Origin of the sequence: Pedobacter sp. GSP4 (genome assembly GCF_051857575.1) — a bacterium.
Classification (GTDB): domain Bacteria; phylum Bacteroidota; class Bacteroidia; order Sphingobacteriales; family Sphingobacteriaceae; genus Pedobacter.
The window spans coordinates 57672-115342 of record NZ_JBPZIR010000007.1; the positions used below are offsets into that span (position 1 = coordinate 57672).

Annotated in this window: 45 protein-coding genes and 1 tRNA gene (2 of these 46 cut by a window edge); 27 read left to right on the forward strand and 19 right to left on the reverse strand. The window is 40.7% G+C overall.

All coding sequences use genetic code 11. The features are described from left to right. Window positions 1–260: the end of an energy transducer TonB gene (locus ACS5PU_RS17630; protein WP_439460478.1), read on the forward strand. Its footprint begins 592 nt before the window's first position; the window shows 260 of its 852 coding nt (coding positions 593–852); its start codon lies beyond the left edge, outside the window; its stop codon occupies window positions 258–260. A 1430-nt stretch (window positions 261–1690) separates the two neighbouring features. On the opposite strand, the gene purL is transcribed toward ACS5PU_RS17630, so the two are convergent. Next, on the reverse strand, window positions 1691–5353 hold the full coding sequence (purL, locus tag ACS5PU_RS17635; RefSeq protein ID WP_439460479.1) for a phosphoribosylformylglycinamidine synthase: 3663 nt from the start codon (window positions 5351–5353) through the stop codon (window positions 1691–1693). Window positions 5354–5841: 488 nt separating this feature from the next. Between purL and gloA2 the strand changes: the two genes are divergently transcribed. From gloA2 to fbp, 4 genes are all read left to right on the forward strand, one after another. Beyond that, window positions 5842–6222, forward strand: a complete 381-nt coding sequence (gloA2, locus tag ACS5PU_RS17640) for an SMU1112c/YaeR family gloxylase I-like metalloprotein (RefSeq protein ID WP_439460480.1) — start codon at window positions 5842–5844, stop codon at window positions 6220–6222. Window position 6223: 1 nt separating this feature from the next. After that, window positions 6224–6925 (forward strand): tRNA1(Val) (adenine(37)-N6)-methyltransferase, encoded by a 702-nt coding sequence (locus ACS5PU_RS17645; RefSeq protein WP_439460481.1) that lies wholly within the window; start codon window positions 6224–6226, stop codon window positions 6923–6925. Window positions 6926–7098: 173 nt separating this feature from the next. Continuing rightward, a complete protein-coding gene (locus ACS5PU_RS17650; protein WP_439460482.1) occupies window positions 7099–7590 on the forward strand; it encodes a metallophosphoesterase family protein in 492 nt (163 codons plus the stop codon). Window positions 7591–7609: 19 nt separating this feature from the next. Further along, window positions 7610–8689, forward strand: a complete 1080-nt coding sequence (gene fbp, locus ACS5PU_RS17655) for a class 1 fructose-bisphosphatase (RefSeq protein ID WP_439460483.1) — start codon at window positions 7610–7612, stop codon at window positions 8687–8689. Here fbp and rnhA read toward each other — a convergent pair. After that, window positions 8686–9159 carry a ribonuclease HI gene (rnhA, locus tag ACS5PU_RS17660; RefSeq protein WP_439460484.1) on the reverse strand — a complete coding sequence of 158 codons (474 nt, stop codon included), beginning with the start codon at window positions 9157–9159 and terminating at the stop codon, window positions 8686–8688. The genes fbp and rnhA overlap by 4 nt on opposite strands. A 176-nt stretch (window positions 9160–9335) precedes the next feature. On the opposite strand from rnhA, the gene ACS5PU_RS17665 reads away from it, so the two are divergent. Then, window positions 9336–9409 (forward strand) — tRNA-His (locus ACS5PU_RS17665). Window positions 9410–9533: 124 nt separating this feature from the next. On the opposite strand, the gene ACS5PU_RS17670 is transcribed toward ACS5PU_RS17665, so the two are convergent. Both ACS5PU_RS17670 and ACS5PU_RS17675 read right to left on the reverse strand, forming a co-directional pair. Continuing rightward, window positions 9534–11015, reverse strand: a complete 1482-nt coding sequence (locus ACS5PU_RS17670) for an ArnT family glycosyltransferase (protein WP_439460485.1) — start codon at window positions 11013–11015, stop codon at window positions 9534–9536. Between the two features lie 44 nt (window positions 11016–11059). Further along, the gene (locus tag ACS5PU_RS17675) at window positions 11060–11734 is read right to left on the reverse strand and encodes a phosphatase PAP2 family protein (protein WP_439460486.1); all 675 of its coding nucleotides are present in this window, start codon (window positions 11732–11734) and stop codon (window positions 11060–11062) included. A 238-nt stretch (window positions 11735–11972) separates the two neighbouring features. On the opposite strand from ACS5PU_RS17675, the gene ACS5PU_RS17680 reads away from it, so the two are divergent. The 3 genes from ACS5PU_RS17680 to ACS5PU_RS17690 all read left to right on the forward strand — a co-directional run bounded on the left by ACS5PU_RS17680 (window position 11973) and on the right by ACS5PU_RS17690 (window position 15779). Then, complete coding sequence (locus tag ACS5PU_RS17680) at window positions 11973–13637, forward strand: alpha-L-fucosidase (protein ID WP_439460487.1); 1665 nt, start codon at window positions 11973–11975, stop codon at window positions 13635–13637. Window positions 13638–13820: 183 nt separating this feature from the next. Then, window positions 13821–14165: an L-rhamnose mutarotase gene (locus ACS5PU_RS17685; RefSeq protein ID WP_439460488.1), complete on the forward strand. Its 345-nt coding sequence runs from the start codon at window positions 13821–13823 to the stop codon at window positions 14163–14165. 321 nt (window positions 14166–14486) lie between these two features. Next, complete coding sequence (locus ACS5PU_RS17690) at window positions 14487–15779, forward strand: putative sensor domain DACNV-containing protein (protein ID WP_439460489.1); 1293 nt, start codon at window positions 14487–14489, stop codon at window positions 15777–15779. A 165-nt stretch (window positions 15780–15944) separates the two neighbouring features. Here the strand turns inward: ACS5PU_RS17690 and ACS5PU_RS17695 are convergent, their stop codons facing one another. Beyond that, complete coding sequence (locus ACS5PU_RS17695) at window positions 15945–16535, reverse strand: RNA polymerase sigma factor (protein WP_439460490.1); 591 nt, start codon at window positions 16533–16535, stop codon at window positions 15945–15947. 172 nt (window positions 16536–16707) lie between these two features. Between ACS5PU_RS17695 and ACS5PU_RS17700 the strand changes: the two genes are divergently transcribed. From ACS5PU_RS17700 to ACS5PU_RS17710, 3 genes are all read left to right on the forward strand, one after another. Then, complete coding sequence (locus ACS5PU_RS17700) at window positions 16708–17856, forward strand: FecR family protein (RefSeq protein ID WP_439460634.1); 1149 nt, start codon at window positions 16708–16710, stop codon at window positions 17854–17856. A 523-nt stretch (window positions 17857–18379) separates the two neighbouring features. Further along, the gene (locus ACS5PU_RS17705) at window positions 18380–21502 is read left to right on the forward strand and encodes a SusC/RagA family TonB-linked outer membrane protein (protein WP_439460635.1); all 3123 of its coding nucleotides are present in this window, start codon (window positions 18380–18382) and stop codon (window positions 21500–21502) included. A 20-nt stretch (window positions 21503–21522) separates the two neighbouring features. After that, complete coding sequence (locus ACS5PU_RS17710) at window positions 21523–22956, forward strand: RagB/SusD family nutrient uptake outer membrane protein (protein ID WP_439460491.1); 1434 nt, start codon at window positions 21523–21525, stop codon at window positions 22954–22956. Between the two features lie 214 nt (window positions 22957–23170). Here ACS5PU_RS17710 and ACS5PU_RS17715 read toward each other — a convergent pair whose 3' ends face one another. The 9 genes from ACS5PU_RS17715 to ACS5PU_RS17755 form a co-directional block, all read right to left on the reverse strand. Next, window positions 23171–25468 (reverse strand): GH92 family glycosyl hydrolase, encoded by a 2298-nt coding sequence (locus ACS5PU_RS17715; protein WP_439460492.1) that lies wholly within the window; start codon window positions 25466–25468, stop codon window positions 23171–23173. A 21-nt stretch (window positions 25469–25489) separates the two neighbouring features. Then, window positions 25490–27007, reverse strand: coding sequence for a glycoside hydrolase family 28 protein (locus ACS5PU_RS17720; protein ID WP_439460493.1), 1518 nt, complete (start codon window positions 27005–27007; stop codon window positions 25490–25492). Window positions 27008–27018: 11 nt separating this feature from the next. Next, the gene (locus ACS5PU_RS17725) at window positions 27019–29229 is read right to left on the reverse strand and encodes an alpha-N-acetylglucosaminidase (RefSeq protein WP_439460494.1); all 2211 of its coding nucleotides are present in this window, start codon (window positions 29227–29229) and stop codon (window positions 27019–27021) included. 31 nt (window positions 29230–29260) lie between these two features. Then, on the reverse strand, window positions 29261–30484 hold the full coding sequence (locus ACS5PU_RS17730) for an acyltransferase family protein (protein WP_439460495.1): 1224 nt from the start codon (window positions 30482–30484) through the stop codon (window positions 29261–29263). Window positions 30485–30511: 27 nt separating this feature from the next. Continuing rightward, on the reverse strand, window positions 30512–31495 hold the full coding sequence (locus ACS5PU_RS17735) for a purple acid phosphatase family protein (protein ID WP_439460496.1): 984 nt from the start codon (window positions 31493–31495) through the stop codon (window positions 30512–30514). A 117-nt stretch (window positions 31496–31612) separates the two neighbouring features. Next, window positions 31613–33286, reverse strand: coding sequence for a RagB/SusD family nutrient uptake outer membrane protein (locus ACS5PU_RS17740; protein WP_439460497.1), 1674 nt, complete (start codon window positions 33284–33286; stop codon window positions 31613–31615). 18 nt (window positions 33287–33304) lie between these two features. Then, complete coding sequence (locus ACS5PU_RS17745; RefSeq protein WP_439460498.1) at window positions 33305–35584, reverse strand: SusC/RagA family TonB-linked outer membrane protein; 2280 nt, start codon at window positions 35582–35584, stop codon at window positions 33305–33307. A gap of 24 nt (window positions 35585–35608) precedes the next feature. Continuing rightward, entirely contained in the window at window positions 35609–36343 is a 735-nt protein-coding gene (locus ACS5PU_RS17750; RefSeq protein WP_439460499.1) for a TonB-dependent receptor plug domain-containing protein, read from the reverse strand. Between the two features lie 69 nt (window positions 36344–36412). Beyond that, window positions 36413–37300 (reverse strand): inositol oxygenase family protein, encoded by an 888-nt coding sequence (locus ACS5PU_RS17755; RefSeq protein WP_439460500.1) that lies wholly within the window; start codon window positions 37298–37300, stop codon window positions 36413–36415. A 476-nt stretch (window positions 37301–37776) separates the two neighbouring features. Between ACS5PU_RS17755 and ACS5PU_RS17760 the strand changes: the two genes are divergently transcribed. The 6 genes from ACS5PU_RS17760 (at window position 37777) to uxuA (ending at window position 45020) form a co-directional block, all read left to right on the forward strand. After that, entirely contained in the window at window positions 37777–38784 is a 1008-nt protein-coding gene (locus tag ACS5PU_RS17760; protein WP_439460501.1) for a LacI family DNA-binding transcriptional regulator, read from the forward strand. 125 nt (window positions 38785–38909) lie between these two features. Beyond that, window positions 38910–40538, forward strand: coding sequence for a sodium/sugar symporter (locus ACS5PU_RS17765; protein WP_439460502.1), 1629 nt, complete (start codon window positions 38910–38912; stop codon window positions 40536–40538). Window positions 40539–40590: 52 nt separating this feature from the next. Beyond that, on the forward strand, window positions 40591–42006 hold the full coding sequence (locus ACS5PU_RS17770) for a glycoside hydrolase family 28 protein (protein WP_439460503.1): 1416 nt from the start codon (window positions 40591–40593) through the stop codon (window positions 42004–42006). A gap of 383 nt (window positions 42007–42389) precedes the next feature. Next, window positions 42390–43424, forward strand: a complete 1035-nt coding sequence (locus ACS5PU_RS17775; RefSeq protein WP_439460504.1) for a LacI family DNA-binding transcriptional regulator — start codon at window positions 42390–42392, stop codon at window positions 43422–43424. A gap of 43 nt (window positions 43425–43467) precedes the next feature. Beyond that, a complete protein-coding gene (locus tag ACS5PU_RS17780) occupies window positions 43468–43821 on the forward strand; it encodes a hypothetical protein (protein WP_439460505.1) in 354 nt (117 codons plus the stop codon). 23 nt (window positions 43822–43844) lie between these two features. After that, the gene (gene uxuA / locus ACS5PU_RS17785) at window positions 43845–45020 is read left to right on the forward strand and encodes a mannonate dehydratase (protein ID WP_439460506.1); all 1176 of its coding nucleotides are present in this window, start codon (window positions 43845–43847) and stop codon (window positions 45018–45020) included. Window positions 45021–45079: 59 nt separating this feature from the next. Here uxuA and ACS5PU_RS17790 read toward each other — a convergent pair whose 3' ends face one another. Continuing rightward, the gene (locus tag ACS5PU_RS17790; protein ID WP_439460507.1) at window positions 45080–45472 is read right to left on the reverse strand and encodes a winged helix-turn-helix transcriptional regulator; all 393 of its coding nucleotides are present in this window, start codon (window positions 45470–45472) and stop codon (window positions 45080–45082) included. A gap of 103 nt (window positions 45473–45575) precedes the next feature. Between ACS5PU_RS17790 and ACS5PU_RS17795 the strand changes: the two genes are divergently transcribed. From ACS5PU_RS17795 to ACS5PU_RS17815, 5 genes are all read left to right on the forward strand, one after another. Next, a complete protein-coding gene (locus ACS5PU_RS17795) occupies window positions 45576–45947 on the forward strand; it encodes a DoxX family protein (RefSeq protein ID WP_439460508.1) in 372 nt (123 codons plus the stop codon). A 59-nt stretch (window positions 45948–46006) separates the two neighbouring features. Further along, complete coding sequence (locus ACS5PU_RS17800; RefSeq protein ID WP_439460509.1) at window positions 46007–46447, forward strand: nuclear transport factor 2 family protein; 441 nt, start codon at window positions 46007–46009, stop codon at window positions 46445–46447. Between the two features lie 227 nt (window positions 46448–46674). Beyond that, complete coding sequence (locus ACS5PU_RS17805; RefSeq protein WP_439460510.1) at window positions 46675–47334, forward strand: hypothetical protein; 660 nt, start codon at window positions 46675–46677, stop codon at window positions 47332–47334. Between the two features lie 49 nt (window positions 47335–47383). Next, complete coding sequence (locus ACS5PU_RS17810; protein WP_439460511.1) at window positions 47384–48265, forward strand: hypothetical protein; 882 nt, start codon at window positions 47384–47386, stop codon at window positions 48263–48265. A 399-nt stretch (window positions 48266–48664) separates the two neighbouring features. Beyond that, window positions 48665–49030 carry a SnoaL-like domain-containing protein gene (locus tag ACS5PU_RS17815; RefSeq protein WP_439460512.1) on the forward strand — a complete coding sequence of 122 codons (366 nt, stop codon included), beginning with the start codon at window positions 48665–48667 and terminating at the stop codon, window positions 49028–49030. 74 nt (window positions 49031–49104) lie between these two features. On the opposite strand, the gene ACS5PU_RS17820 is transcribed toward ACS5PU_RS17815, so the two are convergent. The 4 genes from ACS5PU_RS17820 to ACS5PU_RS17835 all read right to left on the reverse strand — a co-directional run bounded on the left by ACS5PU_RS17820 (window position 49105) and on the right by ACS5PU_RS17835 (window position 51885). Then, window positions 49105–49554 (reverse strand): SRPBCC family protein, encoded by a 450-nt coding sequence (locus ACS5PU_RS17820; protein WP_439460513.1) that lies wholly within the window; start codon window positions 49552–49554, stop codon window positions 49105–49107. 294 nt (window positions 49555–49848) lie between these two features. Next, on the reverse strand, window positions 49849–50481 hold the full coding sequence (locus ACS5PU_RS17825; protein WP_439460514.1) for a Crp/Fnr family transcriptional regulator: 633 nt from the start codon (window positions 50479–50481) through the stop codon (window positions 49849–49851). A gap of 157 nt (window positions 50482–50638) precedes the next feature. Further along, the gene (locus tag ACS5PU_RS17830) at window positions 50639–51391 is read right to left on the reverse strand and encodes an oxygenase MpaB family protein (protein WP_439460515.1); all 753 of its coding nucleotides are present in this window, start codon (window positions 51389–51391) and stop codon (window positions 50639–50641) included. Continuing rightward, window positions 51379–51885, reverse strand: coding sequence for a hypothetical protein (locus ACS5PU_RS17835; RefSeq protein ID WP_439460516.1), 507 nt, complete (start codon window positions 51883–51885; stop codon window positions 51379–51381). The genes ACS5PU_RS17830 and ACS5PU_RS17835 overlap by 13 nt, the downstream gene beginning before the upstream one ends. A 162-nt stretch (window positions 51886–52047) precedes the next feature. On the opposite strand from ACS5PU_RS17835, the gene ACS5PU_RS17840 reads away from it, so the two are divergent. From ACS5PU_RS17840 to ACS5PU_RS17855, 4 genes are all read left to right on the forward strand, one after another. Next, the gene (locus ACS5PU_RS17840) at window positions 52048–52632 is read left to right on the forward strand and encodes an RNA polymerase sigma factor (protein WP_439460517.1); all 585 of its coding nucleotides are present in this window, start codon (window positions 52048–52050) and stop codon (window positions 52630–52632) included. 143 nt (window positions 52633–52775) lie between these two features. Next, window positions 52776–53909: a FecR domain-containing protein gene (locus ACS5PU_RS17845; RefSeq protein ID WP_439460518.1), complete on the forward strand. Its 1134-nt coding sequence runs from the start codon at window positions 52776–52778 to the stop codon at window positions 53907–53909. A 205-nt stretch (window positions 53910–54114) separates the two neighbouring features. Next, window positions 54115–57516, forward strand: a complete 3402-nt coding sequence (locus tag ACS5PU_RS17850) for a SusC/RagA family TonB-linked outer membrane protein (protein WP_439460519.1) — start codon at window positions 54115–54117, stop codon at window positions 57514–57516. Window positions 57517–57548: 32 nt separating this feature from the next. Beyond that, window positions 57549–57671, forward strand: the 5' portion of a protein-coding gene (locus ACS5PU_RS17855; protein WP_439460520.1) for a RagB/SusD family nutrient uptake outer membrane protein. The gene runs 1368 nt beyond the window's last position; only the first 123 of its 1491 coding nucleotides appear in the window; its start codon is at window positions 57549–57551; its stop codon lies beyond the right edge, outside the window.

The window sequence follows — 57671 nt, forward strand, 5'->3', positions numbered from 1 at the left end:
GGTCTAAATATATGGAACGCAATTTAAGGTATCCGTATCAGGCACAGGAAGATGGTATTCAAGGTAAGGTGTTTGTGAGCTTTGTGGTAGAGAAAGATGGTTCTGTTACGGATGTTAAGGTATTAAGGGGATTGGGTTTTGGCTGTGATGAAGAAGCCGTGAAAGTAATTAAAAAATCGCCACTTTGGAAACCAGGTAAAAATAGAGGTGTGCCGGTAAGGGTGAGGTATAGCATGGCGATTAACTTCCAGATGATGTAGGAGGGGATGGATGATGTAAGATGGAATATGTGGGATGGAAGATGGGAGGATATGGTTGTACTAAATTGAATTTTTCTAAACAGCGCGCTTAAAGAAAATGTGAGGTTGGGTAAATCTGCTCCGTGGTCTGTGTCGCCATAGACCACTTTCACAATCTTGCATCTTTAGTTTTGGCGATGTTTTGTGAGGACACAGACCATGGGGAACAGGTCTTGGATGATGAGCTTTTTATTAATGTTCTCGTTTTTAGGAAGATGTGAGGTTGGGTAAATTGAAACGGTTTGGGGGATACCCAGGCCGTTTTTTATTTGGAGGCCATCACCCTATCTGGTTTAACATCGGGATCTGGGTCTATTTAGCATCATTTTTTTGGAAAGCAAATGCAGTGCTTTTCGGTTCAGGCAGTCCCGCCCTTTGTTTCAAATCCTCGCCCTCGTGCCTCGGGCTGTGGGTTTTCCACGTCGGTCGGGTTTAGGGGGCAGGGCTGGTACTGCTATTAATGGTTTATGGCAGGTGCAGGAAACAGGCTACTTGCAAGTTCATGCATCATTGGTTTTGGCGATGGTCTGTGAGGACACAGACCATGGGTAAGGCTATTAATGGTTTATGGCAGGTGCAGGAAACAGGCTACATGCAAGTTCTTGCATCATTGGTTTTGGCGATGGTCTGTGAGGACACAGACCATGGGTAAGGGGTTTATGGAGGTTGCGGGAGCAGGCCTCATGTATATAAGTACAGGCCGTTGTTCAATAAACCCGACAGCGCGGGTAGCCCGGAGTGGAGCGCAGCAGAACGAGGACTATGAGCAATGGCGGGGCTACAGTAGCTATGAAATGCTGTTCGCTTATTTCATGAAAATAAAATCATTTAGCATGCCTTGTTAGCTGTGGATCTTACTCTGTGGTCTGTGTCCTCACAGACCACTTTCAAAATCTTGCATCTTTAGTTTTGGCGATGGTCTGTGAGGACACAGACCATGGGTAAGGGGTTTATGAAGGTTGCAGGAGCAGGCCTCATGTATAAGTACGGGCCGTTGTTCAATAAACCCGACAGCGCGGTTAGCCCGGAGTGGAGCGCAGCAGAACGAGGACTATGAGCAATGGCGAGGCTACAGTGGCTTTGAAATGCTGTTCGCTTATTTCATGAAAATAAAATCATCAAGACACTTTCAAAATCTTGCATCTTTGGTTTTGGCGATGTTCTGTGAGGACACAGACCATGGGTAAAAAATCTTGCATCTTTAGTTTTGGCGATGTTCTGTGAGGACACAGACCATGGGTAAGAGGCAGATTTCTCTCCCGAAAATTCGGGACGTTTCAGTCGAAATGACGTCACCATAAAGCACTCCGCCCGAGATGAAGAATGTGTTTAAACAAAAAAATGGATGATGGTTTTAATCCCATCATCCATTTTACATCTTCCATCAATTATTATCCTTTGTTCTCAATCCATTTACGGGCATTTACAAAGGCTTCCATCCATGGCGAAACTTCGTCTTTTCTGCCTGCTGGATAATTGGCCCAGTGCCATTGGAACAGTGAACGTTCTATGTGTGGCATCATTACCAGGTGACGGCCGGTTTCATCGCATAGCATTGCGGTGTTGTAATCCGAGCCGTTAGGACTGGCCGGATATGTTTCGTATGCGTATTTGGCTACAATTTTATATTTATCTTCGGTATATGGCAACGAGAATCTGCCTTCGCCATGCGATACCCAAACCCCTAAAGTGCTTCCAGCCAGGGTTGATAACATGACCGAATTGTTTTCCTGTAAGGTTAAGGAAGTAAAAATACTTTCGTGCTTGCCACTTTTATTGTGGAGCATTTTAGGTTTTTCTGCATGGTCTTTATTGATTAAGCCCAGCTCAACAAATAACTGACAACCATTACAGATACCAACAGATAAGGTATCAGGGCGGGCAAAGAATTTTTCTAAAGCCACTCTCGCTTTTTCGTTGAACATAAATGCTCCGGCCCAGCCTTTTGCCGATCCTAAAACATCAGAGTTAGAAAAACCGCCAACTGCACCGATAAACTGGATATCTTCTAAAGTTTCCCTGCCGGTGATTAAATCGGTCATGTGGACATCTTTTACATCGAAACCGGCCAAATACATGGCATTTGCCAATTCGCGTTCAGAGTTACTTCCTTTTTCGCGGATGATTGCAGCTTTTGGTCGTGGTTGAGTTGAATCGATTACCGGTTTTTTACCATCAAATGTAAGTGGGAAGCTATAATTTAAAACATGGTTTTTGTAATTATCGTAGCGTTCTTTTGCCAATCCGTTACCGGTTTGCTTGCTATCTAACAGGTAAGAGGTTTTAAACCAAACATCGCGTAAGTGATCAATGTCAAAACTGAAGTTTTCGGTGCTGTTTTTAACTTCCAATTTGGCTTTTGTACTAACTTCTCCGATTTTATGGAAAGCAACACCTGCTTGGGCAAAAGTGTCTTCAACTGAAGCGTCGGCCTGAAATACGATACCAATGTTCTCTGCAAACAATACTTTAATGCTATCGGCTTCTGCAAGTGGTGATAAATCGATCGACGCACCGAGGTCGCGATCGGCAAAGCACATTTCCAATAGGGTAGTAATTAAACCGCCGCTGCCAATATCGTGTCCGGCTTGGATTTTTCCCTCCTTAATTAATTGTTGTAGCGTATTGAATGCTGTTTTAAATTGAGCAGCACCTTTAACATCAGGGGTTTCATTGCCGATTTTATTCAAAATCTGTGCAAATGATGAGCCACCTAATTTATAAGTATCGTTAGAAAGGTTGATGTAATAAATTGAACCGCCGTCTTTTTGAAGGACAGGCTCAACAACCTTGGTAATGTCATCGCAGTTAGCACCTGCAGAAATGATTACCGTTCCTGGGGCAATTACATCGCCATTTTTGTATTTCTGTTTCATCGATAACGAATCTTTCCCGGTTGGGATGTTGATTCCTAGATCGATAGCAAAATCAGAACAGGCTTTAACTGCTGAATATAACCTTGCATCTTCGCCTTCATTTTTACAGGCCCACATCCAGTTGGCTGAAAGTGAAACACTTTTTAAGCCATCTTTTAAAGGTGCCCAAACCATGTTCGAAAGCGATTCGGCAATGGCATTGCGGCTACCTGCAGCCGGATCAATCAAGGCCGAGATAGGTGCATGCCCCACAGAAGTGGCAATACCTTCTTTACCCTGAAAATCTAAAGCCATTACACCGCAGTTGTTTAAAGGCAATTGCAGCGGGCCCGCACATTGCTGTTTGGCTACGCGGCCACCCACGCACCTATCCACTTTGTTGGTTAACCAATCTTTTGAGGCTACGGCTTCTAATTGAAGCACCTGCTCTAAATAGGTATTTAACTCGGCAGGGTTATAGGTAATGGCTTCGTATTTGCGGTCAACAGTCTGATCGTCCATTACGATTTTAGGTGAACTGCCAAACATGGCAGCCAATTCTAAATCCATTGGTTTTAAACCTGTTGTTGCAGATTTAAAGGTAAAGCGGTGATCGCCTGTAACTTTACCAACGGTATACATTGGTGAGCGCTCGCGATCAGCAATTTTTTGTAGGGTTTCGATATGGTCGTTACCAATTACCAATCCCATTCTTTCCTGCGATTCGTTACCGATAATTTCTTTGGCCGAAAGGGTAGGATCGCCTACAGGCAATTTATCCAGATCAATTAAGCCACCGGTTTCTTCAACGAGTTCTGATAAACAGTTTAAGTGGCCACCAGCACCATGATCGTGGATAGAGATAATCGAGTTGTGATCGCTTTCTACCATGCCACGAACGGCATTCGCCGCACGCTTTTGCATTTCGGGATTAGAACGTTGGATGGCATTTAACTCAATGCCGCTTCCGTGCTGACCGGTATCTGCAGATGAAACTGCTGCACCGCCCATTCCGATCCTATAATTTTCACCACCAAGAATAACAATATTATCGCCTTCTTTTGGTTTAAGTTTTTGTGCCTGACTTGCTTTACCGTAACCGATACCGCCGGCAAGCATAATTACCTTATCAAAACCTAGTTTTCTGTCGTCTTCTTCGTGTTCGAAAGTTAGAACGGAACCGGTAATCAATGGCTGGCCGAATTTATTTCCAAAATCGGTAGCACCGTTTGATGCTTTGATCAGGATATCCATCGGGGTTTGGTATAACCATTCTCTTTCTTCAACACCTTTTTCCCAAGGGCGGTTATCTGCCAGGCGCGAAAGGGCTGTCATGTAAACTGCAGTTCCGGCTAAAGGCAATGAGCCTTGTCCACCAGCCAAACGGTCTCTAATTTCGCCACCAGAACCGGTAGCGGCTCCGTTAAAAGGCTCTACAGTAGTTGGGAAATTATGTGTTTCTGCTTTTAAAGAAATAACGGAATCGAAATCGCTGATGGCGTAAAAATCGGGTTCATCGGCACGTTTTGGTGCAAATTGCTGTACTTTAGGACCTTTAATAAAAGCCACGTTATCTTTATAGGCCGATACAATATCGTTAGGGTTTTCTTCCGAAGTTTTGCGGATCAATTTAAATAAGGAGGTTGGCTGCTCTACACCATCAATTACAAATTTGCCGTTAAAAATTTTGTGGCGGCAGTGCTCTGAGTTTACCTGAGAAAAACCAAATACTTCCGAATCGGTTAGCGGTCTTTCCAGTTTTTGAGCCAATGAATTTAAGTAATCTACTTCTTCATCACTTAAAGAAAGTCCTTCTTGTTTATTGTATGCTGCAATATCGGTTATTTCTAAGATCGGCTCGGGCTTGATGTTGATGGTGTACACCTCTTGATCGAGTTTGCTGTATTTTTGAGAAAGCATCGGGTCATAATCAGCAAAGTTTTCATCAACCTGCTTAAATTCTTCAATCCTGATGATTCCCTGCATGTCCATGTTCTGGGTAATCTCTACCGCGTTGGTACTCCATGGAGTAATCATTGCTGCTCTTGGTCCAACGAAAAAGCCTGTTAGAGCTGTTTCTTGCGAGATTTTGGCGCCGCCAAATAACCATTCGAGTTTAGTAATATCAGTTGTAGAAAGCGCTTTGTCTGTTTGTAAAACAAAAACCGCCTGCGATTGACTAAGGAAGAAATGAATCATGCTTTTTTTTTGAAGTTGCAAAAATAGTGTTAAAAATTCAAAAAGCTTATTGTAGTAAGCAATATAATTGTGCTTTTATTACTTTTGACATTAATGTTGCTCCAATCAACGTCATTTCTAGCGAACCCGATAGCTATCGGGTGCAACGCAGTCGAGAAATCTGTCTAGATTGATCTCCTCACTCCGCGATGATTCGGTCGAGATGACGCCTTTTCTTGGTGTGATATCGTGATTGAATGAGAGAATTTTGAATGATTGAATGTCAAAAAATGAATGAATGATTGGATTTAGAATGATTGAATTTAGAATGATTGAATTTTGAATGATAGAATGCTGTAATCCGTATTTATTGAATTTTGAATAATTGGGCACAAGTAAGGCCATGTTAAAAAGCTGGCAATAATATTGATAACTGAAGAGGATATTTTGCAACTTTGCCTTTGTAATACAATCACACACTCATTCTCTAATTCATTCATTATTTATTTATGCTTCGCATCCACCACATTGCCATTATCTGTTCTGATTACGACATATCGAAAGATTTTTATGTAAATAAATTGGGCTTTACTGTTTTGGGAGAGGTTTACCGGGCAGAACGGAAATCGTACAAGCTGGATCTGGCGGTGAATGGTGTGTACCAGATTGAGCTTTTTTCTTTTGAAAACCCGCCTGCAAGGCCATCGCGGCCCGAGGCACAAGGTTTACGGCACTTGGCTTTCGAAGTTGAGGATGTTGAAAAGGAGATTTCGCGTTTAAAAGGACATGGTATTATAACTGAGCCGATTAGGATTGATGAGTTTACGGATAAGCGTTTTACTTTTTTTGCCGATCCGGATGGTTTGCCTTTAGAGCTGTACGAGGTTTAAGATGGGGATTTTCAAATTCAAACAATTTGAGGTCGATCAAACTGGTTGTGCCATGAAGATCAATACCGACGGGGTGTTACTTGGTGCGATGGTTAATGCGCAAAGGCCTGGGCATATCCTGGATATTGGTACGGGTACAGGGGTAATTGCGTTAATGTTGGCGCAGCGTTTTCCTGAAGCTTTTATATCTGCTGTAGAAATTGATGAGCAAGCTGCTTTAACTGCGGAGAAAAATTTCCGTTTATCGGCTTTTGCCAAACGGCTAAGCGTGTATCATACGGCAGTGCAGGCATTTGCGTGCAATCAAAAATTTGATCTTATCGTTTCCAATCCACCTTTCTTTGTGAATGATTTGAAGAGTGCGGAAGAAAAGAAGGGCATTGCCCGTCATGCAGACGAGGGTTTCTTTAGCATGTTGGTAGAAAAGGCAAATGATCTGTTATCAGCTGAGGGCGCGTTATGGTTGATTCTTCCGCTAAAGCAGGCAGAAGAAGTTGTGCAATTGGCTGATAAGCATGGTTTATGGCTGTTGGAAAAAGTGCATATCCATTCGGATGCGTCGAAACCTGCTTTTAGGCAGATTATTAAGCTGGGCAAAGGCAGGGAAGAGATACAGGAAAGCCACTTTTATATTTATGAAGGTTTGAAAGTGCATACAGCGGCCTATCAAGATTTGCTTAAAGATTTCTTTTTGGCTTTTTAGTTTAATAAGCCTTTGGCCGATGCTAATATTGTACAATTATTTTAATGCCTTTTTGTAGGTAATTGTTATTATTTATTGCCGTTTTTATGATGGCTTTTTATTGAACTTTTAGCTAGGATTGGTATTTGATGTGGGCTGGCCGTGTAAATTATGGTCACAATTAACTTTACATAATGAAAAAAATAGGATTAATTTCTGATACACATGGTTTTTTGGATGATGCCGTTTTTAAGCATTTTGAAAGTGTAGATGAGATTTGGCATGCAGGCGATTTTGGTGCCGATGTGGCTGCACCTTTGGCTGCATTTAAACCTTTGCGGGGCGTGTTCGGAAATATCGATGATGCAGTGATTAGAAATGAGTTTCCGGAACAAAATCGATTTAGCTGTGAAGCGGTTGATGTTTGGATGACGCACATTGGTGGTTATCCGGGTAGATATTCGTCTTTTGTGAAGCCGGAAATATACACTAACCCTCCTAAATTATTTATTACTGGGCACTCGCATATTTTGAAAGTAATGTTCGACGAAAAAATAAAATGTTTGCATATAAACCCCGGTGCGGCCGGAAAACAGGGTTGGCATAAAGTGAGAACCTTGATCAGGTTTTGCATAACTGACGAAAATATTCATACCTTAGAGGTTATAGAGTTATCGGGTAGATAATGTAAAATATACACTAAGTATGGTTTGTGGCGTTAAAACACTAGGACAATTTATTATAGAAAAACAGGCAGATTTTCCATATGCTAAAGGAGAGCTCTCGAGGTTATTAAGGGATATTGGTATTGCGGCCAAAATTGTAAACCGCGAAATCAATAAGGCCGGTTTGGTTGATATTCTTGGCGATATGGGCACCACCAATATTCAGGGCGAAGAACAAAAGAAATTGGATGTTTATGCTGATGAACAGTTTATTGCGGCCTTAACTAGCGGTGGTGAGTGCTGTATTGTGGCCACCGAAGAGGAAGATGAAATTATCCATATCGATTCGCCCGTTTCTCAAAATGCCAAGTACATTGTCTGTATCGATCCTTTGGACGGTTCATCGAACACCGATGTGAATGTAGCGGTGGGTACTATTTTTTCTATTTACAGACGAAAATCGGTAGAAGGAAAAGCCAGTATTTCTGACGTACTTCAGAAAGGAACCGAGCAGGTAGCTGCAGGCTATATTATTTATGGCTCATCTACCATGTTGGTGTACACTACGGGTAAAGGCGTTAATGGTTTTACGCTCGATCCTTCTATAGGAGAGTTCTGTCTTTCGCATCCACAGATGAAAATACCTGAAACGGGCTATATGTATTCGGTAAATGAAGGCAATTATGTACACTTTCCTGATGGGGTAAAAAAATACATCAAATATTGCCAGGTGGAAGATGAAGCAACCAAAAGGCCTTATACTTCGCGTTATATCGGCTCGATGGTGGGCGATATCCACCGCAACTTGATTAAAGGTGGTATTTATATTTATCCAACAACTTCACGTTCTCCTAACGGAAAATTGAGGTTATTGTACGAGTGTAACCCAATGGCTTTCATTATTGAGCAGGCCGGGGGCAAGGCCAGTACAGGTTTTGACCGCATACTCGACATTAACCCAACAGAGCTGCACCAAAGAGTGCCGATTTTTATCGGATCGAAACAGATGGTAGAAAAAGCAGAAGAAATGATGCTTTTATACACGGCTAAATCGCTCTCTGTGGAGGCCAATGTAGAAACTAAACTGGAAGATTTAAATGTTGTGGGCGGAATTGATTAAGCCTGTGCATTTTTACTTCTTTCTACTTCAAAAAAAGTATCAATTGCCAAATTTTGCTTGTCTTGCGATGCAAATACGGCAAGTCTGTCACAACGCTCATTCTCCGGATGGTCGTTGTGACCTTTGATCCATATAAATTTCACTTTGTGCAGTTTATATAATTCAAGGAACCTTAACCAGAGGTCTTTGTTCTTTTTGTCTTTAAAACCCTTGCTTACCCAACCAAAAACCCATTTTTTCTCTACCGCATCTACCACATATTTCGAATCGGAATAAACGGTAACCTGCTGATTTAAGCTTTTTAGTGCTTCTAATCCTTTTATTACAGCCAGCAGCTCCATGCGGTTATTGGTGGTCATCCTAAAGCCTCCACTCAGTTCTTTATAGTGTTGTCCTGCCCTTAAAATGGTGCCCCAACCACCTGGTCCGGGGTTTCCGCTAGCTGCTCCGTCTGTATAAATTTCGATCATAAACGTGGTAAAGTTATGTTTTTAGGATCAAAATAGCCTATTTTATTGGTTGCTGAAAAAATATTTTAAATTCAAATAATTGAACGTTAAGGAATTAAAAATTAGTTGTAAAAACTTTGGGAAAAATATTTGCAAGGAATATTAAAAGTCGTACTTTTGTGACATCAAAAAACACGGTGGCTGTAGCTCAGTTGGTTAGAGTATTGGTTTGTGGTGCCGAGGGTCGTGGGTTCGAGCCCCATCAGCCACCCCGAGTTTTAAAAGCAGTTCTTAAAGAGCTGCTTTTTTTATTTTAAGCTGCATGAACCTGTTTTAATCACTATCCGAGTCCGCCAGCGATGGATAATTAGTGAAAGCTCTTGGTATCCGAGTATTTATTTATGTTTCCTGAGCTTAAAAATCAGTATGTATTTACAGATTTTACCGTTCCTGTAAATTGGAACAGCAGGGTAAAGATCACAGTAAACATAATTTTTTTTGACTTTTTCAAGTACTGCCTGATCAAAAAGATTGGATGGAATGATGTAGAAGGCATCCTCTTCAAACTGGGGTTTCCGTTTAAGCTGATTGGAAAAAATATATTGGTGCAAGTCATTAACATCTCCCATGCCATAAGTTTCTAACAGGTTGCCATGGCTTACATAAAAATCAAGGTGGGCTGCGGGGAACCATTTGGTTACGATAATTGTTGTTATCCTTTTCTTTGCAGTACGGTGATCTTTTTGATAAACCGAATCTATAATTCTGCCAGTTTCTTTCCAGCCGTAAAGATCAAGGGTGGGGTCGCCTTTACCGAGACTTGAATTATCCTTATTCTTGGAAATGGTTCCCGGATAGCAATTGATTACAAGCAGGCCCGATATCACCACAAGAAAAAAAAAGCCTGCTGAAATCCGAATCCAAAGCCGGGCACGAGCCTTGGACCATTGTTCCAGTTTTAGCGCAGCAAGGGGGATAAGACCTGCATAAGCAGGACCAGACCAATGTGGCAGGGTGTCTCGGAAAAGCGAAAGAACCATCAGCGTTAGCATGAGCGGTAAGGTACAGAAAAGGAGAATCTGTTTGTCCTGTTCCTGAAGTAGGTTATTTTTGTAGCCCGGACTTAGTACCGCCATCCAAATCAGAACGAAATTGACAGGATTATTGTAAAAAATCTCCCCACAAATTTCCCTTAAAAACGGCAAGACATTAATGCCGTTATGAAAGATGTTTATCCTTTCGCTGTGATAACTGTAAGTGATAAAACCATGGTTAAGGTTCCACACCAATACGGGGAGGAAAAGTATGCAGACAATTGATATGGTAGTATAAAGCCCAATATAGCCAATTAACCGGTGCTGTTTGAACAGTATCCACATGGCCATGGCCAGCAGAAGGAATATGCTGTGAACCTTACAGAGCATGGCCAAACCTACCATTAGTCCAAACCAGCACCAAAGCCCAAGGTTCATTTTCCCGTCAGCAATACCTCTGTTGATTTTAAGCAGCAGGTAGATACCTCCCAACCAGAAAACCATTTGAGGACTATCAGGAAGGATAAAGGTGCCGGCAATAATGCTACAGTAAAATGAGCTGGAATATAGCAGCGCTGCATACCAACCTACGCGCCGGTTGCGAAGGAATGTGCCGAGGCTGAAGATGATTAGCGTACAGATTGATGAGCAAAGAATTGCACCCAGTCTGACCGCCAGTTCATGATGCACAATTAGGTTTAGTGTAGAAGCCCTGATTAGCCAGGCTACAAAGGGTGGATGATCAAAATAATTCCATTGCAATTTCAGGGCGTAGGTCCAATAGTAAACTTCATCATTGCCCAGGTTGATGGATCCGGCCAATACGAATTTTATGGTAGCCATAAAAATAAGGAGCAACCATACCTTTAACGGAAACTTAGCAGCGTTCATCGTGCACTGGGTTCAATTTTTCTTAATCTTTTCAATCGCATGATGGCTTTGGCCGGCCGGAAAAGCTTTTGAACATAAACCTGATCAAAAGCCAGCAGCGCGCTAAACGAACCTATCATTGCGCCACAGATTACGTCGATGAGGAAGTGTTGGGCCAGGTAAATACGCGAATAACCAATTGCTGTAGCCAGCAAAAGGCAGGGGATTGAAATCTTTCTTTTTTTATACACCAGCACTAATACGGTTACCAGGGCAAAGGCCGAAGTGGTGTGGCCTGATGGAAAGGAGTGGTGGTCATGAAGGTTTATGCCGCTTACGAAGTTTGAATAGCCCAGTTTCATTTGTTCCAGGTACAATCTGGGCCGGGGCCGGTCTAATAAATTTTTAACAATTTGCGCCAGCAGGCTCGAGTAGAAATAGGCCAGCAGTAATGTTATGGCTTTTTTGCGCTTTTTTAGGATCAGTAGTGATATGCCAAGCAAAATGCTTAATAACCCATCGCCAAGATTGGTAAACAGGCGAAAAAATAGATCTAAAAAAGGATTGTGGTAACTATTCAGTACGAAAAAGGATTCGGCTTTGCTGAGGCTGCAACAAATTATAACGGCCGATAATAGGATTAAGGCGAGGCCAATAAAATATAAAGGAAGGCGCTTGATCCGTTTAATCATCTGTTGAAAGGTTTTAACCGAAATTACCTTCTCCAGTTAACCAGAAGGTTAAGAAAACGTCATGTTATTGTCATGCAATATTAGCTTACTGTAATACGTAGTATAAAAATTCAGTTACAAAGCAGTAAAGCGCATCAAAAGTCGGATTAGTATAAAAAAAGGTCTTTTAATTATAAATTTATCAATGCTTCTATCGATAAATTTGTTTTAAGCACACAGATACGCTAACCAAATCGATATGAACCGTAGAAAACTAATCCAAAGCCTTGCCCTAGGCATCCCCGGGATTTTAATCAGCAACAAACTTTCTGCTTTTACAGTAGCTGAAGAAGCTGTAAAAGAATTTGTCGAAAAAATTATGGATGGCCCTTTCAAACCTACCTGGGAATCGCTAACCAATTACCAAACACCTGAATGGTTTAGGGATGCTAAGTTTGGGATGTGGGCACATTGGGGACCACAGTGCCAACCTGAGGCAGGAGATTGGTATGCGAGGGAAATGTACATGGAGGGAAATTGGCAATACAAGTATCATTTGAAGAAATATGGTCATCCTTCTGAATTTGGATTTAAGGATGTAATCAATACCTGGAAAGCTGATAAATGGGATCCTGAAGCGCTTGTTTCATTATACAAAAGTGTTGGGGCAAAGTATTTTATGGCACTTGCCAATCATCATGATAACTTGGACCTTTACGACAGCAAATACCAAAAGCAATGGAATTCGTTAAAAGTTGGGCCTAAAAAAGATATTATTGGGGGCTGGGCAGCGGCGGCAAAAAAACATGGTTTACCATTTGCGGTTAGTGTTCATGCTGCGCATACCTGGAGCTGGTTTGAAACCGCTCAGCGATCTGATAAGACAGGGCCTTTTGCTGGAGTTCCATATGATGGTAAACAGACTAAAAAGGATGGGAAAGGCAAATGGTGGGAAGGGCTTGATCCTCAGGAACTCTATGCCCAAAATCATAAGTTGAGTGAAAACAGCGAAGATAACGGCATGATCCATAAGCAATGGCATTGGGGCAATGGTGTTACTCCTCCAACTAAGGCCTATATAGACAAATTTTATAATAGGACCATAGATCTGATTAATCACTATCATCCTGATATGATTTATTTTGATGATTCGCAGTTTCCGATGTGGCCCATCAGCGATGCAGGTTTAAAAATTGCTGCACATTTTTATAACAAGATTATTAAAGATAAGGGCAAGCTCTCTGCCGTTATTACCGGTAAAATTTTAAATGATGAGCAGAAAAAAGCAATGGTCTGGGATATAGAGCGCGGGCAGAGCAATAGCATAGAGCCCCTGCCATGGCAAACCGATACCTGCATAGGCAACTGGCATTACGACCGTGGGCTTTATGATAGGAAAGGCTATAAAACTGCTAAAACTATAATTCATACTTTGGTTGATGTGGTTAGCAAAAATGGTAATCTGATGCTGAATATCCCAGTACGTGGAGATGGATCAATTGATGAGCTGGAGCGTAAAATTGTGGAAGATATAGGTATATGGATGAATGCCAATGGAGAGAGCATTTACGGTACGCGTCCATGGAAAATATTTGGTGAAGGGCCGGCACAGGCTAAATCTGCGGCCTTAACAGCCCAGGGATTTAACGAAGGTAAAGGTGTTCCCTTTGGAGAAAAAGATATACGCTTTGCAGTAAAAGATAAGGCTCTTTTTGCTACTGTGCTTGCCTGGCCCACAAATGGGGCAATAGTGATTACCAGTTTACAGGAAGGAAGTTCAAATTATCCCGAAAAAATAAATAGTGTTAAACTCGTTGCCACAGGGCAGGAATTGAAATTTGAAAGAAATGCTGAAGGCTTAAAAGTATATTTTCCTCGAGAGCAGCCTGCAGCATCTTACGCCAACCCCTTGATGATTGTTTAAATATCAACGTATGTTCAAACGGTTGATGATCTCATCGTTATGTGTAATATTTTTACGACATACTTATCCCTGATCCATAGATTTAAAAGCATCAATCTCAAAAAAGACGTGAAATTGATGGGAAGTGAATAGCTTTCTGACAACTTATGCCCGAAGAATTATTTTAGATTAAACAAGAATAAGATGAAAAAGTATGCCTTGGCGCTCGATCTTATCGATGATGCTGAACTTATTGCTGAATATGAAGATTATCATAAACATGGCTGGCCTGAAATAACCGAAAGCATTATCAGGTCTGGGATTTTAAAAATGGAAATTTTTAGGACTTCCAACCGCCTGTTTATGCTGATGGAAACCACAGAAGACTTTACTTTTTCCCGCAAGCAGCAAATGGATGCGCGTAATGAAAAAGTTCAGGAATGGGAAAATCTGATGTGGCGGTTTCAAAAGCCCCTGCCATGGGCAAAGCAGGGAGAGAAGTGGATATTAATGGATAAGATATTTGAACTTGATAGCGAAAAAAAATAATAGGCTAATTTGATTAACGGCGAAGGCAAATACCCATTCCGTGACCTATCATTACGTAAAAAAACACCTTTAGGTTATTTTTACGTAAATCTATGTGGTTGTTTTTCTCGTAAATATTGTATTAGTAAATGGCCTATATGATTGGAAAAATGATTAAAAAAGCGCAGTAATTCATAATGCTTTAATCGGGAATATGTAGTCGTGTTGTGCAAAAAAAATATGTTGTAGGCAAACGATTTCTTGGAACAGATGTTTGTTAGCTAACTAATGTTAATCTGAAATAATTTGGAAAATTCGCGTCCGCAAGATTTGGCTTTATTAGTGCAAAACAAACTTAAGCTGAAAAAGGCAAAATCTACTCTTCCTAATCTGAAAGTTCTCGAAGATCTTTTTGAGTGCTTATTCTATTCCAGTATGTGCAAGGAAGAAAGCGAGTTAATCACCGTCACTATCACTTTCATTGATCCAGAAAATCCGGATCCCGCGCCTCCGGGGCATATAGTTCCTGAGCGATGGAGCTGTATTTCTTTCGATCATCATATCGAAATGACGACAAAGGCGCTGGCTAAGCTTTCAAAAGCCGCAGATCCGGGGAGTTCATCACTGGCAGTTTACTATAACGATAATGGTGAAATTTACATATGGGGCATGATTGACCAGGCCATGCACTATCAAAATTTCCTGAATTATGAATCAGATACCGGTTCTGAACAGCCAGGATTATTTCAGGTTTCGATTAGTGAAATTGGAACGCTGAATGTGCTATTTGACTATGAACTTTTGGCAACTTTGAAGCAGAATGTTTTAGTTAAAAGATACTTGGATGTATTGACCATTGGACCTATTTCTAAAATCCTGAGGAAAAATGCAGAATTTCTAAAACTTACACTAAGGGAATATATAGAGCAAGTTTATCCGGAGGAAAGTTATGCAGACTGGGAAGATTTTTTGGATGGCCTTTGGATTCAGACTTTTTCGCGGCTTTTATTAAAAATACAGAACTATCAGCATGGAGGAGCGATTCTGATTACTGATGATAATGCCGACCTGGATGTGAAGTACCGGATCCATTATGAACGCTTAACGCTTGCAATGGTCTCGCACGCGAGGGCATCTATTGATAATTACGTGGCCGAAAGGATTATTGAAGAAGACCTGGTTCGTGGTAAAAGGTCGGTAAGCAGGGCGCTTTATCTTAAGGAGGCTGGCTCTTTTTATGACAAAAAAGGAACTGCGGATGAGATCAAGGGTGCAATCAGCTTTATTGCCTCACAAACCTGCGTTGATGGGGTTGTCTTATTCAACAGCAGCATGATCAGTAATGGCTTTGGTGGGGTACTCCGAGCTAAGAAAATGCCCCGGAAAATATATGTTTCTTCTACTGCTACCGCAACACCTAAATCATTGGCACCGCATGATCCAAAGCACTATGGGACGAGGCATAGATCTATGATTGCATACTGCTGGAACCATCCATCTGCATTGGGTCTGGTGATATCGCAGGATGGAGATATTAGGGCTTTTTCGAAGATCGAGGATAAGCTTATCATGTGGGAAAACATCAAAACCCAGCAGTATATGACTGGCAAATCTCAAAGGAAACGCAAATCCTAAATCTTTTTATTTCTCTTCAAAATAGATGCGATTTACGTTTAAATGGTTCAAGGGGCAGCTTTTGCGTAATCCTTAATCCGACAATATCGTTTTTGGCCTCTAGTTTGTTATGGTCTGTTTTTCAACGTTTTGTAATGGTTGTTTGCAGGAGTATTAAGGAATTGCCTACATTAAGATCAAAAGAATTCCAGAATATTTAAGCGCATGCCTTAAATGCTTTAATGCGGCTGTAAGCTGATTTTCTACCGTTCTTTTTGAGATATTCAGTTTGATTGAAATTTCACTGATCGTCAGATTTTCCTTTCTGCTCAAAAGATATATTTCACGGCATCTTTTTGGTAGCCCACCGAGCATTAGCATTATCCTGCTTTCAAATTCTTCCTCACTGATCTTTTCCTCCCCAGTGTTTGCTGTATAGGGGTGGTTTATGTTATAACAATCCTCATCATGAATGTAGGTTTCTACATAACTTATGGGTATAGCATTAATCTGCTGCCTTTTTCTGATTCCACGATAACTTGCGCTGGTAAGTACATAGTTCTTAAAAGAGCTAATGCTTAACTGCCCGCGCATATTCCAGATATTCAAGAATATATCATGGGTAATCTCAAGGGCAGACTCTTCATCTTTGACATACCGGTAGCATACTGCATAAACTTTTGGCCAATGACGTTCAAATAATGAATTGAATGCTTTTTCATCATTTAAAAGTATAAGCTGCAGTAGTTCGGGATCGGTATAATCGCTTGTGGGCATAAGTTTGTTTGAAATAAAGCTATGGTTTAATAATCAAAATAAAAAATGATTATTGCTATTCTGATGGCGTATAAGGCTTTTTCTATTTTTTTTTATTTTTTTATGTGTGTGCGCCAGTAAATCGGTGTCTATACTATTAAAGAACCAAATTTAAACAGTAGCTGAGCTGGTGATGACAGAAGATCAATATCTTTCTCTTTGTGAGAAATATTTCAAGGGGATGTGTACGCCCAAAGAAGAGCATATGCTATCCGCCTATCAGGATACGCATGGGATGTCTAACCTTTCAATCAGCAAGGAAGATGAGGAACGTTTGGGTAAAATACTGCGTGAAAGGGTTAATCACAGCATCAAAGCAGAATCAGCAAAGAATAATCCATTACGCATCAAATGGCAGGCTGCGGCCGCAATTGCAGCGTCGCTTTTGGTGTTTGTTTATTTTGGTTCAGAATTTTTTAATGCACAAAAAAACAAGGATTCTACCGCACTTGCTGTAAATAAGAAAATTAAAAATAACGATATTTTACCTGGTTCTGAACAGGCCGTACTCACACTTGCAAACGGAGAAAGTATTAAACTTGATAGTGCTAAGAATGGTGTTATCGGGATGCATGGGGATGCCCATATTGCTAAATCAGGCAACGGACTCGTTATATCCGCAAACGGTAAAAACACTACTAATGTATTAAACCGGATTATGGTGCCAAGAGGTGGTAGATACGATATTATCCTTCCTGATGGCACCCACGTATGGCTTAATTCTGCTTCTTCCTTAAGTTTTCCAACGGCATTTGCTGGTAAGGAAAGAAAGGTTCTGCTTACTGGCGAAGCTTATTTTGAAGTAACCAAGGATAAACGAAAACCATTTAAAGTAGAGATAGCCGGAAAACAGGAAGTAGAAGTGCTGGGTACACATTTTAATATTACCGCTTTTGATGGAGAACAGGATATTAATACCACACTGTTAGAAGGAATGGTGAAAATAAATTGCAATAAGTCGTCAACGTTGATCAAACCGGGGCAAATGGCAATAAACAACCCACAGCAAAAACTAAAAGTTGTTACCGCAGATGTAGACGAAGTAATGGCCTGGAAAAATGATATGTTCATTTTTAATAATGAAAATATTGTTTCCATCATGAAAAAAATCTCGAGGTGGTACGATGTAGATGTTGAATACAGAGGCGCTGTATCTGGGGTTAATTTTGATGGGAATTATTCGCGTTCCAAAGGACTTAAAAGCCTGCTTAAGAATATTGAATTAACAGATAAAGTTCGGTTTGTAACCGAAGGAAGGAGGGTCATCGTTATAGTCATATAAATACTTTAGCAGATCCAAAAACCGGAAGTGCTTGAGACCACTCCCGGAATTGATTAGCCTATAACTAATTGGATCGCAACAATCATTCAAACAACAACTATTTAATCCTAACCAAATGTATAAAATTTTTACTGCACTTCAGTGCGGGGATAGCTCTTGCTATACGCAAAAAATCCTTCGAGTTATGAGACTTACAGTCATTTTGATTATGGTCGCCTTTTTACAGGTCAGTGCCGGGAGTTTTGCCCAGCAGGTGAGCATCAATGTTAAAGATAGGCCCCTGCGGGAAGTGCTGAGTCAATTAACCAAGCAAACCGGATACAATTTTATCTGTGATGCCAGTGTGACCAACGGTTCTGCCCTGGTTACTGTAAAGTTCAAAAATACCCCACTACAAAAAGTTTTGGAAGCCTGCTTTTCTAACCAGACCGTGGAAATGGTATTTGGCGATAACTCAACAATCGTTATCAAAAAGAAAGCCCAGATTATTAAAGCCGAACCACAGGTTATTGTGGTAACAGGTATGGTTATTGATGTAAAAAGGGTAGGCCTGCCGGGTGTTAGTGTACTGGTAAAAGGCACAAAAACTGGTGTGGTTTCTGATAATAACGGAGCTTATACGATTAAAGTGGCTGATCCTAAATCAGTTTTGGTGTTTTCTTTCATCGGTATGGTAAGCCAGGAAATAAACGTAGGGGGTAGAACAACCATTAACGTAACACTGGCCGATACCCCTCAATCACTTGGTGATGTAGTAGTAGTGGGTTATGGAACCCAATCGCGTACTACTGTTACCTCGTCCATTACCAAGGTAGAAGGCAAAAATATAGGAAACCAGCCGGTTAGTACCCCTGGCGAAGCTTTAGCAGGGCTTGCTGCCGGGGTGCAGGTTCAGTCCGATCAGGGCGGCAAACCGGGCGCCGCTCCAACCATAAGGGTACGCGGGGTTAGCTCGCTGAGTTCATCTAATGATCCGCTTTATGTGGTAGACGGTTACCCACTTGAAACTGCTGCAAATTTTAACTTGATCAACCCCAGTGACATCGAATCTGTAGAAGTATTAAAAGACGCTGCCTCTGCTGCTATTTATGGATCGAGGGCAGCAAATGGAGTTGTTATTGTTACCACCAAAAGAGGAAAGGCTGGGAAAACTGTGTTTTCGGTTTCGGCCTATTCGGGTATTCAGGAAGTAAACAAATATATTGATGTTTTAAGCAAAGATCAGTACGTTCAGCAGGTAAAAGCCCTCAGCAGGATTAAAAATTTACAGTATCCGGCAATTTTGGATGGCGATATTTCTGCACTTCCTGATGTGGATTGGCAAAAAGAAATCTTTAGGACCGCACCCATCAACAGCTTCGAGTTTAATGCATCTGGTGGTAGTGAGAAAGTTCGTTTCAGTGCCTCGGCCGGTGTTTTTAAGCAAAAAGGTGTTTTAATCGGAACTGAATATAGCAGATACAACACCAGGCTAAATCTTGATGCAGACATTGTTAAGAATGTAAAATTTGGTTTTTCAGTTTCTCCATCATTTTCAGAACAGTACAGGCAGCCTTCGTCGGGGCAGGCGAGTGGTGCCGGCGCAAATCCAAATGATTTTATTATCGGTGTGCCAGGATTACTTGCAGATCTGAATTTGCCCAGTCCACTTAACCAGGCTTTAACTTTTCAACCAATTGTACCGGTTTATCGGGCTAACGGTGATTTTGCTCAACCCTACGATAGGGAGTTGAACTATAATCTTTCTCCCACAGCAGTGTTTTCAGCATCTAATTTTTACAATCCTGTAGGCATTCTGAGTCAGTCTATTAACCGGTCAAGAGCTTTCAGGACTTTAAGCAATGCATTTTTAGAGTATACGCCGGTTGCTGGGCTAAAACTGAAAACATACATCGGTGCAACATTGGAAAACGAGCAGGTTCATGGTTATATTCCGGGTACTATGGCCTATAGTTCAGCACCCACAGCGTCTGGGGCGAACCCTCAGTTGGCTGGTATTTTTGCTTCAGATAATGTACGCAATAGTTTTGATTGGGTGTGGGAAAATACCGCGAACTATGATAAACAGATTGGTAAGCACCATTTTAATATTTTGGGGTTATTTTCAGCTCAGAAATACGAATCGCAGATCAATTACACAGCTGGTTTGCCTGGAACATTTATCACCACATCAGTGCAAAGCCCACTGGCTTCGCCAAATACAGTAGGTACTGAGCGCTTTGATGCCAATACTTTCGTTTCTTATGCAGGTAGGTTTACTTATGATTATGATAAAAAATACTTATTAACTGCTGCTGTACGCCAGGATGGATCATCGCGCTTTGGTTCAAACAACAAATTTGCCGTTTTTCCATCTTTCTCGTTGGGTTGGAGACTTGCTCAAGAGCCATTTTTAAAAGATGCATTGTTAAAAATTGGTATCAACGAATTTAAATTAAGGGGTGGTTACGGCCGTACGGGAAATGCCAATATTGGCAGTTTTACTTATGTCAATCAGATTAATTTAAATACAAACTATGCATCAGGCAATAGCAGGCTTTTTGGAACACAACAGGCAGGATTTGCCAATCCCGATTTAACCTGGGAAAAAAATGATCAGACCAGTCTTGGAACTGATATCGGCCTTTTGCAGAATAGGATTGTTTTAACTTTCGATTATTTTATCCGTAATTCGAACGGGATGTTGCTCAACAAAGCGCTGCCCTTAGCCATTGGATATACTTCTTCATTACAATCGAGTGTTTACAATTCAACTTACCAGGCCAACTTAGGTAAACTTCAGAATAAAGGCTTTGAGTTTACGGCCAATACCAACTTTAAACTTGGGGCAGTTACCTGGAATGCCAATGCAAATTTTTCAACTTACAAAACCAAAGTGCTGGATTTGGGCGGTCCGAGTGCCCTGCCTGCAGTAAGGGCAATTAATGGATGGAACAATGTTTACCAGGTAAAGGTTGGCGATCCATTGGGTTACATGTACGGGTATGAGATTATCGGTGTATTTAGAAATGCAGGCGATCTGGCAAATTATCCAAAGGTTACTACAGGAAACAGCGTTGGCGATCTGATCATAAAAGATCAGAACGGGGATGGGAAAGTTGATGCCAATGATGTTACCAAGCTGGGGCATGGACTGCCAGATTTTACCTACGGGCTAACCAATAGTTTTCAGTATAAAAACTTTGATTTGAGTATATTGATCCAAGGTGTACAGGGGGTAAATATTATCAATGGCAACAACAGGCAGACCATAACTGGCAATCATAACCAAAATTCTTTAGCCAAATATTTTAATAATTATTATGATCCAGCATTTCCGGATAGGGAGGTGCTTTACGGAAGCCCAATAGGTACAGGCGCATTACCGGGACCTGCATTAACCAGTTTGGCCGTAGAAAACGGTTCATATATGCGTGTTAGAAATATCACTTTAGGCTACAGGCTAAGTGAAAACTTATTGCGCAAACTTTCCATACAATCTGCAAGGTTCTATGTTACTGCTCAGAACCCATTTCTGATCACCAAATATTCGGGATATAACCCAGAGGCCAATATTATGGGGGGTGATCCTACAACGCCAGGTGTAGATCAGGGCACATACCCTACGGCACGCACTTTTATTTTAGGTATCAATTTTGGCTTTTAACCGCATTAATAAAAACGATCATGAAAATCAATAAAATCATCATATGCAGTATTTCCTTACTGACATTGAGTATGGTTATCACTTCCTGCAAAAAGTCTTTTGTAGAATTAACCCCAAAGGGAATCGTTCCCGTTAATACTTTTTACGCTACAGAGATTGATATCAAATCGGCACTTACAGGTGCATATAGCAGTTTGCGGCCTATTTACAATGAACAGTATGGCTTTGGCGAACTTCCTTCTGATAATGCACAAACATACGGCGAAAGCGAAGTGCTTTATGGCGAGCAGGATAAACTGACCTGGACTGCAAATTCTACCAATTTACAGAACGCATGGGCCAGATTTTACGCAACCATTGCTTATGCCAATATTGTGCTCGACCATGTTGCTGCCCCACCTATGACAACTGCTAACCGTAACGGCTACATTGGGCAGGCAAAGTTTCTTCGTGCTTTAATGTATTTTAATTTGGTAAGGATGTTTGGCGGGGTTCCACTGGTATTAAATGAGATTACTTCAGAACAACAGGCCTATTCTTACAACCGCGCAACTGCTGCAGCTGTTTACGCCCAGATAGAAAAAGACTTAACAGAGGCGGCAGCAGTGTTGCCTGCAAGTTATTCGGGTACCGACATTGGCCGTGCTACGAGTATTGCCGCTAATGGCCTGTTGGGTAAAGTTTATATGTTTCAAAATAAATATACCGAGGCTGAAAGCATTTTAGCAACCGTGGCTGCAACTGCAGGCACCCTGTTGCCATACGACCAGGTTTTCGGCCTGGGAAAAGATAACAATAGGGACATCATTTTTTCAGTGCAATATCTTGGAGGTGGTTTTGGCGAGGGAAATACTTTTGCACGGAGTTTTGTGCCACAGCCATCAGGAACAACCATTACCGCTGTAACAGGTAACAGTAACAACAGCGGAACAAAGGATTTATACGATACTTTTGAACCGGGAGATAACCGCCTCAGTACCGCAATTGGTGTGTATAGTGCGGGAACCTTGGTTTATTATTATGCTAAAAAATTTGTATACCAAAGTGTTGGAGCCAATAGTGAAGGCGATAATGATTGGCCGGTTTTGAGGTATAGTGATATTGTTCTGCTATATGCTGAAGCCCTGAACGAAAACGGTAAAACTCCACAGGCACTTACACAGCTAAACCTTATCCGCACCCGTTCCAATCTCGCTGCTAAATCCGGATTGTCGCAAACCGATGCAAGAACTGTTATCCAGCATGAAAGAAGGGTAGAGCTTTGTTTCGAGGGAGAGAGATGGTTCGATTTGATCAGATGGGGAATAATGGTTAATGTGATGCAGGCCCATAAAACCAATTATGTATCTGCAAATGGTGTAATTGGAAATATAGTGCCCACATTGGCTTTATATCCTATACCAACCAGGGAAATTCAACTCAATCCAAAGTTAACCCAGAATCCGGGTTATTAGTAAGCATGTACATTAATCGATTGTAGAACTGAATACTTTATAATGTGAAAAGGGGTTGTCCGGAAAAAATCGGCAACCCCTTTTTTGCATGCTGTATTTCAGCGTAAATTTAGATTCCCAATTCAAGCTAAATAAACTTCATCGAAGCACGTTTATTTACTGCTTAAAATAATACAACAGGTAGCGGATGTAATAGCCAGTATTTGGAATGCACTTATTTCTTTACCGGATGATCTTCCAAATAGAAAATAATCTTTCCACCATTGGTAAGCATTTGATGGGTAATATGGTTTTTGGTGTAAACTTTGCCATTAAAACTGATTTTGGTGATGTAAATGGAATTGTTGCTCTTTTTTACCGCTTGAATTGTTGTTTTTTTACCATTGGGGAAAAGTATTGTGGCTTGTTTAAACAATGGGCCTGTAAGCTGATAAGTTCCTGAAACCGGATCAACTGGATAAAAACCAAGTGCAGCAAAAATATACCAGGCAGACATTTGCCCCGCATCATCGTTGCCACTCAAGCCACCAGCGCCATCGCTGTACTCTTCGGCCAAAATGCGCGATACCTGCAACTGTGTTTTCCATGGGGAAGATGTATAATTGTATAAAAATGGGATCTGGTGGCCCGGCTCATTTCCATGCCAATATTCTTTTTTAGCAAATAGTGAATCAAGATTGTTTTCAAGGTTTTTACTTCCTCCCATTAATTTAATCAGCCCGGGCATATCATGTGGAACATAAAATGTATACTGCCTTGGGGTGCCTTCGGTAATGTAGGGTTCGCGGTGATCGGGATAAAAAGGTTTATACCATTCGCCATTTGCATACCGGCCCCTAACCATACCGGCCTCAGGATCAAAAATACGCTGATAATTGAGTGATCGTTTGGAGAGTTCGAGATAATCGCTGCGTTTTCCCAGTGCCTTGGCAATGCTTGCAAGTGCATAGTCATCGTAAGCATACTCCAAGGTACGGCTAACCTGTTCTTTTTTGTGGAAAGCGTTCGGAATGCTGTCTTCCATCGGTATATAGCCATATTTTAGGTAGCTGTTAATGCCACGCCTGCCTTTTCCATTCAGATAATCTGTAGAATCTGGCATTTGAAAAGCATTTTGTCTCATCAATATGTAAGCTTCCTGCACATCATAATTCCTAATACCCTTATTGTATGCAGAGGCAATGAAAGCAGCAGCATGGTCGCCGATCATTGCTGCCGTGTAGCTGTTCCAACAAGGGAATATAGGCATCCAACCACCTTGCTTGCCTTTAAGTACCATCGAATTAACCAAATTATTTGCTAAATCAGGTTTAAGTATTTCAATCAAAGGTAATTGCGCACGGTAAATGTCCCACATAGAAAAATCGTCGTAATAGCTGCCCTTGCGCATAGTGAGGTTTTGGTACTTGCCTGCAAATTGTGGGTACCTACCATCTACATCATTATATAGTCTTGGATGCTGCATGGCATGATAAAGTGCTGTGTAAAAGATTTTTTTCCCTGTTTCATTTTTGTCCACAATGCTTACCTGAGCTAACGATTTTTCCCATGCCTGGTTGGTTTTTCCTAAAACCGCATCAAAGCTTTCAGTATTAATTTCACTTTCTAAATTAGCCCTCGCAGCAGCTATGCTGGTAAAAGAAGTGCCCGAGTAAACGACTAGCTGTTCACCTTTTTGAAGCTTAAAGCCTGCAAAAGCACCAATATCCTTTTTTTGGCCAATGCTTAGCTGATTGGAAATATGGCCTTCGCTATAAACCCCTGATGTGGTAAAGGCTTTTTTTATACGGATAAAAAAATAACCGCTGAAGCCTGCTGGCTCTCCCCATCCCTGATAGATGCGGTGAACAGGATTATATCCAGATATTTCGCCTTTTTTTGCATCTACCTGGATAAAACCCTTGCTTTGATCGCTGTTCGGACTTACCAAGATATAAACACTGTCGGTTTTTAAGGCGGTAATGCGCATTAATCCACTTCTAAGCGTGGCCGTAATTTCAGTAAGCAGTTTATGGCGTGGTAATTTCAGCTTATAATAAGATGGGCTGGAAACTTCGTTTTCATGTACATAATCTTCGGCATAGTGGTTCGGTTTGGTTTCAAGATGCCCGGAGATGGGCATGATGGTAAAACTTCCGTAATCCTGCATGCACGAACCGCTGATCCAGTGGGTTGCCCTAAAGCCGTAAAACTTTTTGTTGTTGTAATAATAAGGGGCTAGGCACTTTTTTTCGGTGAGCTGCGTCTGAGGGGTCCACTGTGTCATGCTAAATGGTGGAGCAACCGCTGGAATAGTATTAGCCAAACGTTCTGTTTTATCTTCAATATGCTGACTGGCCAGTGTAGTGCTGGCAGCGGTGCCAGAAAAAGGCTGGACATAGCGAATTAGCTGCTGTTGCTGTGCACATACCGGGCCTGTACAAATTGCTGTTGCCCAAAAGCAGCGTAAAAACAGCAAAATTTTATGCCTTTTATATTTAGAAGCCTTGTTTTTTAAATTAGCTAAGCACATATTGATGTATATAAGATAATATTATGGAAGTTCTTGTATTGCCTGTTTGTTATCTAAGGGTAATTTGGCGTTTTTAATGGAAACCTTTTCTGTTTTTTTGAAGATAATCTGATGAGGGTTTTCCCCTTTTTCAACCCGTAACCCATCGATATTGATTGTATTTACATCGTCAAAAATAATTGCCGGCCTAAAATCGGAGGCCCTGTAATTTAATCTGATGTTTTTAAAAGATATACCACTAACATGCCGCACATAAAAGCCCCAAGAGGGCAATTCACCAAACATACTAAATTCAGGGTAACCGGCTTCATTCTCTGTCACACTATCGAGTTTATCAATTGGGATATGTGCAGTTTTTTCTGATGCACCGCCACCATAGGTAATTTGAATATCTTCGAGCAATACATTTTCGACCGGGTAGCCCGGAATACCGGTAATAGCGGCAGGCAATAAATTATGTGGTGCTGTTTTGGGCAATGGCCCTTCCAGCGGATAACCGGCATCGGGTTTATTATTCGGAATATCTGCCTTTACCTTAGCAATGCGTATGTTTTTTACGCTGCTGTACCGATCCGTTTTGTTTCGATGGCCTAAACGGATAAAAATAGCATTGCCGGTGTATTTTGCGGTAACACCTTCAATGTCAACACCATCTATAAATCCACCATCAACAGCTTCTAATGCAATGGCTGAGCGGTAGGTATTGTAAACAGTAATATTATGAACTTTAATGTTTTTGAAACCACCGTAAGAACCAGTGCCGATTTTAAAACCGCTTGCACTCGATCGGATGATACAATTGGCCACATAAACATTTTCGCATATGCCGGGACTTCCTTCCGATTTCAAACAGATGCCATCATCGGCAGCATCAATATTACAATTGGTAATGCTTACATTTTTGCTGTTTACGATATCGATGCCATCGTTATTCCAATAAGCAGTACTTTCTATGGTAACGCTGTCTATATTTAAGCGGTTACAGTTTGTATAGTCCTGCACCCAGCCGGCACTGTTTTTTACGATTATACTTTTAACAGAGATATCTTCGCAATTTACAAAGGCAATTAACCTCGGTCTATTGCTTTCGGATGGACGTTTAACCAACCAGGTGTCATCAGTTAAAATACCGGCATGCAACAGTGTTATCAGGTTTTTCACAACTTCGGCACCACGGCCATCTATACTGCCTTTTCCTGCAATGCCAATATTGCATTTGCCTTTAGCATAAATGAGTGCCTGTGCATCCTTTTTGCCATAATCTAAGCGCTTAATACTGCCCAGTAATGTTGCACCATCGGCAAGGTACAGGGTAACGTTAGATTTCATTTCGATGGGCCCGGTAACAAATTGGCCCGAAGGTACCGTTACGCGCCCACCAGTTTTTGCAGCAGCATTAATGGCTTGCTGAATGGCCTTGGTATTTGAATATTGCAAACCAGGTTTAGCACCAAAATCCTTAATGTTGAAAGATTTGTGCTGCGCAATGGCACTAAAAGCAGATATCGATAAGATAAGGATGGAGGTAAAGATTTTCATTAATAGAACATTTATTGATATGCCTTTATAATTAATTGATGGTATTTGTTGTACATAGCTATTGCTTTACCAACCGGGCTGCCAACTGTTTTAATAGGATAGTCTTTTCTTTTATTTACCCAATTCCACTCCCATGCGCTTACATCATTGTTGAATTTTTGGGTATCGATTGCTTTATGATCATTTAAGGCCAGTGAGGCATGCTCAAAAAAACGCAGCCATCTAGGCTTGTAAAAATCGTTTAGCAAGCCGCTCCATTGCCTGCAGGCATACTCATTTAATGGACTCTTTTGGTTGCCCCATAAGCTAATCAGGTCTTTTGCATTCATTTCGTAAAGTGCTTTTTCACTGGGGGTATTTCCCCAGGTCCTTGCCTGGTTTACCCATGGGCCAAGCATGAAATCTTTGCGTGTAGCCAATAATTGATCCATATCATCTATCAATTGTATAAATTTTTGGCTTTCGGCCTTAAAAGCAGGGATGTTGTTTTTGTAATAGGCGGTTGCAAAATTATGATGGATGACCATGGCGTAATTGGCCATCACCTGCCGTGTTACATCCACAATATCGTATTGAAAACCATCGCTGGTGCGACAGGCAGGAGCAGCCTTTACCAGTTCATCCCATGCTGGGAGCAGATCGCGTTCCTGGTAATTTAATTTGGTTTTGGCCCATCTGGTCATCGAATCCAGGGTAGGTCGTGCTTGAATAATCGATTCGGCACCGTCTCGGATATATTTATCTATGGGAACGTTATAAACGGTTTTTCTTAAAATTTTCCATGCATTTTGAGCATGGTAATTATTTTTTCCATAACGGTCAATGACATAGTTCGGTAACCAGGTTTCTAAATCTATAGGTTTTGACCGCCAGGTATTGGCCATCATGAGTTCGTATAATACCGGGTTCTGTTCAATGCCTTCCATGGTAAGGCCAATGCCCTTCATTTTACCGCTTTGTGCATGGTTTAAAGCTTCGGCAGGTGCATTTGCAATTACATCCATGCGCCCAAAAAGATTGGTGTTGCCACCAAAATTGTGCAACATATTCCAGATCCACGGTTTGCCATAAAAACCGGAGGTACGTTTCCATACCGGCTCTATTTCTGTGGCCAGATCCAGAATAATCATTTTATCGTTGGGTACTGCTTTTAACAGCGCTTCGGTTTGTGGCTCTTTCCAAAATTTTCTATCGCTATAAAAAAGCCATCCCTGCATTACCCAAATGGCTTTAGGGTCTGCCTGCGACATGCCATCATAAACCCTTGCACTTAGTTTTGCTAAAAAATCGGGCTCTGCTGACGGGGGTTCATTTTCATTAAACGTATCAGCAGAATAGAGGTGGTCGGTACCCAGCAAAGCGGTTTGTTTCTGCAGGAATTTTTTTCCAATGAGAGCAAACATCGGATCTTCCGAATCAAGAATATAGGTGTCGGCAAAACCATTTGTCCAATTGGTAGCCTTTAGTTTAGCGTTGGGGAATTTCTTTTTAAATGCTGCTGGAACATGACCGGTAAACGCAGGAAGCACAGGTTTCATACCGAGCGACCGCTGTCTGGCCAGAATTTTCTTTTGTAACTCAAAATGGCTTTTCATCCAGCTTAATGGAAGCGGACCGCCCCAGCCATCTATATTTCCCATCCAAAACCATGAAAAATAAGCAGGTCCGGTAAAGAAATTTTTTAAGTCATTATCTGTGAAGCCCAATTCTTTATAAATAAGGTACCAGGTATATTCTTCTCCGGTAATGGCCAGTGGCATGTTAATGCCGTGAAGCGCCATCCAATCTATTTCTTTTTCCCACCTGGCCCAGTCCCACCAGCTCATGCTGTAATTAAAAGTACAGTAATTTAGGTAATAACGGTATTCGTACGGGGTAGATTTTCTGATTTTGTTTTTAACCACCGGAAGCTTTAGCGGCAGTTTAAGGTTAACTCCATTCCAGGTAATCTGGCAGTGTGCATATTCGGTTAAATAGTAGTAAAAAGCAGAAGCAATGGCTATGCCGCTGTTTCCTCTTAATACTATTGTGTTTTTTCTGCTTTCAATTTCAAAAACATCCAGGCCATTATCAGAAGCGATACTTTCGGTTACAAACGACCGATGCTGTTTTGGTAAGATTCTTTTGATCAGGGCATCGGAAGAAGAAAGGTACACTTGTGCCTTAGCTGCAGAACAGCATAATATAAATACAGTAATAGTGGTGTATATTTTTAATTTCATCAGTCAGTTTTATTTTAATGTCCAGCTTGGGTTAAATCTTTAAAAACCATTTTTTAGCATAAAGAAATTTTAATATGGCCAACTGGATGATAAGAACACCCAGCCACAAACCTGCCTGTTGCCACATGGATGGAATTTTATCTATGATCCCACCAAATATAAACAGTGCTGTGGCTTCAAAATTGAATAGTCCATGTGCACAAACGTAAATTAAAATTGAATTTGTACCTATCCAAATGAATGGCACGGCCCATTTTTTATAGTGTTTAACATCCATAACGTAATAAAAGAAAGCGAAAAGAAGTAAACTAAAGCCGCCTGCAAATAATACGAATGAGCTGGTCCACATGTTTTTGTTGATTGGGAAAAATACATTCCATAACCATCCGGCTATAACCAGTATAAAGCCGGCTATTAATAAGATAAATGCTTTTTTAACAGGGTTAAAGCGCTCGTTTTTATCGTTTAAAAAAGATCCGGTAAATATTCCCAGCATTGCTGAAGCAATGGCTGGAATGGTGCTTAACAAGCCTTCTGGGTCGTAAATGGCCCGATGGAGTTTGCCCGGCAGCCACAGGCGGTCTATATAAGCCGCCAAATTACCAGCGGGTGTTAAAACACCGCTTCCAAAATTAGGTACTGGTACCGTAATCATTAATACATAATAACCTGCCAAAATACCAACAAACCAAATTATCTGTTTGTTTAAAGAAAAATTAAGGTAAATAAGTGCTGCAAAAAAAGTAGATAGGGCAATACGGGCAAGTACACTGGCAAAACGGGTATTTTGGTAACCCTGCCACTGTAATAGGCCATTCACTATCATGCCGAGGATAATCAAAATCAGAGTTCTTTTAATCAAGGCGTAATAAATACGCCGGGCCGATTGTTTTTTATCCTGCTCAGTACTTAAATGTTTCTCATAAGAAAAAGGCATCGAAACACCCGATATAAAGATAAAGAGTGGAAAAATAAGGTCGTAAAAAGTAAATCCGTTCCATGGAGAATGGTGAAGCTGATTACTGATACCCAATGATAAGCGTTCGAAGAATGATAGGCTTTCATTGGCGGCAATGGTCCAATCGTTAGGATTTCTAACCAGGGAATGTTTTTTCATTATTGCATTGGCCAGGCCATGAAAAATACCTTCGCCACTGATGATCCAGAACATATCAAAGCCACGCAGGGCATCTAAAGAAAACAGTCTTTTCTTTTGTGCTGATGATGTATCCTTTGGCTGAGCGGTAGTGTTCATGTTGTATTTGGAATATGATGACGGAAATTATTTTTTTATGGTTGTATGGTAAACAATTTCCCCTTCATCATTAATGGCCTGCATCCGGATGAGGTCTTTGCTGATGGAGAAAAGCATAAAACCATAAATGGAGGCCACCATCTGTGCATCTGAGATGAGTTTTACAGGTGTTTTTTCTGAAGCTGCCCCAGAAATGAAGTGATGTGTTTTGCCTTCCGGTTTAATGTACTGGAGGCTATGTTCATGCCCGGTGAGATAAACATCTACACCATAGCGGTCTAAAATTGGTTTGAGCGAGTTACGGATCGCTTTGGTATCGTAGGCTTCTGTTCTGCTGCCTCCGGTGTACATGGGGTGGTGGCCGACAACGATTTTCCACCTAATGCTAGGGTCTTTATCACCCAATACCTTACTAAGCCATCGCTTCTGTTGTGTAGTATCCTGGCCTTTAACATTTGGACCATATTCTGCATTTTTATAAAATTCTGGAATGAGCGGGTTGGTATCAATAAAAGCAATGAGCACCTGATTATTGGGGTCGCCATTGATCGGGAATTTTTTAGCATAGTAACGGGCAGGCATTTTCCACCGGCGGCTGATTTTTGAATAGTCTATCTGTGCGTCAGGGTTCGATTTATAATCGTGGTTGCCCAGCACCGGGTACCAGTCCCACTGCAGCGAAAAGTCCGTATAAATATCTTCAAAAGAATATTTGAAAGAAGGATCCTGAGCGCTGATTACACCGCTCGGATAAAAATTATCGCCGGTAGAAATGATGAAATTAGCTTTTACTTCGCTTGCGGTAATGCCCATTTGTTTGGCAACCTGTTTTTGATGATCGGCACCATTTCGCCCCCAATCGCCCATGGCAATAAAGTTAAGGGACGAGGTTTCTTTGGTTAAAATTTTGGTAGTGGGAGAGGTGTCTGATGGTGTTTTTAATAAAACCTGTGCACATAGGGAGCCATAGGTAGATAATAATGAAATCAATAACAGTAAATTTCTAATCATTTATATAAGTTTAAGATCTTTTAAAAAGGCCTGGTGATCTGTTAAACAAGATCGGAAAAATAAAAATTTCCCTGGTACCTACACCAGGGAAATTTAGGATGCTGTGCAAACTTTGACTTAGTTGTAGCCAGGGTTTTGCACCAAGGTATTGTTCGTCGCAATAGCTGTACTCGGAATCGGGAATATACGGCGATAGGTATCGGTATTGGTTTTCGACAGGCCATAGGCGTTCTCGAATTTTCCAAACCTGATCATATCGTTGCGGTGCCAGGTTTCCCAGGCAAATTCTTTGCTGCGCTCATTGTAAAGTATATCTAAGGTAAGCGCACCCAATGGCGCAGAGGTTGTTCTGTTACTTCTTACGCTATTTACCAGCCCCAATGCAGTAGCACCCAGTGTTGGGGTTCCTCCTCTAAATATGGCTTCTGCTTTCATCAAAATGATGTCTGAATAGCGGAATAACGGCATATCATTATTCTGGTTCCGGTTAGTTGGATTGGTGTAATCAGCTATAAATTTAATGTTGCGGTAGCCAGTGTTCCAGGCAATTTCATCCTTGCCTAGATCGTAAGAACCTGGAGCCAAACGCGAAGCCGTAAGTGGAGTTAAATTGAGTGCATACGTTAACGTTCCTGCCGGAGTACTTCCGGTGTAAAACTGATCGTAACCTAAATTAGTGGTACTCACCATAATCGGACTTCCGTCTGGCCAGTACTGCGGGCCGGTAAGCCATTGTTTATTTCTGATATCGTTCGCATCGTTAAAATTGGCATAAAACTCCGTTGTGGTCATTCTTGGTCCGCTTGGTTTATTGTTTGATAGACCACCGCCACTGCTTTGGTTCATTACCGGATTGGTAAATGAGCCTGGTGTAGAGCCCGAATAGAGGTAACGGATGCCCAGATTCCTGTTTAGGTCGTAACGGGCTAAGAACATATTACCCGAAGTGGTTGCAGCATCAAATGGAATGGCGAAAATAAACTCTTTTTGAGATGGTCCATTGGTAGGGTAAAACATTTGCAGATAGGTAGACATGGGTTCTACACTATACAAGCCCGAACTGATCATCTGATCGCAGGCTGCGATGCAATCATCGTAGCGTGGCGTTCCGGTGTATACAGCGGCATTTAAGTACATTTTTGCCAATATAGAATAAGCCAGGTATTTGGTTGGTAAACCATAGGTCGCTGTCCCTGTAGTCGATTTTAAATAAGGGATAGCCGCTTTAAGTTCGCTTTCTACATAATTGAATACCTGTGTACGAGTCGAATTTGTTTTTAATGCTGTAGCGCCATACAACGTATCTAATGGTACATTGCCGTATAAATCCATCATCATAAAATAGGATAGAGCCCGCATGGTTTTTAATTCTGCAATATTGGTGCTTTTTGCGGCACCCGCTGGTGCTGATTGGCTGATAATCGAAATGGTTTGATTGGCTGTACCGATAATATTGGTTAGGTACGACCAGCCTGCTGCAACCCATGCATTATCTTTTGTCCAGGTATGGCGGTGTAATTCAAGGTACTTATTTCCGTCAATCCAGTCGGAAGCAAAAATCGGCAGCACCGATTCGTCTGTTGAGCAGCTTTGTAAAAAGAAATAAGTGGTAGCATAATCACTTCTTAAATTGATGTATACCGCACCAGATGCCGATGTTAACTGCGCTGCTGTTTGGGGATAGGTTTCTGGTGTAAGTTCTGATGTAACAGGTACCTCAAGTTTTTGACAGGAGGTGAATATTAATGCTGCGTTTAGCGCAAATAATACTCCATATAATATCTTTTTCATGTTTTTAAAATTTGTGTTTTAAAATGATGCGTTAAGACCTAGTAAAAAAGTACGTGTTTTAGGATAGAAGTTATTATAATCTATACCCGGGGCAGCACCGCCTTGATTAATCTCAGGATCAATTCCCTTATATCCGGTAATGGTAAATAAATTATTGGTTGATAAATAAACCCTCACATTACTTACAAACTTAACCGGGTTTTTAAAATTGTAGCCCAACGTTGCATTATCCAAACGCACGTAAGAACCACTTTCAATATACCGGTCTGAGTAGAATGAATTTCTTGTATCCGTTACTTTATCGTCGGCAGCGCTGTTTAGTATGTTATTAACTGCTGCACCTGCGGTATAAGATAAATCAGCTTTGGTGGCGTTAAATATCTTATTGCCAAAGGTTCCCCTTAAAAAGATATTGAGCTCTAATTCTTTGTATTTGAAAGTATTGTTCCAGCCCATAATTATTTTGGGTTGTGCATTGCCGAGGTAAAAATAGTCGGTTCCAATGCTTGGTGTAGTTGTTGTAGAACCATCGCGTTTATAAAACAGGGAGTTACCACTAGCATCTTTACCTGCATATTTCAGCGTAAAAAACTGGCCAAGCGGGTAGCCAACTTTCAGGATTTGTAAAGTTGCATTGGTTTGGCCCGGTCCTTCAGGATCTGAGTAACGAACAGAATCTGCATTTGATATTGGACCTTGTAAGCTAGTAATCTTGTTTTTATTGTAAGCCATGTTAATGGTGCTTAACCATGAAAAATTCTTGGTTGTAACTGGCGATACATTTAAGCTTACTTCGATACCTTTATTGTTGATACTGCCACCATTCGCATACAATTGGCCGCCCGGAACAAGTGCTGATGGTACATTGTATTTGAAAAGCATGCCAATGGTATTTTTATCATACACATCTACGCTACCGGTAATTTTGTTGTTTAAAATCCCGAAATCAACGCCCAGGTTTTTGGTTGATGTTCTTTCCCATTTCAAATCAGGATTTGCACCTTGAATTGGCGCATATGCAGCGGCCTGAACGCCATTATTGTAATACGTGCCGCTAATGCCATAAATTAACTGTCCGTTATAGGCACCTATACCTGCCGAATTACCGGTAACACCATAACTGGCTCGGAATTTTAAATCGCTAACAAACGATTGCCCTTTCATAAAATCTTCTTCGCTTACCCTCCAGGCTAAACCAACAGACGGGAAATAACCCCATTGGTTATTTTTTCCGAATGCGGAGCTTCCATCACGTCTGATTGAACCTTGCAGAAAGTATTTACTCTTGTAATTATAATTTAACCTAAAAAAGTCAGAGATCAGCAGAATCCTCGCATAGGTAAGGTCGTTCCCTAAATTAATGCGGTAAGAAGAAATGGCATACGGATTACCCAGGGTAAGGTTTTGAAAACCCACGTAATCTGTTGGAAAATTCGTACTCGAAGTTTGAAAACCATCACCAACAATATTATCCTGATAACTATAGCCCAGTACCGCATTTAAGGTGTGGTCGCCAATTTTCTTGTCCCAGGTTAAGAAGGTTTCCAATATTTTATTGGTGTTTTCAAAGTTGCTCCTTAAAGCAGATCCGTTGGTGCCAAATACCCCACCAATAAGCGTGTGTGCAATTCCAATACCTGGATCGGGGTTATTGTAAAAATTCGATGTTGGGTATTTGCCAAAATAACTGCTGTAAAACTCACCGTGCGCAGCAGTAGTTTTCTGGTATGATAAGTTAATGTTATAGGTAAAGCCGAAGGGCAATTTAACTTCCGTATTAAAACCACCGATTAAAACGTTATATTTTGTTTCATCCTGGGCATTGTTGGCAATGGCAAGCGGATTAAAATACCCTGTATTATTTAGGTTTTCGAAATAACTTCCATCGGCATTGTAAATCGGAGAAACAGGTAAGCGCTTGGCTGCCTGTAACAACACAATATTCTGTAATGGCTCGTTAATAGACTTGCTGCTTGAATTGGACAGGTTTAAACTGAATTTTACTTTATCGTTAAACGCGTATTGATCTATGTTTAACCTTCCAATAATGCGGTTTAATGAACTTTTACTTAGAATCCCCTCTTTGTTAAAATAGTTTAAGCTGGCACTATAGTTACTGTGATCGGTACCTCCGCTAAAGGAAAGGTTATGGTTTTGCGAATATGCAGAAGATCGCTCAATGGCTTTCATCCAGTTTACATTTTCTCCCTTATCATCATTTGGCGAAAATGTAACCTTGTTAGCTGTAAGGTAAGCTCGCAATTGATCAGCATCCATTAAATCAAGTTGATTACTCACTTTTTCGGCAGCTGCGTAGCCACTTTAGCTTAACTGTGGCTTGCCCGATTTACCACGTTTAGTAGTTACGATAATTACACCACTAGCTGCGCGGTTACCATAAATGGCAGTTGCTGCGGCATCTTTTAATACATCAATTGATGCAATATCGGCTGGTGCAATTGCTGCAATATCGGCTCCTGGGATACCATCAATCACATAAAAAGGTGCCCCAGGGCTATTAATGGTAGATGCACCACGCAAGATTACTGCAGCAGGCTTGTTTGGGTCGCCGCTTGAGCTAATATTCAACCCCGGAACTTTACCCTGTAGCAACTGGCCAACATCTGCAATAGCACCTTTATTTAATTCTTCGGGCTTTACCGAAGTAATGGCACTTGATAAGCCCTTGCGCGAACCCTTTCCATATCCTACCACCACTACATCTGTAAGTGAGGTATTGGCTTCGCTGATGGTTACTTTGTAATTCGAACCCGCACCTATGGTAAGTTCTTTAGGCTCGTAACCCATAAAGGTAAAAACAAGCTTGTCGCCGGTTTTTGCGGTAATACTAAACGCACCATTGTCGGTGGTAACTGTTGCCTTATTGGTTCCTTTTACCGAAACAGATGCACCTATAATAGGTATATTGTCTTTGTCTACTAAATTTCCGGTAATTTTTCGGTCAGTTTGAGCAAAGGCCGTATTAAAGGCCTGGCTAATGAGTAAGAACAGCAAAAAGATACTGCCATACTTTAAGCTTGTACATGTAAATCTCATGATTTTTGTAAATTTAGGTTCATAAATGGTTTGTTTTAATTTGGTTATATATTGTTTTGAGATAGAATGTTAAAATTTAATGGTAGCCGGTAAGTATTTAGCCACAAGCGCTTCGTAGTATGGTTTTAGTTCAGCCCAGCTTTTCTGGTTGGGGTTTTTAGAATAAAGGTCATAAGGGTTGAACAGGTTTACCCATTTAAACATTTCGTGATCTTTTTCATTCATCAGGTGGTCGTAAGCATTTTCGCGGTGTTGTGCGTAAAAAGAATGGTAGCGCAACATATACAATCCCGGTTCTGGTAGGTAGGGCTTCATCATATGGTACACATATTCGTCGTGGCCCCAAGACATGTCTACATTTTCCAAACCACAGTTCTGAGTATAAACACCTAATTTGGTTTGGTAGGTTTCGTTACTAAAATCTGGGTTTTGGCTAAAAAATTCTGGATAAACAATTTTATCCGAATAGGCACAGCCCACAGGAAATGTATCGCCTACAACGGCCCACTGCGGCTCTCCGAAAAGGCAAAGTACTTTTCCCATATCATGAATTAAACCTACCAGTACCATCCAATCGGGATGCCCATCATTGCGGATAGCCTCTGATGTTTGTAAAAGATGCTGCATCTGGTCCAGATCTGTATCGGGATCAGAATCATCTACCAGTTTATTCAGGAAATCGAAGGCACTCCATATCGGCATTTCCTGTTTATCGAATTTTAAATAGTCTGCTTTTTTCTGTTTTACAAAATCGTATGTTTGATAGGTATGGTTAAGCCTGTAAAATTCTTTTACGCTATCCTTTTCAGTCTCTTCATAATTCCTAAACTGCTCTTCTGTTTTTTCTGTATTGATGTTTTTTGGGTCGGGGTAGCGGATCAAAATATCCTCTTCCCATTGATCAAGGTTTTGCAACGGATTTTGGTTATCCTTTGATGCTGCGCTCTGGTTTCTCATAAGGCTAGAAATTGATTTTGGTTAAAGTTTTTTGTTTGTTCTTAAGTTAAAGTTGAGTTTTTGAAAGCTTAAACTTTTATATTTTGCCAATTTTATTTACGTAAACGATTACGTAAAACTTCATTTTGGTCTAGTTAATCAGCAATAATTTGCTTAAATTTAATACGTTACGGCAATTACTGATATAATGGATCCTACCTCTGCCCGTGGTATACCCGCACGAGCTGATCAAAAGAAAAAAAATAAACGTTGATGTTACGATTATTTTATATTTTCGCTTCAGGCCAAATCCCTTTTTTGTAGTCGGAAAGGGAATTTAAATGCTGTAACCAAATAACTTGTTATGAACATAAACCTTGCTTAAAGTTGTTAAGCTGTTGTTTGTTTTGATTAAGCTACTGGTGAAGAACTAGGCTTTGAGCTATTTGCAATAGCAAAAAAGCCTTGAAAAACTAACAAAACATATTTTATTAAACATGGCGGAATCAGTAAATATTAAGCGGTTGGCCCAAGAGTTGAATATTTCTATAGCAACCGTTTCAAAGGCCCTTAACGATAGTTATGAGATCAGTTTAAAAACTAAGAACAGGGTTTGGACCTTGGCTAAGGAATTAAATTACACACCAAATCCAGCGGCAAGCAACCTGCGGAGCCACAAAACCAAAACTATAGCCGTAGTAATTCCCTGCGTGGCCAATAATTTTTTCTCTTTATCGATAAAGGGAATCGAAGAAATTGCCAGGCAGTATGGCTATCATGTACTCATCTATCAAACCCACGAAAACATAGAATCGGAGGTTGCCTTTACCAACAGTTTGCTGAATGGCCGTGTTGATGGTATTCTTACTTCTGTATCGAGCAGCGAGTATAACAGTGAGTACTACACCAATCTGGTAAAGAAAATACCTTTGGTGTTTTTTGACCGTGTGTATGAAAACCTCGATGCAGTTAAGGTAACTACTGATGATTATGAAATTGCGTTCCAGGCAACAGAACACCTTATTGAATGTGGCTGTACAAAAATTGCCTACTTATACGGTCTTGAAAATCTTCCGGCAGGCAAGGCCAGGTTTGCAGGATATATTGATGCCCTGAAAGTACATGGAATTGATGTGGATGAACAATTGGTTATCAAATACCACGATGATGAACAGCTTAATCTCGAGCACATCAAAGCCCTGTTGGATTTACATAAACCAGATGCACTATTTTCGTCTATCGAAGAGTTTATTATTCCATCCTATTCTGCATGCAAAGAACTGGAACTGGCTATTCCGAAAGATGTAAAAATATTGAGCTTTTCCAACCTGAGTACAGCAAAGCTGTTAAATCCTTCGCTCACAACCATTACCCAGCCAGCATTTGAAATTGGGCGCGAAGCTGCCAAGTGCCTGTTCAAAATCCTTAACAATAAACAGTTGGATGATGAACAGAATATTGTATTAAAATCAATGCTGATCAAACGTGAATCTACCGGCTGTTAACTCATTTTAATTTTGCAAAGTATGCTTTTTGACCGAAAACGTTTACGTAATTAAATAATAGAATTAAGCCAGCAACATTGGGATTTTTTCTGACTTTTAAAAAAAACCAAATATAAAAGATCTCTATGAACCACCTGTCTGCATTCGATTATGCCGTTTTCCTGATGTATTTTATTATTGTTTCGGCATATGGCTATTGGGTTTATCGGAGCAAGAAAAAAAAACGTACAGATACCAAAGATTATTTTTTGGCCGAAGGTTCGCTAACCTGGTGGGCAATCGGGGCATCTATTATCGCGTCGAACATTTCTGCCGAACATTTTATCGGCATGTCTGGCTCGGGTTTTGCCATGGGGCTTGCCATAGCCAGTTACGAATGGATGGCAGCAGCAACTTTAATAATTGTGGCTGTTTTCTTTTTGCCCATCTATATCAAGAACAAAATTTACACCATGCCACAGTTTTTATCTAACCGGTATAACAACACGGTAAGTACACTCATGGCAGTTTTTTGGTTGCTCGTATATGTGTTTGTAAACTTAACTTCCATTTTTTTTCTTGGTGCTATTGCCATCGAAACCATTACTGGGGTTCCATTTAATATCTGCATCATATTTTTGGCGGTTTTCTCTGCCATTATAACCTTGGGTGGCATGAAGGTAATTGGTTATACTGATGTTATACAGGTTTTTGTTCTGGTGGCCGGTGGTTTAATAACCTGTTATATGGCACTGAAACTCGTATCCGAAAAATTAGATGCACCCACTGTATTGGCTGCATTGCCCTTGCTAAAGGTTGAAGCCTCCGATCACTTCCATATGATATTCGCAAAAGGTGATAAATTTTACAATGAACTGCCTGGTATTGCTGTATTGGTAGGTGGCTTATGGATTAACAATTTAAACTACTGGGGCTGTAACCAGTACATTGTGCAAAGGGCATTGGGAGCCGATTTAAAAACAGGCCGTAACGGATTGATATTTGCCGCATTCTTAAAATTACTTATTCCTGTAATTGTTGTAATTCCGGGTATTGCGGCCTATGTACTTTATCAGCGTGGCTATTTCCATTCAGAAATGCTTGATGCAGCCGGAACGGTTAAACCCGATCATGCTTATCCGGTACTGATGAATTTATTGCCCGGAGGTATAAAGGGACTTGCCTTTGCTGCGCTAACAGCTGCTATTGTGGCCTCTCTTGCCGGGAAATGCAACAGCATAGCCACCATTTTTACTTTGGATATTTACAAAAAGTTTATCAAGCCCGGAGCATCAGAAACGCGCCTGGTTTCAGTTGGCCGCTGGTCGGTGGTTATCGCCTCATTAATTGCCATTGTTATTGCACCTGCATTGCGCAGTTTCGATCAGGTTTATCAGTTTATCCAGGAGTATGTCGGATTTATTTCGCCGGGCGTTTTTGCCATTTTTCTACTTGGTTTTTTCTGGAAAAAAACAACTTCGCGGGCAGCGCTTACAGCAGCCTTGCTCACCATACCCTTATCTACCTTATTTAAATTTCTACCTACGCTGAGCGGTGGCGCAATAGCAGCAATTCCTTTTTTAAACAGGATGTCGTGGGTTTTTCTGATCATTATTGGTTTAATGATCATAGTAACGCTAAGCGATCCGAAAAGTAAGGATAACCCGCAGGGATTAGAAATTGATAGCAGCATGTTTAAGGTTACCCCGGCATTTACCATTGCCTCGGTCATTATATGCGGTATCCTTGCAGCGCTTTATACCGTTTTTTGGTAATCAAAACATTGTATAACAAAGCTTTAATTATTTATCCCAATCCTTTTTGAAAATGAAGACTAGAATATTATTCTTTTTTGTACTCCTGGTTTCTTTTGGCGCAGTTGGCCAAAATAAATTCTACAATATAAAAAATTATGGTGCAGTTGGTGATGGTAAGACCAATGATGCCGTGGCCATCCAAAAAACAATTGATGCCTGTGCTGCTGCTGGTGGTGGACAGGTAATTGTGCCGGCTGGGCATGTGTTTTTAAGCGGTCCTTTTAACTTAAGATCATTTGTTGATTTAAGGGTTGAAGGTGGCGCTAAGCTCTTGGCCAGTCCGGATGAGAAATTGTATACGCAAAGTGCCTTTAAAGAAAATAAAGGTGAAGGCACCATTTGGATCAGTGGAGAAAAACTAGAACAGGTTAGCATTACCGGTACAGGCGTGATTGATGGCAATGGAATTTCGTTTATGGGCGAAGAACTGAGCGATTCGTATGTGCTGAAGCCATTTAATATTGTAGATCCACGACCGCATCTGCTCACTTTGATCGGTTGTAACAAGCTGAATATAGATGGTGTTACTTTTCAGAATTCGGCCTATTGGACTGTTCATTTGGTTGGCTGTAATGATGTTTCCATATCCAATATTACGCTGTTGAACAGCATTAAGATCCGTAACAGCGATGGGATTGACCTAGACCACAGTAAAAATGTGAGGATCAACAACTGCTACATCGAATCGGGCGATGACTGTATCTGCCTGAAAAATAGAAGGGAATACGAAGCGTACGGTGCCTGCGAAAACATCGTAATCAGTAACTGTACCATGACTTCCAGTTCCTGCGCCATTAAAATCGGTTCAGAAAACATGGACCGTATCAGCAATGTGCTCATCAATAACTGCAATATCCGAAAAAGTAACAGGGGTATAGGTATCCAAAACCGCGATGAAGGAACGGTTAGTAATGTGGTTTTTTCCAATCTGCTTATTGAATCAAAATTATTTTCAGATGTATGGTGGGGCAAAGCCGAACCTATTTACATTACCGCATACCCAAGGGCAACCAGTAATAATAAAGATGCTGGCTGGCGTTTACCAAAAGGACAGACCAAGGGTAAAGTAGGAGCGGTCAAAAATATCTATTTCAGCAATATCCGATGCACAGGAGAGGGCGGTGTCTACATCAGCGGCGAGGGGCAGGATAAAATTTCAGAAATTTATTTCGATCAGGTGAGTGTGCACCTTGATAAAACGACCAAAGAAACAGGTGGGATTTACGACCGTAGGCCCAGTAATGTAGAAGGGCTGGTAAAAAGTCCGATTGCTGGGTTCTATTTCGAAAATACCGGCTACATCAGTTTACTCAACAGCAATGTGGTTTGGGGAATAAATAAGCCCGATTACGCAGGGAAAGCATTAGAACAAAAAAACGTAAGCAAGTTAAAATCTGTAAATTTTGGTGAAACGAGTTTGAAATAAACTTTTTAAACTGCCAGAAAACCTTAGGCTATGTTAAACACTGTGCAAAATTATCCAGCACGCGGGTTAAACCTTTGTGCCGGGTATTATGGGCATATACTAGAACCTCGACTAAAATGCTTGGCCGGGTGCTGGTAATGCTACATATCATCAAAAAAAAACACAGATTTTACTTAAACGTTTAAGCAAATAAAATCCCCAAATTTCAATTAAAGACCTACTTTTTTTTACAATTTCGTACTATATAACCGTATATATAACGATTAATATTTGGCCTACTGCTTAAGCCGTGGCCGGTGTTTGTTTACAAGATGGTTAAAGGCAGTATTCAGATCACAATGCATTGATGGTACGGCTACAGTTAAGAACTAAAATATATTAAAGTGAGAGGAAAAAGGCTATCCATAACTGATATTGCCAAGCAATTGGGAACTTCAACTACAACAGTTTCTTTTGTGATTAATGGGAAAGCAAAGGAAAAAAATATCAGCACTGCACTTATCGAAAAAGTTGAACAGTTAGTGTCTGAACTCAATTACCATCCCAACACATTGGCCAAAAGTTTCCGTACTGGTAAAACAATGACCATTGGTTTTATTGTTGATGAAATAGCACAGCCCTTTTTCTCTGGGATTGCGAAATATATTGATGAAAAAGCATCTGCATTTGGATATAATATCCTGTTCAGCAGTACAAAAAACACTAAAAAAAGGGGCGGAGAAGTTTTAAAGGTGTTTAACGAACGCCATGTGGATGCCTTTATCATAGCCTTGCCAAATGGTCTTGAAAAAGAAGTTAGTGAAGTAATTGCCAGCGATATACCTGTAGTGCTTTTTGATCGGTACATCCCGGGTTTTGAAAGTGATTACGTATTAATAGATAATGAAAAAAGCGCTGCAGATGCTACCAGCCATCTTATTGATAATGGATATGGTGAAATTGCTTTTGTTACCATAGAAACAGATCAATCGCAGATGCTTGACCGCACAAAAGGCTATGAAAGGGCAGTTGGTTTAGCTGGATTAAAACCGCACATTAAAAGAATCAATTATCAGGATAAAGAATCTAGTGTAGCTGAAATTGTGCAGTTTCTGCAAAACAACAAGCAGATAGATGCCGTCGTTTTTGCCTGTAACTATTTAACTATGGATGGTTTGGACGCACTACGCCAGGTTAACCTCAAAATAGGCGAAGATATTGCCATGGTTTCCTTTGATGACCTGGAGGTGCTTAAGTACTATCTGCCTTCCATAACGGCTATTGCACAGCCGTTAGAAGAAATTGCAGATCGGATTATGGAAATTTTAATGTATAGGTTATCCGATAATACTGATAAAGGTAAGATTAAGGCCATTTTGGATACCAAATTAGAAATACGCGATTCATCGCTAGTTAAAATACCAGCAGTGCATGGTTAAGTTTAAGGCAAGCCATTGAGCATAATAAGATTAAAATTTAAGTGTGAGCGGAAAGAAATATATGCAGAAAAAGATAAATGTACTGGTTGACCTGCCCGATTTGGGCATTATTGACTTACCCATAGTTTATACCATGCGTGTTGATTGCGATCAACCGCTTGTGTATGTAGCAGACTGTGAGATTTTGATCAAAGGAAATCTCCCGGGGTGGCTTTTTCAAACTACTTTCAGCATAGCCTATACCCAAACTACCGATGCGAATGCTACATTATTTTCGTTATGCGGTAATAAAGAATACACCAATCGCCATTACGAAATGATGCTGAGTATTGTATCTTCTTATATCCAGCTTAAGGAAGATGCCGTTTTTTTGAAACAGCAGTTGGCAGCTGTTTAAGTTGCTTTTATCTAAATATAACAATGGGAAACAAATATAAAAAATTAGAACAAACCTGGCGTTGGTATGGTCCAAATGACCCGGTAAGCTTACAGGATGTTAAACAGGCGGGTGCCACCGGGATTGTATCGGCATTGCACCACATTGCCCATGGCGAAGTATGGCCCTTGGCAGATATCCAGGAAAGAAAAGCCATTATTGAAGCTGCCGGTTTAACCTGGTCGGTAGTAGAAAGTGTACCCGTGCACGAAGCCATAAAAACCCGTAGGGCCGATGCAGGTCAGTACCTTGAAAACTATAAAACCTCTTTGCGCAATTTATCTGCCTGTGGGATAAAGATTGTATGTTACAATTTTATGCCGGTACTGGATTGGACACGCACGCAGTTGGACCTGGAAATGACCGACGGATCTAAGGCACTTTACTTTAACTGGATCGATCTGGCCATTTTTGATCTGTATATTTTAAAGCGCGAAAGCGCAGAGGCTGATTATTCAGCATCTATTTTGGAGCGTGCGAAACATAAATTTGCTACGTTAACCGAGCAGGATTTAGCTGACCTGCGCGTCAATGTGCTGATGGGGATCCCGAACGAAAAGGAAATTGAACTGGAAACACTGCGCAACAGCATTAACGAATATAAAGCCATCGGTACACAGGGACTGAAAGAGAATTTAAAGTTTTTCCTGTCCTCTATAGCAGAGGTTTGTACCGAGGAAGGCATTAAAATGACCATCCACCCGGATGATCCACCTTATCCAATTTTGGGCCTGCCAAGAATTGCCAGTACTTTAGAGGATTTTAATTACATCATTAAAGAGGTAGATCAGGCCTTTAACGGTGTTTGTTTCTGTACCGGATCATTAGGTGCAGGGGTAGACAATAATGCCCTCGAAATTTTTAATGCCGTTAAAGAACGGGTTTACTTTGCGCATTTACGTAACGTTACCAAAGATGAAGATGGCAGTTTTTACGAGGCCGATCATTTGGGCGGCGATGTAAACATGTACGAAATCATGAAGGCGCTCACCGAAGAGAATGCTTTACGCGATAAATCCATCCCGTTCCGCCCAGACCATGGCCACCAGATGTTGGATGATTTGGCGAAGGTAACCAACCCAGGTTACTCGGCAATTGGTAGGTTACGCGGTTTGGCCGAATTAAGGGGCTTAGAGATAGGCGTAACCGGCAACTACTAGTATAAAGATATCTACCTGTGTATTTCGCTAAAAACTATTAAGGCCGTTAAGCCTTCGATTTAATGAGCAGTACTGTTAGTACGCTCATTTTTGATTTTTTCCCTGTGCTGCATGCCCCATCTTGTCATTGCCTCTACCAATTCCTCAAGCGTTTGACTGTAGGGCAGAAGTTCATATTCAATTGTTACAGGATAACCTGATGTAACCTTCTTAATAATAAATCCATTAGCTTCCAGCTCTTTTAATTCGCTCGAAAGCACCCGTGCCGAAATTCCTGTAACTTGTTTCTGCAGCTCTGAGAACCTATTATTGCCCCGGGCCATAGCAATAATAATCATCAATTTCCATTTACCGCCAATTACATATAAGGCATCGCTTACAGCGAGCAAAACCTTTGTACACTCTTCGGTAAACCCTTTGCCTTCTCCAGGTATTAATTTCTTCGATTCCATTTTTACGTTTAAGTAACCTAGTAACCTTTAGGTAATCACTAACAAATTGTTAGCAAATATACTTTAATTTTGGTTAATAATAATCAATCAAATCGATAAAACTATGGCAACAAATAATGTAAAGAAAATGGCTACAACCGGCCTTACCGTTTTGGTAACAGTGATGGTTGGTATTAGTGGCTTAATGAAAGCAATTCATTTACCCTGGTCGGTGGAAGGTTTGGTAAAATTTAATTTGCCCAATTCAGCAACCTTTTTAGGTTTAATGGAAATGGCATTTATTCTATTATTCGCCTTTCCAAAAACAATGCATATCGGTTTTATTTTGATCAGTTGCTACCTATCAGGTGCAATGGCGACAGAATTATCACACGATGGTTCTATGCTCAATCCGGCTATTCCGCTCGCATTGATTTGGATAACGGCATTTCTGCGTGATAAATCCCTTTTCCTGGGCGTAGCAAGAGCATCATAATTAAGCAAAGAAATTAGCAAAACATACATATCCACAAATATTAATTTATCAATAACATCATGACATTAGAAATTTTAAAAACCAAAGAAGAACTGAGAGACTTAATAGATGCCTATGCATCATTAGGAGATGAGAAAAAAATCACTCAGATGGTAGGTGTTTTTACACCGGATGCTACCTATAGCGTATTTATGAACGGAACTTTTGTGGGAGACACGAAGGGAAGAGACAACCTGGAAAAAGAATTTATCGGACACGCTTCGATTGTAAAGACCTACTTCACCCTAAACGGACAGCATACGGTTAAAATTGATGGTGAAACTGCTACGGGAGTTTCGTTTACCCAGATCAAGATGATCAGAGCATCCGAAGGAAAGGATATCCTCTCAGATTATAGTGTAAGATATGATGACAATTATGTTTTCCAAGACGGAAAATGGTTTATCAAAGAACGTGTAGCACACTTCCTAATCGTAGAGGCTCGCACTTTGAGCAATTAGACCATACCATTTATAAAAGGCTTCAGTGTTCTCTGAAGCCTTTATAGTTTCTACTAATATCACTTTCCTAACCTGTTTCTTATTGTTGACCAATTTTGGAAGTAATTTTTTTCTCTAGCATAGGCCAAACTTGGCCCGCCAAGTTGGTGTTAATTAATTATTAAATTTTTTCCAGTCTGTCGCGCAAAGCCAATTATCTGCGTTTCTTTATCAAATAAAAAACGCTCATGAACTCAAAACTTACCATTTACGCACTATTCGCAATCACGCTCTTCGCCCTAGCCTGTAAGAAAGTTCCCAAAGGTGTCCAAACCAAAGTATCTGGTTACGTAACCGATACCGCCAAAAACAAACGTATTGGTGGCGCAAAAATCGCCATACTTGGCTGCAAAATCCACCCATTTGCCGGAGGGGAAATATGCAGTGATCAGGTTGCTTTAACAAGTGCTGGAAGCGACGGAAATTTTCAGCTCAACTTTACCGCCAACGGAAGATATTCAGGCTACGAGCTTCAGCTTCTTCAAACAGATGACTATAAATCAGCCTTCGGATATTTCAGTTACCCATTAATTACCGGAAAAGATAATCAAATCATCGTCAAAGCGACAGAGTTCAATAACCTTAAATTTCATCTAAAAATAGATAAAACAACCGCAGACAGCCTAAGCGTCGTGGTAAATTCCAAAAAGCAAAAGCTCCCGGCAAAACCTCTAGATACTATCCTGGAATTCAGGATCGAGCCCGGGCAGGACAATTATATTCGATTTTTTGCTCATTATCCCGGCTACAAAACCAGAGGCATTTATAAAATTATCAAATTTGGAACTGATGCAACTGTCAACTACGAACTACTTGTCCCAAATACCGACGATTTACCAAATAATTAAAACTTTTCCCAACAATGTTTAATTTTGTGGCTTTACATACGCTCATCTCATGAAGAAAACCACATTTATTTTGCTGCTTTTAACGTTAGGTTACATTAAAAGCTTTGGCCAGAACAATTATTCAATTTTCAACCTTAACCAAACCCATGCCCAGTTTAAAAACCTGAAGGGAAAAGTTAAGGTGATAAGAGATTACCGCTACAAAAACACCAGCCCAGAAAGAGGCGATACGCTAGACAGGCCGGGCAAGCTGGATATGTATTTTGTTACCGAGTACAATCGGGAAGGGAACATGATTAGCTATACGCAGTACCGGGTTAATGGCAGTATTGCCAGTAGAAAAGATTATAGTTACGACAAGTTGGGACGGCTTACGCAAGTAATCGACAATACGCCCAATGAGAAAAACTCTTCGATATACAGAATGATCATTAGCTATGATAGCAAAGGAAAAATGGTAAAAGAAACAGCTTCTTCTTTCAGTGGCGCGGTGAGTTCGATAAAGACCTTTGGCTATGATACCAAGGGCAGACTGGTTAATTACAATATCCTCTTTCCCTACAGTCAAGAACGGTGGACGAACAGCCTTCAGTACGATACCAAAGGAAGGGTGGTAAGAAATGAATCCCGGATGAAGAATAGCTACCATATTTCGGAAAGGAAGCTTGATGATAAAACCGGTTTACCCGAGCAGGAAATCGGTTTTGAGAAAGGGATAAAGAGCAGTACAACAGATTATACCTATGATCCATTTGGGAATATGCTCTCGCAACGATATTCTTATCATGGAGATGGCGGCAACGGAGGTAGGGAGCAGTACCGTTATGAGTACGATACCAAACAGAACTGGGTAATCAAAAGATCTGACTTTTACGACAGCGACGATTATCACAGCCAGGCCTTTGAAAGACGGGAAATTGTTTATTATTAGCTTTGCACTGGCCAATCAGAGCTTGTGCCACAGTTACTGCCAGGAAACATTTATCTTTGGTTATTACGCAAAGCAGGCTGCGTAATGGTGGTGAGCGACTGGTGCCTTAATCACTATTCCGCTCTCAACTGTGCTCAAATTTCCCCACATGGACCAGCCGAGCATTCCCTGATTACCCTCGGTTTTTGCAATTGGCCGAGTGCTGATCATTGCTATTGCTGCTTGATGACTCAATTTTTAGTTATCTATTGGCAAACACATTTTACTGATGTAGACAAAGAGGATGAATGCAAGCCCATATTTATTTTTTGTGTAAAAAACAGATTGGTTTTTGGCGAAGATTTTTAACACTTTTTTTGGCTTAAAACTGTTTAGTTATTACAACAAAAATAAATAATTATGAATACAAAAGAAGTTGCGGAAAAACTGGTTCAGTTGTGCCGCGAAAACAAACACGAGCAAGCTATTGATGAGCTATACAGCGATGATGTGGTGAGCCGTGAGCCTAAAGGTTCGCCGATGGAATTTACCGAAGGTAAAGCCGCAGTTAAGGGTAAAACTGTACAATGGGAAGAAAGTGTTGCCGAAATACACAGTTCGGAGCTGTCAGAGCCGATTGTAGCAGATAACCATTTTGCTGTAGTAATGGATATTGATGCCACCTACAAAGAACATGGCCGTATGAAAATGAGCGAGATCTGCGTATACGAAGTAAAAGATGGAAAAATTATCGCAGATAATTTTTTTTACAGGATGAACGGCTAAAAGAAAAGCCATGGGTTCATGGCTTTTCTTAGGATTTCGATAATGCTTTTTTCGAGTTATTTTTATTAGCAAACTTAACCTTCCTGAATTTCGGGTTCTACCAGTTTGATCAGTTTTTCTAATGATTCCTGCCAGCCCAGATAACAGCCTTCTACAGGTATGGCATCTGGAATCCCTTCTTGTGTTACTTTTAATTCGGTACCTACCAATGTTTTACGGATCGAAACCGAAGTGGTCATGGTGCCGGGCAAATTAGGATCATCAAACTGATCTGTATATTTTAAGAATTCGTTGGGCTGTAAAGCTAAAAAAGTACCGCTCCACGAATGGCTATTGCCTGTTGTAAAGTTTTGGAACGACATTTTATAGCTGCTGCCCACTGCGGCATTTCTTTGATGAACCGTACAAAGGTATCCATAAGGTGGCAACCATGCCGCAATTGCTGTATTATCGGTAAAGGCACGGTATATCTTTTCGGGCGATGCCTTAATCACCCTGTGCAATGAAACCATGTTGTTTGACATAAAATAGATTTTTGTGATCCTACTCGTGTGGCTTTTCGTTTCGCCCGTTTATTTAAGTGGTTGCTGCTCCACATCTGCTTTAACAAATTTGCTGGTAAAAAAGCAAATTAGATAGGGGCAAAAACGACTTTATTGGGGGTTGGTTACGCTCAATAAAGGGCAGCGCTTATTATTTTTATCTTCAGATCCACATCCTAACACAAACACATTAACATTCAAGGCAGATTGCGATGATCAAAAAATGAACAACAAATTAAAAGATTGGTGTAAAGCACCTAAGCTTTTTACAGAAAATTAACGATTACTTCCTTTTACCATTCCGCTTCTGATTCTGCTCATGGTTTCGAGCCGCATGCCCAAAAACGAAGCAATATATTTTAGCGGAACCCGGTCTGCCAGGTAGCCATAGGTTTTTAAAAAACGTTCGTAACGTTTCTTTGCTGTGGGCAACCGGCTTATAAATGCACGTTCGGATGCGCTGCGGTAATAAATTTCGGTCATTTTACGGCCAACGTAATTGGCTATGGCAAAATTGTCGTAAAGAAACCTCGACATGGAATGGGGTATGGCAATGGCTACAACGGGGTCGATAGATTCGATATACTCATCCGATCCCTCTTCGGTCCACAAATTTCTGATGGTTCCGGCAAGTTCATTCTCAATCGCTATCCATGTGGTAATTTTCTGTCCCCCCAACTTGATATAACCATGCACCGAACCCTGCAGAATTAAATAAATGTAGCGGTTTTTCTTTAAAGGAGAGGCGATATGTTTGTTTTTGGCAAAACTTACCGGAAAGGTATGCTCATTGATAATTTTTTCAATAGCATCATTAAGAGGGTGGAAAGCTTTAAATACCTGAATTAGGGGTGAAGCTCCCCCAAAATTGTCCCATTTTCGATCGCCTAGTTCGTTTTTTAAATTCATTGAAGCTCAAATTTCGACAAACCATTTAATTAAAGCAAAAAGCTTATCGCTTTTAACGCTAAAAACTATAAATGGGTTTTAAAATTTTATCTTTTTGTTTGGTAGCGCTAAAATATCCGGTTAAATAAGTTTAAACCTTTGTAAATTGTCATTTAGCTCATATTTCAAGGCTTAAAACCTGCGATTTATAGGCTGCAGGTACAATGAGGCTTCTTAAAAATTGATGTACATTCAGTTTTTTGCTGAGTTTATAGAGCGCAAGAACCGGGATAATCAGTTTTCCTTTTCCCAATCGGAGCAGTTTATTTACTTTAAGGGGTACAATTTGGGCCTGTATTTTACGCATCAGTAAAAACCTCATCCAGCCCAGGTGCTTTTTATACTGTTTAAAAAGATCATGAGAAAAATGGCCATAAATTAAATTTTCCGCTAGCTGCTTTTCATGCATCAGTTGCCAGGCGCTAAAAGTAGTTGGAAGGCCAATAATGCCCATTCTTTCTCCAACGCGGTAAAAAGTAGTAAATATTTCTTCCTTCTCGGTAAAGGTTAGCGGCCTTTCCAATACCTCGAACGATCGGATAGAGTATTCAATAAGCATAAAAAGTACGTCGCGGTAGGCCCAATCGGGAATTTTAGTTCCCCTTGCTGTTTCTACATGCTTGTGTATCATGGTAATCTGATCAATTGCCTGGTGTGCTTTGGTGGTAGAAGAAAAAACAATCTGCTGGGCGTAGGCTACCGTAGAAAACAGCCTCCCCAATGGATCTTGTGGAAGCTTGCCGGTAAAATACAGCCAATCAACCGCTTTGTTTAAGCTAAACTCGGCAGCGGCACCTGCAAAGATGAAAAGTATTACATCTGTATTGCCCCATATTTTACGTACAACCGAATCTTCGTTTACAAAATACATGATTTTTGGTTTAGGGTATAAATTTCCATTTGCTTGATATTAATGTGGCAGCGCAGCAGTGGGATAATGCCTAAAACGCCAAAAGCACAATCTATACATCTCCAAAATAGAGGTATTTGGCGTATGTTTCCGGCAATTAAAGCCAATGGGATGATGCTTATACAGCAGATAATGCCAAACTCTACCACCCATTTATTTTTTATCGGATCTTTTAAGGGGCCTACAAATAAAATGGCCAGCATAAGGTGCGCAAAAGCCAGCAAATCGGTACCGTAGCTTAAAAAAGGATAATGGATGTTGGAGTTTTTAATGCCTTCATAAACCTTTAGCAACCAGTTCTGTAGCACAATAGGGAATGCTCCTGTGTGTTTAAGCAGGTAAGCAATTTCTGTTTCGAGCGGAAATGCCGTTAAGCCACTTAGCGCTAAACCAATAATAATGATCCAGATGCATATTTTAGTTTGGCTCCTTAATTTTTCGAACGGTTGTAGCATGGATTCTCGTGTAAGAAGTGTTTTTAAAAGTGCTTTGTAATTCAAAGTAAAGATTAAATTTTTAATATTCCAAAAAAATCGATACTTGTTGCTATATATCGAGCAATTCTTTGAGCAGCCATACAAACTGTTAAAGAAATATTATCTTTGCAATCGATTGTGATGGATACATATAGCTCATTTTCAGATAATGAATTAGCTTTCTTGCTAACTAAGAATGATGAGGCCGCATTTACCGAAATTTACAACCGGTTTTATGGTTTATTGTTTATCCATGCCCACAAACGCCTTAATAGCGAAGAGGAGGCTAAAGATCTCGTTCAACAGTTGTTCGAAACTTTATGGATTAAGCGCGGTCAGGTGTCTCCTGACGGAAATTTAGCGGCTTATCTGTATGCCGCTACAAGAAATAGGGTAATCGATATTTATGCACATCAAAAAGTAGAAAATAAATACATCGATTCGTTACAGGGTTATCTTAACCAAGAGCATGTTTTAACTGATTATTTGGTGCGCGAAAAAGAAATGGCTTCATTAATTGAACGCGAAATAGCTGCACTGCCTCCCAAAATGCGCGAAATTTTTCTGATGAGCCGGATGGAGAATAAAACACATAAAGAAATAGCAGCTTTGCTTGAAATTTCCGAATTAACAGTTAAAACCCAGGTAAAAAGAGCCCTTAAAATTTTAAGATCGCGTTTGGGACTGCTAGCTTACTTTGTTTTTATCTATAAAACTTATAATTGAGCTGTTATTTTTGAATTTCTTTGTCTTTTTCAGCCAAATTTAGTCCGGTTGAAATTATTTTTAGAAAAAAAATAACTTTGAGTACCCCCAAGGGATACACTTCGCCGTATACCTATTAATTAAGCCAAAAAGATTTCTGTTGAATGGAGAAAAATGCAAAAATATTGCTGGAAAAATACTTGTCTGGCAATTGTACGCCCGAAGAACTAGCAATTGTAGAGCAATGGTATTTACAGCTGCCGTTTAATGGTAATGCTCCAGGGCAACAGGCAATTGAAAACAGTAAGAACGAAGCCTGGCAAAGTATCCGCCAGCATCAGCATGCGGCAAAGCGTATTGTTTTGTTTAAGCGTATAGCTGTGGCAGCAAGTATTTTGATCTGCTTTAGCATTGGTTTTTATGTTTTTAACCAACAGCAAAAAGAACATTTGGTTGTTGGTAAAACACTAAGTGATGTTAAGCCAGGGCGCAACAGTGCGGTTTTAACATTGGCCGATGGCTCGGTGATCGATCTGGATAGTGCTAAAAACGGACAGATTGCCAACCAGAATGGAATAATTGTACGTAAGGCTGCCAATGGGCAGATTGAGTATATCATTCAGGATCAAGGAAGCAGCGCCAACCAGGCTGCCAGCGTAAACCTAATTTCGACACCTAGGGGCGGACAGTATCAGGTTAGCCTGCCCGATGGAACAAAAGTATGGCTAAATGCAGCTTCTACATTAAGATATCCATCCTCTTTTGCAAAAAATGAACGTAGGGTAGAGTTACAGGGCGAGGCTTATTTTGAAGTATCGAAAGATCAAAGCAGACCGTTTAGGGTAAGTACCAAGCAGCAAACGGTAGAAGTTTTGGGTACGCATTTCAATATTAATGCCTACAGCGATGAAGATTTTGTAAAAACTACACTTTTAGAAGGATCGGTAAATGTAACCAGCGCCACCAATAGCATAAAACTTAGCCCGGGCCAACAGGCACAGCTCAACTATGCCGATGCAAAACTGCGCCTCAATGCCAATGTAGACGTAGATAAAGAGATGGCCTGGAAAAACGATCTTTTTGCTTTTGACAATGATGACCTAAAAACCATTATGCGGCAAATATCGCGCTGGTACGATCTTGACATTGTTTATCAAGGCAAAATTACCGACGAAAAATATATAGGGGAAATCCCAAGAAACAGCAATTTATCCGAAGTATTCAAAATATTGGAACTTAACCACGTTCATATTGATGCAAAGGGTAAAGTACTTACTGTATCTGGCAGCAAAAACTAGATAGACCTTGCCCGTCTTAAAAAGGCAATAAACCGAACTATTAATCAACTATTAAACTAAACTGTATGATGAAAAAATTACCTGAAATCTAATTTCCTACCGCAAAAAAAACCGAAAGCGCAGCAACGCTTCCGGTAGAAATTTTGGACACAGCAGCTTGCTTTGAACCCAGCTGCTATTTATTAACCTCATTTTAAACAAAGGTATGAAATTAACTACCCTTTACAACCCCGTATGCACTATATGGAGGGTAAGGATTAAATTTTTATTGGTCATGAAATTGACTGCTATATTATTACTGGTCGGCACTTTACATATTTCGGCCGCTACTTTTTCCCAAACGGTAACCATATCCCGTAGAACAGCTCCGTTAAAAACCATTTTTAAAGAAATTAAAAAACAAACAGGTTATTTTTTCTTTTACAAAGGGCAGGTTTTACAGGGCAAGCCAGAGGTTACCGTCGAATTAAAAAATGCAACACTAACTGATGCGCTTAACATTTCGTTAAAAGGAATGGACTTAAACTACAACATTGTTAATAAAACAATTGTGATCAGTGATAAAGAAAACCTAGCTATCCCGGCAGCGGTTGTTTTAAGTAAAATTGAAATAAAAGGTAAAGTTGTTGATAAAGACAATGGTGAGAGCCTGCCTGGGGTTAACGTTTCTGTAAAAAACGGCGCAAGTATCGGTGTTACCAACGAAAAAGGCGAATTCAAGGTTACTGTTGATGAAGGTACCACGCTGGTATTCAGCTACGTGGGCTACGAAATACAGGAAGCAAAAGCCACAGGCGGTAAATTGCTTACCATAAAACTCGTTTCCAAACTCACGCAGATGAACGATGTGGTGGTAACGGGTTACCAGACCATTAAGAAAGATAACTATACCGGTAATGCCATTACTATATCCGGAGATCAGTTGCGGAGGGTAAATCCACAAAATTTACTGCAGAGTATCGGTACATTCGATCCTTCCTTTAAACTCATAGATAACAATCTTGCCGGCTCCAATCCCAATAGGATTCCATCTATCAACGTAAGGGGCGCATCTGCACTGCCAAGCGGCGATGGGCAGGTATTAAGAAGGGATGAAATTTTGGGAACGGTAAATATGCCTGTTTTTATGCTCGATGGATACGAAGTAAGTGTGCAGAAAGTATTTGATTTAGATATAAGTAGGATTGCTTCCGTTACTTCCTTAAAAGATGCTGCGGCAACGGCCATTTACGGTTCGCGTGCGGCCAATGGTGTAATTGTAATTACCACTAAAACACCAAAAGAAGGTAAATTAAGGGTAGAATATAATTACGAACTGAACCTTACTGCTGCAGACCTAAGCGATTATCAGGTTTTAGATGCAGCCGAAAAGCTTGATTACGAAGTATTGGCAGGATTATACAGCTCGGCAAAACAGCAGGTACCTCAAGATCAGCTCGATGAAATTTATTACCACAAAAAAGCAAATGTTGTGGGTGGTGTTAACAGTTACTGGCTATCGCAGCCATTGCGTAACACCATTGGCCATAAGCATGGTGTAAATCTTGATGGCGGATCGGAAGCCTTTAGGTATAATGTAAACCTCCGCTACCAAACAAGACCTGGGGCCATGAAAGGATCAGAAAGGGACCAGTATTCGGGTGGCATGAGTTTTCAGTATAACGTAAAGAAACTTCAGTTCAGAAACGAATTATCCATCACCCAGGTGGGTGCTACCGAATCTCCATATGGCGATTTTTCCAATTACGTGCGGATGAACCCTTATTATCCATTACAGGATGCCAATGGTATGGCGATGCGGATCTCGGATGTATATGAAAAGCAGGACAGATCTAAAGAATATGTTTTTAACCCACTGTTTGATGCCAATTTAAGCAGTTTCAATAAATCTAAATACACCGAAATTATCGATAACCTTTCTGCAGATTTAGAGGTAGCAAAAAACCTTAGGCTTAGGGCCCAGATGAGTGTTACCACCAGATCGAATTCGGATGATATATTTACATCTCCCTTGGCCAACAAATATTACCTGTACACCACAGATAAGATAGACGAAAAGGGCGAATACACCAATAGGGAAATGAAAGAAACCTACTGGGACAGCAATATCAGGTTAACCTGGCTGAAGCAGATTGGCGACAACTCTTTTAACGCATTGATTGGTGTTAATGCCCGTACCGAGCTGCGCGATCAGAAAGAATTTACCGCTATCGGATTTGCAAACGACCGCTTTACCAGCATTGGTTTTGCCAAGGGCTATGCCGAAGATGGAAAACCGCTGAGCAAGCTCGAAAGGGCAAGGCTTTTTGGCTCTTTCATTACCATGAACTACGCGTACAAAAACCGTTACCTAATGGATGGAACCATTCGTATTGATGGCTCTTCAAAATTTGGGGTAAACAATAAACTGGCTCCTTTTTGGTCGTTCGGATTGGGATGGAATGTACACCAGGAAGAATTTCTGCGCGATAATAGCGTAATCAGCCAGCTGAGGATCAAGGCTTCTACAGGACTTACAGGTTCGGTAGAGTTCGATCCATATTTATCCAAAACCATTTATAAGTATAATACCGGAAACTGGTATTCATCGGGTATTGGTGCCAGTGTAAACAGTTACGGAAATGAAAACCTGGGCTGGCAAAAAACCAGGATGACAGATATCGGTATCGACATCGGCCTGTTTAAAGACCGTATTTTGATTACACCGAGGATATACAAGAAGTTTACCAAAGATATTTTGGCCGATATTACCTTACCTCCATCAACAGGCTTTTTATCCTACAAAGAAAACCTTGGCGATATGGAGAACAAAGGGGCCGAGCTGGGGATAATTGTGGATGCGGTAAGAAGCAAAGACTGGTCGGTAAACCTGAACGCCAGTTTGGTTTCCAACAAAAACAAAGTAGTCAGAATTTCAAATGCATTAAAGAAATACAACGATAGGGCCGACGAACTACAATCGGTAAAACCGGGCGATGGTGGTTACCGCGGTATCCCGTTGCTAAGGTTTAGCGAAGGGCAGCCTTTTAATGCCATTTATGGTGTACGCTCGTTGGGCATAGATCCGGAAAATGGACGTGAGCTATACCTTAAAAAAGATGGTACGCTTACCTACGATTACGATAAGCGCGATTATGTGGTAATTGGCGATCCCAATCCAAAAGTAAGCGGCTATTTCGGCGGAACGTTTAATTACAAAAGGTTTAGCCTTTATGTACAGTTTCAAACCTATTTCGGGGGCGATAAATATAACCTAACCTTGGTAGAGCGTGTTGAGAATGCCGATCCAAGGTATAACGTTGATAAGCGCGTGTTTGAAGAAAAATGGAAACAGTCTGGCGATCTTTCCTTTTATAAAAACATAGCCGATAATGGCGAAACTGATGTAAGCTCGAGGTTTATACAGCCCGATAATCTGATCAACCTCCAGTCAGTTAACTTTTCTTATGATTTGGATAAAAAAATGGCCGCGCGATTAGCCATGGCGAGCCTTATGTTTCAGGTAACCGCCAATGACGTGGTGCGTTGGTCGTCAGTGAAAGAAGAAAGGGGTATTAATTACCCATTTACCAGGAGTTTAACCTTTACTGTTAGAGCAGCATTTTAAGCTATTAGTTAACAGATTTAAAATATAAAAACATGAAAATTAGATTGTTAATCTGCCTCATCATTACAACAGGATTGTTTAGTTCCTGCAAAAAATGGCTGGAAGTAGAGCCTGAGTCGGAAATAGCTGCCCCAATTTTATTCAGCACCGAAAAT

What these genes read in the sequence shown, in the direction of transcription:
- purL (WP_439460479.1), bottom strand. Translation starts at nt 5,353, where the DNA reads ATGATTCATTTCTTCCTTAGTCAATCGCAGGCGGTTTTTGTTTTACAA.
- gloA2 (WP_439460480.1), top strand. Translation starts at nt 5,842, where the DNA reads ATGCTTCGCATCCACCACATTGCCATTATCTGTTCTGATTACGACATA.
- ACS5PU_RS17645 (WP_439460481.1), top strand. Translation starts at nt 6,224, where the DNA reads ATGGGGATTTTCAAATTCAAACAATTTGAGGTCGATCAAACTGGTTGT.
- ACS5PU_RS17650 (WP_439460482.1), top strand. Translation starts at nt 7,099, where the DNA reads ATGAAAAAAATAGGATTAATTTCTGATACACATGGTTTTTTGGATGAT.
- fbp (WP_439460483.1), top strand. Translation starts at nt 7,610, where the DNA reads ATGGTTTGTGGCGTTAAAACACTAGGACAATTTATTATAGAAAAACAG.
- rnhA (WP_439460484.1), bottom strand. Translation starts at nt 9,159, where the DNA reads ATGATCGAAATTTATACAGACGGAGCAGCTAGCGGAAACCCCGGACCA.
- ACS5PU_RS17670 (WP_439460485.1), bottom strand. Translation starts at nt 11,015, where the DNA reads ATGGCTACCATAAAATTCGTATTGGCCGGATCCATCAACCTGGGCAAT.
- ACS5PU_RS17675 (WP_439460486.1), bottom strand. Translation starts at nt 11,734, where the DNA reads ATGATTAAACGGATCAAGCGCCTTCCTTTATATTTTATTGGCCTCGCC.
- ACS5PU_RS17680 (WP_439460487.1), top strand. Translation starts at nt 11,973, where the DNA reads ATGAACCGTAGAAAACTAATCCAAAGCCTTGCCCTAGGCATCCCCGGG.
- ACS5PU_RS17685 (WP_439460488.1), top strand. Translation starts at nt 13,821, where the DNA reads ATGAAAAAGTATGCCTTGGCGCTCGATCTTATCGATGATGCTGAACTT.
- ACS5PU_RS17695 (WP_439460490.1), bottom strand. Translation starts at nt 16,535, where the DNA reads ATGCCCACAAGCGATTATACCGATCCCGAACTACTGCAGCTTATACTT.
- ACS5PU_RS17700 (WP_439460634.1), top strand. Translation starts at nt 16,708, where the DNA reads ATGACAGAAGATCAATATCTTTCTCTTTGTGAGAAATATTTCAAGGGG.
- ACS5PU_RS17705 (WP_439460635.1), top strand. Translation starts at nt 18,380, where the DNA reads ATGGTTATTGATGTAAAAAGGGTAGGCCTGCCGGGTGTTAGTGTACTG.
- ACS5PU_RS17710 (WP_439460491.1), top strand. Translation starts at nt 21,523, where the DNA reads ATGAAAATCAATAAAATCATCATATGCAGTATTTCCTTACTGACATTG.
- ACS5PU_RS17715 (WP_439460492.1), bottom strand. Translation starts at nt 25,468, where the DNA reads ATGTGCTTAGCTAATTTAAAAAACAAGGCTTCTAAATATAAAAGGCAT.
- ACS5PU_RS17720 (WP_439460493.1), bottom strand. Translation starts at nt 27,007, where the DNA reads ATGAAAATCTTTACCTCCATCCTTATCTTATCGATATCTGCTTTTAGT.
- ACS5PU_RS17725 (WP_439460494.1), bottom strand. Translation starts at nt 29,229, where the DNA reads ATGAAATTAAAAATATACACCACTATTACTGTATTTATATTATGCTGT.
- ACS5PU_RS17730 (WP_439460495.1), bottom strand. Translation starts at nt 30,484, where the DNA reads ATGAACACTACCGCTCAGCCAAAGGATACATCATCAGCACAAAAGAAA.
- ACS5PU_RS17735 (WP_439460496.1), bottom strand. Translation starts at nt 31,495, where the DNA reads ATGATTAGAAATTTACTGTTATTGATTTCATTATTATCTACCTATGGC.
- ACS5PU_RS17740 (WP_439460497.1), bottom strand. Translation starts at nt 33,286, where the DNA reads ATGAAAAAGATATTATATGGAGTATTATTTGCGCTAAACGCAGCATTA.
- ACS5PU_RS17750 (WP_439460499.1), bottom strand. Translation starts at nt 36,343, where the DNA reads ATGAGATTTACATGTACAAGCTTAAAGTATGGCAGTATCTTTTTGCTG.
- ACS5PU_RS17755 (WP_439460500.1), bottom strand. Translation starts at nt 37,300, where the DNA reads ATGAGAAACCAGAGCGCAGCATCAAAGGATAACCAAAATCCGTTGCAA.
- ACS5PU_RS17760 (WP_439460501.1), top strand. Translation starts at nt 37,777, where the DNA reads ATGGCGGAATCAGTAAATATTAAGCGGTTGGCCCAAGAGTTGAATATT.
- ACS5PU_RS17765 (WP_439460502.1), top strand. Translation starts at nt 38,910, where the DNA reads ATGAACCACCTGTCTGCATTCGATTATGCCGTTTTCCTGATGTATTTT.
- ACS5PU_RS17770 (WP_439460503.1), top strand. Translation starts at nt 40,591, where the DNA reads ATGAAGACTAGAATATTATTCTTTTTTGTACTCCTGGTTTCTTTTGGC.
- uxuA (WP_439460506.1), top strand. Translation starts at nt 43,845, where the DNA reads ATGGGAAACAAATATAAAAAATTAGAACAAACCTGGCGTTGGTATGGT.
- ACS5PU_RS17790 (WP_439460507.1), bottom strand. Translation starts at nt 45,472, where the DNA reads ATGGAATCGAAGAAATTAATACCTGGAGAAGGCAAAGGGTTTACCGAA.
- ACS5PU_RS17795 (WP_439460508.1), top strand. Translation starts at nt 45,576, where the DNA reads ATGGCAACAAATAATGTAAAGAAAATGGCTACAACCGGCCTTACCGTT.
- ACS5PU_RS17800 (WP_439460509.1), top strand. Translation starts at nt 46,007, where the DNA reads ATGACATTAGAAATTTTAAAAACCAAAGAAGAACTGAGAGACTTAATA.
- ACS5PU_RS17805 (WP_439460510.1), top strand. Translation starts at nt 46,675, where the DNA reads ATGAACTCAAAACTTACCATTTACGCACTATTCGCAATCACGCTCTTC.
- ACS5PU_RS17810 (WP_439460511.1), top strand. Translation starts at nt 47,384, where the DNA reads ATGAAGAAAACCACATTTATTTTGCTGCTTTTAACGTTAGGTTACATT.
- ACS5PU_RS17815 (WP_439460512.1), top strand. Translation starts at nt 48,665, where the DNA reads ATGAATACAAAAGAAGTTGCGGAAAAACTGGTTCAGTTGTGCCGCGAA.
- ACS5PU_RS17820 (WP_439460513.1), bottom strand. Translation starts at nt 49,554, where the DNA reads ATGTCAAACAACATGGTTTCATTGCACAGGGTGATTAAGGCATCGCCC.
- ACS5PU_RS17825 (WP_439460514.1), bottom strand. Translation starts at nt 50,481, where the DNA reads ATGAATTTAAAAAACGAACTAGGCGATCGAAAATGGGACAATTTTGGG.
- ACS5PU_RS17830 (WP_439460515.1), bottom strand. Translation starts at nt 51,391, where the DNA reads ATGTATTTTGTAAACGAAGATTCGGTTGTACGTAAAATATGGGGCAAT.
- ACS5PU_RS17835 (WP_439460516.1), bottom strand. Translation starts at nt 51,885, where the DNA reads ATGCTACAACCGTTCGAAAAATTAAGGAGCCAAACTAAAATATGCATC.
- ACS5PU_RS17840 (WP_439460517.1), top strand. Translation starts at nt 52,048, where the DNA reads ATGGATACATATAGCTCATTTTCAGATAATGAATTAGCTTTCTTGCTA.
- ACS5PU_RS17845 (WP_439460518.1), top strand. Translation starts at nt 52,776, where the DNA reads ATGGAGAAAAATGCAAAAATATTGCTGGAAAAATACTTGTCTGGCAAT.
- ACS5PU_RS17850 (WP_439460519.1), top strand. Translation starts at nt 54,115, where the DNA reads ATGAAATTAACTACCCTTTACAACCCCGTATGCACTATATGGAGGGTA.